Source organism: Pseudomonas kielensis, from assembly GCF_030505375.1.
GTDB lineage: Bacteria > Pseudomonadota > Gammaproteobacteria > Pseudomonadales > Pseudomonadaceae > Aquipseudomonas > Aquipseudomonas kielensis.
This window is the reverse complement of sequence record NZ_CP130043.1, coordinates 4,380,576-4,436,673: the sequence shown is the minus strand read 5'-3', so window position 1 is coordinate 4,436,673 and position 56,098 is coordinate 4,380,576. Positions and strand designations below refer to the sequence as shown.

Sequence of the window (56,098 nt, the reverse complement as noted above, 5' to 3'; positions counted from 1 at the left end):
TTTCGCCGCGCCAATCTGCCCGAAGGGCTGTTCCACAACCTGCTGCTCAGCCACCTGGATACCGCGCAGATGATTGCTGGCGGCCGGGTGCAACAGGTCAACTTCACCGGTTCCGTGGGCGGCGGCAAGGACATGCAGCGGGCGGCCGTCGATACCTTCATCGGCGTCGGCCTGGAGCTCGGCGGCAAGGACCCGGCCTACGTGCGCGCGGACGCCAACCTCGACCACGCGGTGGAGAACCTGGTGGACGGCAGCTTCTTCAACTCCGGGCAAAGCTGCTGCGCCGTCGAGCGCATCTTTGTCGCTGCCAGCCTCTACCCCGCCTTTGTCGAACGGTTTGTCGCCCTGACCCGCCAGTACGTGCTGGGCAACCCGCTGGACCCCGCCACCACGCTGGGCCCGATGGTCACGCCACAGGCCGCGGATTTTGTCCGCGGGCAAATCGCCCAGGCCCTGGCCCAGGGTGGCCGGGCCTTGATCAACCCCGAGGATTTCCCCGCCGACGTGCCAGGCAGCGCTTACCTCGCGCCCCAGGTCCTGGTGGACGTCAGCCATCGAATGGCGGTGATGCGCGACGAAAGTTTTGGCCCGGTGGTCGGCATCATGCCGGTCTGCAGCGACGACGAGGCCATCGCCCTGATCAACGACAGCCCGTTCGGCCTCAGCGCCTCGATCTGGACCCAGGACCTGGCCGCTGCCGAACAGTTGGGCCACGCGATCGACACCGGCACCCTGTTCATGAACCGCTGCGATTACCTGGACCCGGCCCTGGCCTGGACCGGGGTCAAAGACAGCGGGCGCGGCGTCACCCTGTCGAGCCTGGGCTATGAGCACCTGACCCGCGCCAAATCCTTTCATCTGCGCCACGAGATCTGAACCATGAGCCTGACGGGAAACTGGAACTACCCCACCAGCGTACGCTTCGGTGTCGGGCGCATCGCCGAGCTGGCCGACGTCTGCCGCAGCCAGGGCATCCAGCGCCCATTGCTGGTCACCGACAGCGGCCTGGCCCGGGCGCCGATTACGCTCGCAGCGCTCGACGCCTTGCGCGCGGCGGGCCTCGGCGTGGCGCTGTTCAGCGACCTCAAGCCCAACCCGGTGGAAGCCAATCTGGCCGGTGGGTTGCAGGCCTGGCGCACCGGCCAGCACGATGGGGTGATCGCCTTCGGCGGCGGCAGTGGCCTGGACATGGGCAAGCTCATCGCCTTCATGAGTGGCCAGAGCCGGCCGGTCTGGGATTTCGAAGACATCGGCGACTACTGGACCCGCGCCGACGCCAGCCGCATCGCCCCGATCATTGCCGTGCCCACCACCGCCGGGACCGGTTCGGAAGTCGGCCGGGCGGCGGTGATCATCGATGAACGCAGCCACACCAAGCGCATCATTTTCCACCCGAAAATGATGCCACGGGTGGTCATCAGCGACCCGGCCCTGAGTGTCGGCATGCCGGCCAAGGTCACCGCCGGTACCGGCATGGATGCGTTTGCCCACTGCCTGGAAGCCTACTGCGCCCCTGGCTTCCACCCCATGGCCGACGGCATTGCGGTAGAAGGCATGCGCCTGGTGGCCGGGGCCCTGGTCCGCGCTGTGCGCACCCCGGCGGACCTCGAAGCGCGGGCCAACATGCTCGCGGCCGCCGCCATGGGCGCCACCGCCTTCCAGAAAGGCCTGGGCGGCATGCACGCGCTGTCGCACCCGGTGGGAGCGCTGTACGACACCCACCACGGCATGACCAACGCCACGTTCATGCCCTATGTCCTGGCGTTCAACCGCCCGGCCATCGAGGAACGCATCACCCGCCTGGCCGCCTACCTGGGCCTGCCCTCCCCCGGGTTCGACAGCTTCCTGACGTTCGTCCTCAAGTTGCGCAAGGACATCGATGTGCCCCATACCCTGGTCGAACTGGGGGTGGACGATCGCCAGGCCGACCTGATCGCCGACATGGCCGTGGTCGACCCCTGCGCGGGGGGCAATCCGCTGCCCCTGACCCGCGAGGGTGCGGCGCAGATATTCGCCGCGGCCTACCACGGCCGCCTCTAGAGCAATCACCTGGCCCTGACCCGAGCGCGGGCCGGGACAGGGTTTACCCAGCAGTCACAGGAGCAGTACGACAAGGGGTTGAAAGCCATGCCATCCGGTGCTGTCAGCGCGGGTGGACGCGTATCAAAACCTGAAGGGGCACCGACATGAAACCCGCCAGCCAGTCCGACACCAGCACCCCCCATGACGACGACGTCAAGATGCTGCACAGCATGGGCTACGCCCAGCAGCTCTCGCGACGAATGGGGGTGTTCTCCAACTTCGCGATTTCCTTTTCGATCATCTGCATCCTCTCCGGCGGCATCAACTCCCTGGCCCAGGGCACCTCGGGAGCGGGCGGTGCGGCGATTGGCATCGGCTGGCCGATTGGCTGCCTGATCTCCGGGGTGTTCGCCCTGGCCATGGCGCAGATTTCCTCGGCCTACCCCACCGCAGGCGGGCTGTATCACTGGGGCTCGATCCTGGGCAACCGCTTCACCGGCTGGCTGACCGCCTGGTTCAATCTACTGGGGCTGGTGACCGTGCTCGGCGCCATCAACGTCGGCACCTACTACTTCTTTTTCGGCGCCTTTGGACCCGCGCTCGGCATGGAGGACACCACCACAGTCAGGGTGATTTTCCTGGCGGTCCTCACCGGCCTCCAGGCCCTGTGCAACCACCTGGGCATCGGTCTGACGGCACGGCTCACCGACTTTTCCGGCTACCTGATCTTCACCACCGCCCTGGCGCTGACCATCGTCTGCCTGGTCTCGGCGCCCAGCTATGAATTCGCCCGGCTGTGGACCTTCGGCAACTATTCCGGGGCGGCCGGCGGCAGCGTCTGGCCTGAAGTGTCGAATACCTGGATCTTCATGCTCGGCCTGCTCTTGCCGATCTACACCATCACCGGCTACGACGCCTCCGCGCACACCTCCGAAGAGACCCGCAACGCGGCCATGTCGGTGCCCCGGGGCATGGTGATGTCGGTGGTCTGGTCGTTGTTGTTCGGCTGGGTCATGTTGTGCTCGTTCGTGCTGCTGTTGCCGAGCCTGGACGAAGCGGCGAAACAGGGTTGGAACGTGTTTTTCTGGGCCATGGACACCCAGGTCAATCCCAACGTCAAACTCGCGCTGTACGTGGCGATTTTCATTTCCCAGGTGCTCTGCGGGCTGGCCACCGTGACCTCGGTGTCACGCATGATCTTCGCCTTCTCCCGGGATGGCGGCCTGCCCTTCTCGAGAACCCTGGCCGCTGTCTCGCCGACCTTTCGCAGCCCGGTCGCCGCGATCTGGACCGGCGCCACCCTGGCGGTGCTGTTCGACTGGGGCTCGTCGGTGATCTCGATCGGCGCCACCCCGGTCTACACCATCGTGGTCTCCTGCACGGTGATCTTCCTGTTCTTCTCCTTCATCATCCCGATCGTGCTCGGCCTGTTTACCTACGGCACCGCGAAGTGGCCGACCATGGGCCCCTGGAACATGGGGCACGGCTGGTACTCGCTGTTTGCCATTGCGTCGATCATCTCGATGGCGGTGATCTTCATCATCGGCATCCAGCCACCGAACGATTGGGCGCTGTACATCACCATCGGCTTCCTGATCCTCACCGCCATCGTCTGGTTCGGCTTCGAAGCCCGACGCTTCCAGGGCCCACCGATCGGCGACATGATCAGCAAACGCCAGGCGCAAATCGCTGAGGCCGAAGCGGCGCTGAACAAAACAACGGGAAGTTAAGCCGGGCAAGTCACCGTGGGAGCGAGTCTGCTCGCGATGGCAGTGGATCAGGCGCCATCGATGTTGAATGGGCCGGCCTCATCGCGAGCAAGCTCGCTCCCACAGTGTTTTTGCCTGCCAACAGATCTCGCGTACACCCACAATGACAACCCAAAGAAAAAATCCAGCCAGGACAAGCAGGCCGGCCGGTAGGCTGAGCGAAGGTGCAGCGAAGCAAACCGGAGGCGATGCCCCCGGATGGATACCGTAGCGAGGGGCCGAACGCCTGGGGCAAGCGTTTTTTTGGTGGGCCTGTCTCCTGGCCGCTGACCACCCGACAGGGGGATGAGTGACATCCTCGGGGGCTTCATGAACCCCCAAGGATGTGGATGAATGCGCGATGACAACCATCAAGGCGTGACCTGATACCCCTTGCCCTGCAGGCAACTGGTATAGGCGGTGGAACTGGTCGAAGCGCTGGTCTTTTCCTGCTCCCGGCGCTCCTGCCGTTGCCGCGAGCCCCCCACTACCACGCCCGCCGCTGCGGTCTGCTTGGCGCGGTCTTGACGATAGTCCTGCTTCACATCGTCGTCGACCCGGTCGTAGATCTCGTCGTGCTGATTGCCGCGCACCGCGGCCCCCGTCGCACCGGCCGCGGCCCCCACGGCGGCGCCGCGCAGGCGCCCCCCGGACGTCGAGTTGGTGCTCGCGCTCTGGCTGGCCGCCACGTTATGGCATTCACTGATATCGAGCTGGGTTTGCTGCGCGCTTTGGCCTTTTGTCGGCACCACCGTTTCCGCCCATCCCTGGGTGCAGGCAATCGACAAGGCAGCGCACAGGCTAATGGATGACAACCTTCTCATGATGAACTCCCACAGGCCGTTGCACCGGCTCGGTGCAGTCAATCCAGTGTAGATCACCCACGGTTACTCTCCTAAACCACCGGCCGCTGCGGCACTACCGCCAGGGCCGTCGACCTGGCCAGCAGGTAGTAAAGGATGCCCGGCACCAGCAGCCCGACGATCCAGGAAATGTCCACCCCACCCAACTGCGCGACCATCGGCCCGGAATAGTAGTGAGTGTCGACAAACGGCAACTGGATCAACACGCCAATCACGTAGACGCTGATGCCCAGCACGTTCCAGCGCCCGTAGCGGCCTGCGGGGTCGGACAGGGCCGGGATGTCGTAGCGCTCCTTGTTGATGAAGTAGTAATCCACCAGGTTGATCGCGCTCCAGGGGGTGAAGAAGGTCAGCAGGAACAGGATGAAATACTTGAACGCGTTGAGGAACGAGTACTGCCCCAGCAGCGCCAGCGTGGTGGACGCCGCGACAATCAACAGCACGAACACCATGCGGTGCCGGGCCGTCAGCTGCAGGCCACTGCGAAAACCACTGATGATGGTGGCCACGCACATGAAGCTGCCGTAGGCGTTGAGGGTCGAGACGGTGACCTTGCCGAGCACCACGCTCAAATACAGCAAGGAGGCGATCACGCCGGTACTGCCCAGGCCGACGATGGTCGCCACCTCGTGCCCACGAAAACCGCCCCCCGCCAACGCCACGGCGAACACCCCCAGGACCATCGACGCCTGGGCGCCGAGCACGGTTCCCAGGCCGACGGCGGTGAAGGTTTTCCAGGACGAGGTGTTGCTCGGCAGGTAGCGCGAATAGTCCGCCACGTAGGGACCAAAGGCGATCTGCCAGGAGGCCGACAGCGACACCGCCAACAGAAAAGTGCCCCAGGCAAAGTGGCGGTTCTCCAGGAGCAGGCCGATGTCATTGAGGGTCAGCAGCCGGGTGAACAGGTACACAAAGGCAATGATCCCCAGCACACTCGCCACCTTGCCCACCAGGTGGATCACCCGATAGCCGAGGATCGTCAGAAAGGCGATGCACGCGGCAAAGATCAGGATCCCGGCGCTGTCGCTCACATGGATCAACTGGGCAATCGCCTGCCCCGACAGCACCGCGCCCGTGGCGCTGAACCCCAGGTACATCAGGCACACCAGGACAATCGGGATGGCCGCGCCATAGACCCCGAACTGCACCCGGCTGGAGATCATCTGCGGCAGGCCCAGCTTCGGCCCTTGCGCCGCATGCAGGGCAACCACCGCCCCGCCCAGCACCTGGCCGAGCAACAGGCCGATCAGCGACCAGAAGACGTCGCCACCCAGCACCACCGCCAGGGCCCCGGTGACAATCGCGGTAATCTGCAGGTTAGCCCCCAGCCACAGGGTGAACTGGCTGTAGAGGCTGCCATGGCGTTCGGATTCGGGGATGTAGTCGATCGAGCGGATCTCGATCAGTGGATTGCGCTTGGAACTCTCGATGACCTGGGTCATGAACGGCTTTTCCTTGAAGGAACGGACACTGTTGTTGTTATTGCGGCGTCGACTCAGAACGCCTTGCTGGCACTGACCACGACGGTGGCCGTGCACAGGTCGTCATAGCCATACCAACTGGCACACTCGCTTTTTTTCAGGCTGGTGTCGACATAGCTCAGGCCCCAGGTCACGCCGACGAACTCCCGGCTGAGCTTGGCCTCCCATTCGTTGTAGGCCGAGCGCCCGTTGCCGTTGGTGGCCAGGAAAGCTTCATCCTTGGTGTCGTTGCGCCCCAGGCGCAGGTCCAGGCTCAGCTCGGCCGGCAACACCAGGGTGTAGCCCAGGTAGGCATACAGGGTGTCCTGGTCTTCGCCAAACACATTGGGCGTGTCGTTGGAGTAATAGGCCCCCACCTTGACCCCATACAGGTCAAGGATGGCGTAGACCTCACTGAGGTTGAATTGGCCCTCCTTCGGGTAGTCGTACTTGACGTAGCCCAGGTCCAGGCTGATGGCATCGCTGGCCTGCCAGAAGTAACCGGCGTAGTACTCCACTTCCTGGCGGGTCTTGTAGTCATAACCAAAGTCCACATTCGAGGTCCAGGCGCCCAGGTACAGGCCGCTGCTGTGCTGCAGCGTGGCGCCGAACTGCAGCGCCGGGTCGCCAAGGGTCTGGGAGATACCACGGCTGCGGTAGTCGCTGACAGCGGTCAGGCTCATGTCCAGGCTGAAGTCATCGTTGAGGGGCAACGCCTGGCTGGTGATGGGCAACAGGACCAGGCTGGCCAGGGCAAAGCGTGAGAGTGCGTTCATGGAAAACCCTTGTTGTTATGAGTGTGCGGGTTATTGCAGGCACGGCGTTGCCGGCGCCTTGTGCTGCAAGGCGCCCGGCGGTTTGCGGGATCGCTGGGTGGAGGGATGACGCGGGTCAGGACGCGGGGGCGTAGACCTGCTTGCCGGCGAAAAAGGTCTTCAGGACCCGGGTGTCGAACAACTCGTCGTCAGAGACCTTGAACACATCGCGGTCGAGAATGATCAGGTCGGCCTGCTTGCCCGGCGCCAGCGAGCCGATCTGTTGCTCCAGACGCAGAGTCTTGGCGGCGTTGAGGGTATAGGCGTAGAACATGCTCTGGCGATCGAGGCTCTCCTTGGCATTCAACACCCCCAGCGGGCCTTTTCGGGTACTGGCCTGGGCGATGGCGTTGAACGGATTGGGGCTGGACACCGGCCAGTCACTGCCACCGGCAATCACCGCGCCGGCGTTATGCAGCGAGCGGGCGGGATACTGGTAACCGTAGGCAAACGCACTGATGTAAGGCTTGACCAGTTCCACCGTGTACGACTCGCCAGTGGCCCACAGCAGTTGCATCGAGGCGATCACCCCCAGTTGCTTGAAGCGCGGGAACTCCTTGGGGTTGACCAGTTGCAGGTGCGCGATGCTATGGGGCACCGGCGTCGGGCTGAGTTTGCGCGCGTAGGCCACGCCATTCAGGGCTTCACGCACCGCACGGTCACCGACCGCATGCATGTGCAGGATCCAGCCGCGCTTTTCCGCCGCCACCACCAGTTCACCGAAATGCTCCGGGTCGATCAGCAACTGGCCATTTTTATGGCTGTTCTTGAAGGGCACGATGACGGCCGCCGTCTGCCCGGGAAACTCGAGAATGCCATCGGCAAACACCTTGATCCCGGGGAACGTCAGGTTGGGTACACCCTCGAACTGTTTCATCACCGTGGCCAGGACTTCCAGGTCCTGGGGACGGCTCTTCGGATTGGTCAGCATCAAGGCCGCGACGTGGGCACTGAGTTCGCCCTTTTCAGCCAGCGCGCGGTACAACGGCAGGACCCCGGTACTGTCGGCCGTTGCCTTGAAGTCGAACAGCGAATCGTCGCTCCCCGCATTCGCCGCGGCGTCCATCCAGGCAGTGACGCCATACTGGTTGTTGATTTTGACCGCCTCGCGGGCGGCCTTGAGCATGGTCTCCTGGCTCGGTGCAGGGATTTCGTTGCGGATTTTGTCCCAGCGCGATTCGGCGAAATAGCCGTTGGGGGTGAAGTCCGCCTCATGCCCGACAAAACTACGGTCCTGCTCCGACAGGCCTTTGACCAGCGCGGCATCGATCTTCAGGCGCTTGAGCATGGCGTTGTTGGCCCAGCCGGTATGGCCGTCGATACCGCTGAACACCAGCGGCTGATCGGCCCAGCGACCCTGATTGAAACGCTGGCCCATTTCGCGGGCTTTGTCCCAGTAGGCCGAACTGGTCCCGGCAATGCTGATCACGTCGCCGGCCCGGGCACGCCCGGCCTGGTCCTGCTCGATGATCCATTGTTCCAGCTCCGCCAGCGGCTTGACCTCGTCCTGCAGGTTGGCACCCATGCTGTCGAAGGCCGCTACCACCGGGTGGCTGTGGGTGTCGATCAGCCCCGGCATCAGCACCTTGCCCGCCAGGTCGATGCGTTGGGTATTGGCGTCGGCCAGGGCCTGGATCTCGGCGTCGCTGCCCACTTGCAGGATCTTGCCATCTTGCACCGCCACTGCCTGCGCCAGCGCCTGGCCGGGCTCTGCGGTGAACACCTTGCCGTTGAACAGCACCAGGTCAGCCGCGGCCATTGCCGGTACCGCCGTCAGGGCCAGCGCAGCGGCCAACAGGTTGGGAATCAATCGTTGCATCGGGACGCTCTCTTGTTGTTATCGGGCTGGCATCACCCTATAGAACACCAGCGCAGAACGGACCTCTACAAATGAGGGGGGGGGGTACACAGGACAACCCCAGACCCAACCCGTGGGAGCGGGCTTGCTCGCGATAGGCATAGGTATCTACACAACTGTGGTGCGACCAGGATGTTGGATTAGACCGAGTACATATCCATTTTTGCGGTAACGGCCACCTATGGTTCCGCTTTTACAGCGGCTCACTTTTGGAGGAGCCCAAAAGTAAGCAAAAGGCTCTTGCCCCACCACTCGGCACCTCGCTTAGGCTCGGTGTTCCCTCACTCCGGCTTGAATCCGTGGGCCGCCGCCACGCGCCATCCATGGCGCGGGGCGGCTAACCCGGCGTCCTGCCGGGTTACCCACGGCTTCAAGCCTGCGTTCGGCCAGCGTGGTTAACGGGGCGCCCCAGGATCAAAAGCCAGAGCCAGAGCCAGATCAAAAGATGGCTGACTTCGTCAGCGTCTTAGGACGTAGAAGCTACACCGCGCATGCCCTAGCGATCAGGTCGGCTTTTAGGCCGCCTCGCTTTGTTTTTGATCCTGGGCGCCCCGTTAACCACGCTGGCCCAAATCAATGTCGGAGTACGGGCATGCCGAGCCTAAGCGAGGCACCGAGTGGTGGGGCAAAAAGCGTTTTGCTTACTTTTGCCTGGGCCGGCATTCCGGCTGTTCAAAAGTGAGCCGCTGTAAAAGCGGAACCATAGGAGGCCGTTACCGAAGAAATGGATATGTACTCCGCCTAATCCAACACCCCTGAGGCCGCCACGCGAGCAAGCTCGCTCCCACAAGTTTGCTGCGTGTCAGCTGTTGGAGCGCAACGCCGAGCCCAGTTCAACCTTGCTCTTGACCCCCAGCTGCACGTAGCAATTGCGCAGGTAGGTGCGAACGGTGGCGGGGCTCAAGGCCAGGATCCTGGCGATTTCCTTGTAGGAGTGGCCCGCGGCAAACAGCATGGCCGCCGTGCGTTCGCGGGGGGCCAGGACCACCCCGCGCGGTGGCGCTTCGAGGGACAGGATCACGTGCTCGGCATTCGGGCTCAGGGTCAGGGCGCAGCGGCCCAGGCGCATCACACAGGGGACTTTGGCCAGTTGGGCGATGACCTGGGCCGGCAGGTTCGAGCCGTTCCACCCCGGCACTTCGCGGCCAATCGCGGCGCACAACTGCGCGCCCACATACAGCAGGCTGCCGTCCATGCGCGCCACGCCAAAATCGCTGGCGCCATTGCCGGTGTCGAGGCGGATCATGTCCTGCACCTGGAATCGCCACAGCTGCAACAAGTGATCACAGAAGGCCTGGAACAACCCAGCCTCGCACTCATTGAAGGTCGCATCGCCGACGCCCCGGTACAGGCAGACAAAAAAGTACAGGCCGCTTTCGGGTAACTCGAAGGTGATGCTCATCAGGTGATAGAGATCATGCCGGCGGGCGAAGTCGTTCACTTGCTCGTTGGGGTCGGTGAACTCGCTGTCGCGCATCACCTGGCCCAATCGGGTGAAGGTGTCATTGGCGAAGCAATCCAGTTCCGCCACCTGGCTCCACTCCTCGACAAACGACTCCGGCAGGTCGATACGTCCGTGCATCCAGCTTTGCGGCGGCGCGCTGGCATGGGAGGCCGACATCTCGCCCCACCAACCCGAGGCAAAGGGCACCAATTGGCGAAAGGCTTGCAGGCCTTCGGCAATGAAGTGCGAACCGCCCCGCTCCCGCGCCACCCGGGACAGTTGGAGCAGGCAACGATTAAATGCCTCGAACGTGGCCATCGACATCTGTGCAGCGCACAACTCACCCGCAACCATCACGACAACCCCGACTACTGAACAAGCCTGACGTACCTGAGCGCTGGACCATGCCACAGGCGGCGCAACAGCGTCCAGCCAGCCAACCGGGTCATTGCGGACACGGCGCAAAAAGGCGTTGTGTTCCCTCGAGAACCGATGTTATGTTCATAACACGGTCATAATAAATGACACAAACATAACAATCCCGTACCTGGCGCGCCCCTATGTCCATGGAAAAGAACAGTTTTCTGCAGTTGCTGGAACAAAAGTTCTCCAGCCTGACCCCGACCGGCAAGCGCATCGCCAGTTACCTGCTCGGCAACCCGGAGCAATTGCCCTTCGAGTCGGCCGACAGCATCGCCCAGCAGACCTCCACCACCGGAATTTCCGTGGGGCGTTTCTTGCGTTCCCTGGGCTACCAGAATATCGATGAGGTCAAGCAGAGCCTGCGCGGCGAAGCACCGACTTCCTGGCTGATCACCGACCGGATTGCCGCCTTCCGTGCCGAAGCCAACGCCGACGACGCCCTGGAGCGTTCCCAGCATCGTGAGATCGAAGCGATCCAGATGGTCTACGCCCTGGCGCGCGGTGAAACCTTTGCCCAGATCGTGCAGCGCATCTACGAAGCCGATGCGGTGTTCATTCTCGGGATCCAGTCCACACGCGGGATCCTCACGGCCTTCCACAGTCACCTGGAATACATTCGCCCCAAGGTCTACTACGTCGATGGCCTGTCGGGCATTTATGCCGAGACCCTGAACTCCGGCTTCGCCAACCCGTACGCCATCATTGCCGACTTTCGCGCGTACTCCAGTGTGACCCAGACCTTTTGCGACGCGGCGATCGACAACGACCTGCCCCTGGCGCTGATCACCGACCTGCAATGCCCCTGGGCCCGTGACTACCCCCTTGACCTGTTGCAGTTGAAAACCGATGTCGGGCAGTTCTGGGACTCCCCGGCGCCCCTGGCGTGCCTGTTGAACCTGATGGTTTCGGCGGTCGCGGAAAAATACGGCGAGCGCCTCGACGAACGCCTGGCCAGGAACCGTCAACTGCAAAAAGCCTTCGGCCAGTTCGAAGGCTGATACCCCCGCCCCACTGAATCCCAACTGGAGTGTTTGCGTGAGCCACAGCCCCCTTGTAGAAATTGACGCCCAGCGTTATCAGGTGCAAATCGATCTGATCTACGCCAGTGCCGACAACCTGGCTGGAAAAGTGATCTACCCGACGGCGCGTTGCCTGTTGCACAGCGCCGCCGCCGAGTGCCTGGACAAGGCCAGCCAACTGGCGCGCCTGGCCGGTTACACCCTGCGCATCTATGACGCCTACCGCCCGCCGTATGCCCAGTACCTGTTATGGGAAGCCCTGCCCAACAACGACTACGTGCGTGATCCCCACCTGGGCTCGCACCACAGCCGTGGCGTGGCCGTCGACCTGACCCTGGTGGACAGCGACGGCGCGCCGCTGGACATGGGCACGGCCTTCGACGCGATGGAAGAAAAGTCCCACCAGTTTTACCCCGACCTGCCAGCGAGCGTGCAGCGCAACCGCCTGCTGCTGCTGGGGATCATGCTCGGCGCCGGCTTCCAGGCCATCGCCACCGAGTGGTGGCATTTCGAGTTGCCGAACGCCGACGACTACCCCCTGCTGGAGGCCTGACCCCCCCCTGACCAACACGTAACGAAGAAACCGCAGAGTTTCGCCGCTGTATACAACAACAAGATGCTCCGCCCTGCTTCACCTGCTACTGCCCGGTTATAGATTTTATAAAAACAAACCTGACGTACTTCCATACATCGAATGATCAAGGAAACCGGCATGACCCCAATCACCACCGTGACCCGCAAACCTTTTCCCGGCGTCGGCAAACTGCTGCTGAGCGTCCTGTGCAGCGCCCTGAGCCTCGGCGCCTGGCAAGCCGCCACCGCGGCCGTCGCCCAGGACACTCTGGTCATCGGCAAACCCGCCGACCCGCAGACCCTCGACCCGGCCGTGACCTTCGACAACAACGACTGGACCATCACCTACCCGTCCTACCAACGCCTGGTGGGCTACAAGATCGAGGGTGACAAGAGCAGCACCGAAGTCCAGGGCGACCTGGCTGAAAGCTGGACCGTTTCCCCGGACAACCTGGTCTGGGAATTCAAGATCAAGCCCGGCAACAAGTTCGATGACGGCGCCCCTGTGGACGCCGCCGCCGTGAAGTTTTCCTTCGACCGCCTGATGACCCTCAAGCAGGGGCCGTCCGGTGCGTTCCCGGAAGACATGGTGGTCGCCGTGATCGATCCACAGACCATCCGCTTCACCCTCAAGACGCCGTTCGCCCCGTTCCTGTTCACCCTGGCCCACAACGGCGCTTCGATCGTCAACCCGGCCGTGGCCAGCAAGGGCGCCGACACCAACGCCTGGCTGTCCAGCCACACCGCAGGTTCCGGCCCTTACCGCCTGAGCAACTGGCAGAAAGGCCAGTCGCTGACCATGGAGCCCAACCCGCACTTCGCCGGGCCCAAGCCTGCGCTGAAAACCGTGGTGCTGAAGATCATCGCCGAACCGTCGGTGCGCCGCCTGCAACTGGAACGCGGTGACCTGGACATCATCGAAGACATGCCCGAAGACCAGTTGGGCGCACTCGCCAGCAAGCCGGGCGTGGTGGTCAAGGAGTACCCGTCGCTGCGGGTCACCTACCTGTACCTGAACAACAAGAAAGGCCCGCTGACCAGCGTCGACGCCCGCCGGGCGATTACCGAAGCGGTGGACTACAACGGCATCGTCAAGGGCATTCTCAAGGACAAGGCCAAGCTGCTGAACGGGCCGATCCCGGATGGCATGTGGGCCTACGACAGCTCCCTGCCCGAGATGAAGCAGGACATGGCAGCCGCCAAGGAGAGCCTGGCCAAGGCGCCGCAGAAGATCACCAACCTGAGCTACATGTACTCGGACAAGGACGCCAACTGGGAGCCGATCGGCCTGACCCTGCAAGCGGCCCTGGCGCCCCTGGGCATCAACCTCAAGCTGGAGAAAACCGCCAACGCCACCCTGCGTGAGCGTGTCGGCCAGGCCGACTACGACATCGCCGTGGGCACCTGGAGCCCGGACTTCGCCGACCCCTACATGTTCATGAACTTCTGGTTCGACTCCAAGATGCAGGGCCTGCAAGGCAACCGTTCGTTCTACAGCAACCCTCAGGTCGACAGCCTGATCCGCGAGGCCGCCACCACCAGCGACACGGCCAAGCGCGTCGAGCTGTACCAGAGTGCGCAAAAAATGGTGCTCAAGGACAGCGTCTACGCCTACCTCTATCAGAAGAGCTACACCCTGCCGATGCGTGATTCGGTCAAGGGCTACGTGTTCAACCCGATGCTGGAACAGGTGTTCAACCTCGCCGGCATGAGCAAGTAAATCCGCTCCCTCGCGCCAGTCAGCGATGGCTGGCGCGGCTGTTGAATTTTGTCGTTGCTGTGACTGAGGTGCCCAATGGCCTTCCTGACTCTGTTGCGCAAGCGCCTGTTCGGCCTGGTGTTGGTCGTGTTCGGCGTTTCGCTGATTACCTTTGCAATTTCCCACTTGATTCCCGGGGATCCGGCCCGGCTGATCGCTGGCGACCGGGCCAGCGATGCGCTGGTGGCGGGCATTCGTCACCAGTTGGGGCTGGACCTGCCGTTGTACCAACAATACGGCCGCTACCTGATGGACCTGTTGCACGGCGACCTCGGGACGTCGATCCGCACCAACCGTCCGGTGCTGGAAGACTTGCAGGCGTTCTTCCCCGCCACGCTGGAACTGGCCCTGGTGGCGCTGTTCCTGGCGATCCTGGTGGGCGTGCCCCTGGGCGTGCTGTCGGCGGTCTATCACAACCGGGCGATTGACCAGATCGCGCGGACCCTGGCGGTCACTGGCATTTCCACGCCGGCCTTCTGGCTGGGCCTGGGGGCCATTGTGCTGTTCTACGGGCACCTGGGCTGGCTGCCCGGCGGTGGTCGCTTGTCCGAAGGCGTGGCGCCGCCGCCGACCTTCACCGGCTTCTACCTGATCGACGCCCTGCTGGCCGGTGACGGCGGGCTGTTTCTCGACGCCCTGGAACACCTGATCCTCCCGGCCGCGACCCTCGGGTTCGTGACCCTGGGGGTGGTCGCGAGGCAAATCCGCTCGGCGATGCTCGACCAACTGGGCGAGGACTACATCCGCACAGCCCGCGCCTATGGCCTGTCACGCTGGACGGTGATCCTGCGCCATGCGCTACCCAATGCGCTGATCCCGTCGGTGACGGTGCTGGGGCTGACCCTGGGTGACTTGCTGTATGGCGCGGTGCTGACTGAAACCGTGTTCGCCTGGCCCGGCATGGGCGCCTACGTGGTCAAGTCGATCCAGTCCCTGGACTTCCCGGCGGTGATGGGCTTCGCGATCCTGGTGTCGTTTATCTATGTACTGCTGAACATGGCCATCGATCTTCTGTACCGCGTGATCGATCCACGCATTGGCGAGGTGAATTGAAATGTCCCTGACCCTGACAGCCGCGCGCGGTCCGCGCTGGCGCGAAAAACTCGCCTACCTGGCCTACCAGATCCGCCGCAGCCCGCTGACCATGGCCGGCCTGGCGATCACCTTGATTGTCCTGCTGTGCATGATCTTTGCGCCCTGGCTGGCCAGCCATGATCCCAATGCCCTGAACCTCGCCGAGCGTCTGGCACCGCCGTCGGCCGAGCACTGGTTCGGCACCGATGAAGTCGGCCGCGACCTGTTCAGCCGGGTCCTGTACGGCAGCCAGCAATCGGTGGGCGTCGGCCTGTTCGTGGCCTTTTCCTCGTGCTTGATTGGCGGCTTGCTGGGCTGTTTTTCCGGCGTGATCGGCGGGCGTTTCGATGCCCTGACCATGCGCCTGATGGACATCATGCTGTCGGTTCCGTCGCTGGTGCTGATCATGGCCCTGGCTGCCGCGCTGGGCGCCAGCCTGTTCAATGCCATGTTAGCGATTACCCTGGTTCGGATTCCGTCCTATGTGCGCCTGGCCCGCGGCCAGGCCCTGAGCATCCGCCAGATGGGCTACGTCAAGGCCGCCGAAACCTTCGGCGCCGGGCGCTGGCACATGGTCCACTGGCACGTCGCACGCAACGCCATGCCGCCCTTGCTGGTGCAGTTGAGCCTGGACATCGGCAGCGCCATCCTCATGGCGTCGGCCCTGGGCTTCATCGGCCTGGGCGCGCAGCAACCGACCGCCGAATGGGGCGCCATGGTCGCCACCGGGCGCAACTATATCCTCGACAACTGGTGGTACTCGACCTTCCCGGGGCTGGCGATCCTGATCACCGCCACCGGCTTCAACTTGCTGGGCGATGGCGTGCGCGATCTGCTCGACCCACGGCAACAGGGGAAATGACCATGCACACCGCTACGCCTGTATTGGCCATCGATAACCTGAGCCTGGAATTCCCGGCCTACAAGAACAACGTCAAGGCATTGAACGGCGTCTCGCTGCACGTCAATCCGGGGGAAATCGTCGGCGTGGTCGGCGAGTCCGGCTCGGGCAAGTCGGTCACCGCGATGCTCAGCATGCGCCTGCTGCCCGAGCGCAGTTACCGGGTGACCGGTGGCAGCCTGCACATGCTCAACCGCGACATGCTCGCCGCCCCGGAAAAGGACTTGCTGCAGATTCGCGGTCGCGATGCGGCGATGATCTTCCAGGAGCCGATGACCGCGCTCAACCCGACCCGGCGCATTGGCCGGCAGATGCTCGACGTGATCATCCACCACCAGAAGATCAGTGCCGCCGAGGCCCGCACCAAGGCCATTGCGTTGCTGCGTGACATGCACATCGCCAGCCCTGAACAAGTGCTGGAAAGTTATCCCTTCGAGCTGTCCGGCGGCATGCGCCAACGGGTGATGATCGCCCTGGCGTTTTCCTGCGAACCGCAACTGCTGATCGCCGACGAACCGACCACCGCCCTCGACGTCACGGTGCAACGCCAGGTGCTGTTGCTGCTGCGGGAAAAGGCCCGGCAAAAAGGCACGGCGATCTTGCTGATCACCCACGACATGGCGCTGGTCTCGCAGTTCTGCGACCGGGTCTACGTGATGTACACCGGCGCCGTGGTCGAGCAAGGCAGCACGGCCCAGGTGATGGGCAATCCCCAACACCCGTACACCCAGGGACTGCTCAGCGGCCTGCCGGAAATGGTCGAGCCGGGGCAGCCGTTGATGACCATCCCCGGACAGGTGCCTAACCTGGCCTCCCTGCCCGTGGGCTGCACCTTCGAAGACCGCTGCCCCCACAGCATGCCGGTGTGTGGCAAGCGTCCGGTCCTGACCCCCATCCAGGGTGATGAGCAACGCCAAAGCGCGTGCTGGTTGCCGCTTAAGGAGTTTGCGTGATGAACAGTGCGCTGATTCACCCCGTTACCGAAACCGCAGCCGAGATCCTGCGGCTCACGGATGTGCGTGTGCGCTTCCCGGTGAGCAACGATTGGCTGGGGCGGCCACGGGGTTTCGCCCACGCCCTCAATGGCATAGACCTGCAAGTGCGGGCCGGCGAAACCCTGGGCATCGTCGGCGAATCCGGCTGTGGCAAAAGCACCCTGGCCCAGTTGTTGATGGGCCTGCTCGCGCCCAGCAGCGGTGAGCTGAACTGGGCTGCCGGCAGCAAGGGCCCGGGCAGCAGCAACGTGCAGATCGTGTTCCAGGATCCACAGTCGTCCCTCGATCCACGCCTGCCCATCTGGAGGATCATCACTGAACCGCTGTACGCCCGGGGCAACCGCAACCGCGACCAGATGCGCGAGATCGCGGCCACGGTTGCGGCGCAGGTGGGGATCCGCCCGGAGTATCTGGACCGGTTTGCCCACCAGTTTTCCGGTGGCCAACGGCAACGGATCGCCATTGCCAGGGCGCTGTCCTCGGACCCGGATATCATCGTCCTCGACGAGCCGACCTCGGCCCTGGATATCTCGGTGCAGGCGCAGATCCTCAACCTGCTGGCTGAACTGCAACGGGCTCGCAACCTGACGTACATCTTGATCTCGCACAACGTCTCGGTGGTGCGGCACATGGCCGACCGTGTGGCGGTGATGTACCTGGGGCAGATCGTCGAGCTGGGCAGCGCCGCCCAGGTCCTCGAAGAACCGCGCCATCCCTACACTCGCCTGCTGTTCGAAGCGGTGCCGCGCCTGGGGGTTGCCCTGCATGCCGAGCAGGTCGCCGCGCCGACCGAGTTGCCCGGTAACCGACGTCTGCCCGAAGGCTGTTTTTTCCGTGAGCGCTGCAGCTTCAGCACCCACGGCTGCGAACAGCCGCAGGTGATGCGCGGGGGTGAGCAGCAGCGCGTCAGGTGTCACGTCCAGCGGTGATCGAACCGGGCCAGCCGGGGAGCCACTCCCCGGCTGCTAGGGGTGAGATGCGGACCCGCTAAAGCTCATCGTCCTTTTTGCCCGACAACGGCGAGCGGTACTCGTGGCGCTCCTCGGCGTCGGGTGCCTCTATCTCTATGTTGCTGCCCGGCACGAACACGTTAGTCCGCAGTTCCCGGGCGTCGACCTCCATGACTCCCGGCACGCCGCGGGCCAGTTCAATGACCTGATCACATTGGCGATGGGTCAGCACCCTGCCGCTCAGGGCCACTGTGCCGGCGTGCGTCTTGACGTGGACATTCAGGCTCAACGCCTTGTCAAAGAAAGCCAGAGCGGATTTCACCCGGGTGGTGGTCCACGTGTCGTGAACGGCCATGCCCAGGTCGTGGGACAAATGCTGCAAGGAATGATTTTTCATGGCAGAACCCTCTGTTGTGAGTCGTCGCATGGCCGGCGGGTTCGCCGGGCAATACGCACCCCAACACAGGTTAATTATAGTGCGTCGCGCGGTGCCGATTGGCCACGCAAGAAGGCCGCCAGAAAGGCGGCCTAGGGGATCTTGCACACCCGAGGGGTGTTACTGCGCCATGGCGTCTTTTTTCATGGCGTCCTTGCTCATTGCATCTTTACCCATTGCATCCTTGCTCATTGCATCTTTGCTCATTGCATCTTTGCTCATTGCATCTTTGCTCATTGCATCTTTGCCCATTGCGTCCTTGCTCATTGCATCTTTGCCCATTGCATCTTTGCTCATGGCGTCCTTGGACATCGCGTCCTTCTGCATGGCGCCCTTGCTCATGGCATCTTTGGACATGGTGTCCTTGCCCATGGTGTCAGCGGCATAAACGCTGGCGGCGCCCAGTGCCAGGCACATGGACAGGACGGCAGTGGTGATCTTATTCATGGTGTAACTCCTTGAAGCTCAGGTTGCGATTCGACGCAGCGGACGCTGCGCCGTGAAAAAACGAAAGCGCCCTTCAGCTACCCCCGAACCAGTTGTAGCCCTGGTCTTCCCAGTAGCCACCGCTGTAGGTATTGCTGACGAATATTGCCTGGATGTGTTTGGGGTTCTTGTAGCCCAGCTTGGTCGGCATGCGCAGCTTCATCGGAAAGCCATAGCGACGCGGCAGTACTTCGCCGTCATAGGTCAGGGCCAGCAAGGTCTGTGCATGCAGGGCGGTGGCCATGTCGATGCTGGTGTAGTAGTCGTCGGCGCATTTGAAACCGACATACTTGGCATTGGTGTCGGCACCGATGCGCCTGAGAAAATCGCTGAAGCGCACCCCGCCCCAGCGGCCAATTGCACTCCAGCCTTCCACGCAGATGTGCCGGGTGATCTGCTCGGTCTGCGCCATGGCACGCAATTCGTCGAGGCGCCAACTGCGCCGGTCCGCCACCAAACCGGTGACCTCCAATCGATACTCGGCCTCCTCCACCACTGGTACCTGGTCAATGCCGTAGAAGGCATTGAAGGGGAACGGCCGGGTAATCATCGACTGCGGATACGTCGGCGCCAGTGCGTTGGGGTTGAACAGCCAGCCCTGCACCCGGTCGTTGAAGCGCGACATGGCCGACAGCGCGGTCTCGACACTGTCGTTGTCACTCAGGCTGCAGCCGGACAACATCGCCACCCCGCCCAGGGTCAGGCCCCTGAGCAGGAACGAGCGGCGCGAGCGGTCCTCGATCTGCAACTGTGGCGCGAGGATCTTCCTGGCATCGGTCAGGATGGAGGACTCATCCAGCTGTGGATCTTGCGTGTGCTTGTTCATGTGCGCTCCTTGCGGCCGACGATCATCGCCCAGAGTGTTTTAGGCACCACGGCAACCATCAGCAGATGGACCGCAACGAACCCCACCAACAGCGCCATCGCCACGAAATGCACATGCCGGGCGGCTTCGTAGCCCCCCAGGAGCTCGCGCAACGTGGCGAACTGCACCGACTTCCAGAGCACCAGGCCGGAGACCACCAGCACCGCGATGTCGAGTATCACGAACAGGTAGGCCAGCCGTTGCACCTGGTTGTAGCGGCTCAGGTCGGCATGCCCCAAGCGTCCCCTCAAGGCGGCCCACAGGTCCTGCGCCACCCCCTTGGCCGACAGTGGAAAAAACTGCCGCGACAGGCGGCCACTGGCGAGGTTGATCAGCAGGTAGGCAAGGCCGTTGCACAGCAGCAGCCACATCGCCGCAAAATGCCATTGCAAGGCGCCGCCCAACCAGCCACCGAGGGTGATCGACAGGGGAAAACTGAAGTCGTACAGAGGGGAGGCGTTATAGATGCGCCAGCCGCTGGTCACCATGATCAGCACGGCCAGGGCATTGAGCCAGTGGGTCAACCGCAGCCAGCGGGGGTGGCTGGCATGCCGGTGCTCGAGAGGCGCGCGGACGGGGGTGGGCAGCACTGACATGATCAGTTCCTGACGTTGGATTTGTCAGGGAGTATGCGAATCAATAGATCGCTAAATCCTCACGGAAAGTTCAATTAACTGTGATAACTACCAAGCGGCTTCCCGAGGTATCGCCCACCGGCCCGCATTCACCGGCCTCCTGGGCCCCTATCACCCTGCTCTATCGTCGATGACTTTCGATTGGCCCTGGCGCAGGGTGATGTTTCAACCGGAGGGATTCGACATGCTCAACACACTCAAACAGATCAACCAGCGTTCAGCCTTCAACCGCTGGGCCGGCCTGCACGTGACCCGCGCCGACAGCGGCGAGGTGGAGCTGAGCATGGCCTTTCGCGAGGCCGACATGGCGCAATATGCCGGCTTCCTGCACGCAGGGATGATCGCCGCCCTGCTCGATACCGCCTGCGGTTTTGCCGCCGGGACAGTGGCCGGTAACGTGCTGGCCTCGCACTTCTCGGTGAACTGCCTGGCACCGGCGGTGGGTGAGGTGTTCATCGCCAGGGGCAAGGTGGTCAAGGCCGGCAAGAAGCAGGTGTTCGCCCGCGCTGAACTGTTTGCCCAGAGCGGCGAGCAGTTGAAACTGGTGGCCACCGGGGATGCGATCCTGGTGCCGGTCGAGGCGGGCTGAGGACCGGCCGGGACGCTGCACAATCTTTGACAGTTTCCCGACAAAGCTGTCAAAGATTGCCTGCGTTCGCGCCCCTAGCATGGCGGCATCCTCATTTCCCCTGGGTGCCCCATGTCGTCGCTGAGCAACTGCAAGTGTCTATGCCTCTCCCTCACCTCCTTCGGCCTGTTGATCGGGGCCGAGCCGCTGCCTGCCGACGATTGGCACGCCCGTGTGCAAGCCGGCATCGCCCACCTGCCCCGCTACAGCGGTAGCGACGAGCGGGTCAGTGCACCGCTGCTGGGTGTGCAGATCACCAGCCCTTATGGACTCTTCCTGGACAGCGACAAGGGCTTGGGCTGGGCCTTTGACGAGGACGACTTTGGCCTGAGCCTGTACGTCGGCGCCAGTGACGGGCGCAAGGATCGCAAATCGCAGTTCCACGGCAGCGACGCACTCAACGGCATGGGTTCGATCCAATCGCGCCCGGTATTCGGCCTTGAGGCCACCTACCCCCTGGGCGAAGCCATCCTTGGCGCGACCTTCGAGCACGCGCTGAAAAAGGACGACGATCATGACACCGGCTCGGCCTACAACCACCTGAAACTGAGCATCAGCGCGCCGCTGTACAAGGGTGCCTACGGCGAATTGCTGGGCAGCCTCAACAGCCAGTTCGGTGACGGCAACTATGTGCGCACCTGGTATGGCGTCAGCGCCAAACAGGCTTCGCACAGCCAGTTCCGCGCCCACGACACCCACGCTGGGCTGGTCAGTCGCGGCGCGGACCTGAGCTGGTCCCTGCCGATCAATGAACAGTGGAGCGTGTCGACGGTGCTGGCGCTGCAGTACCTCAACGGCGATGCCGCCGACAGCCCACTGGTCGAACGACGGTGGCAGACGGCAGCAACTGGCCAGGTGGTGTACACCTTTTGAGGGTCACAGTCGTTGTGGCAACTGACTTGCCAGCGCCCCTCCCCTGTGGGACCGGGCTTGCCTGGAATGGCGGTGGGTCAGGTCTGTCAATGTTGGCCGCCCCAACCCCAACAACGGATCCACCCTCAAACCCAGGATCACCATAAAAACCTTGAGCGATTTGGCGCGTAAGGGCTTCCCAGGTTAATCCAAGTGCGCCCAGGTCATGCGAAACGACGCCCCGCCCCACGGTGAGTCAGTCACCTGCACTTGCCCGCCATGGGATTGCGAAACCCGGCGTACCAACGCCAGGCCCAGGCCGAAGCCACCCGTGCGGCGGTCGCGGCTGGCGTCCAGGCGCGAGAACGGTTCGAAAATCTTTTCCCGCCCGTCCACCGGCACGCCAGGTCCATCGTCATTGACCCGCACTTCATAGTGATCGCCGTTACGCACCAGCGACACTTCCACCCTCCGCTCGGCATACCGAATGGCGTTGCGCAGCAGGTTGATCACCGCACGGGCCATGAAGCGCGGCTCCAGGCGCACCTGCGTCAGCTGGCACTCGACAATCAGCAACTGCACCCCGGCGGCCTCGGCCTCCAGCGCCACACTGCCGACCACGCTGTCGAGCCAGTTGTTGGCCTGGATGTTCTCCCGGCTGATGACCGTTGCGCCGCGTTCCAGGCTGGCGTAGGTCAGCAGCTCGGAGACCATCTCTTCCAGCTCGCCGAGGTCGGCATACATGTCCGCGATCAGGGCCTTGTTGGCACTCGGGTCCACCTGCTGCCGGAGCTGGTCCAGTTCGAACGACAATCGCGCAATCGGCGTGCGCAGTTCATGGGACACCGCGTTGGTCAGCTCGCGCTGGTTGGCGATCAGGCCTTCGATGCGCGCCGCCATCTGGTTGAAGTGCTCGGCCAGGTCACGAATGTTCGAGCGTTTGGACAACTGGATTCGCGCCGTCAGGTCATTGTCGCCAAAGCGTTCGGCGGCCAAGCGCAGTTTCTCAAGGTCCCGCCAGTGCGGGCGGACCCAGAAAAACAGCACGATGCCCAGCAACACCCCAAGCATGCTGTAGGCCAGAATCATATAGATGGTGGTGCGGCTGGGTTCCTCCGGCAACTGGATGCTCAGCAGTTGCTCGCCGTCGTCGATGCGCGAAATGAACTGGGTGTATTGGTCGCGGACCACCATCAGGTTATCCGCCAGTTCGGCCCGCTCGGTGTCGCTCAGTGCCAGCTCGGCCGGCTCGACCAACTGCAACCGCAGGCCGTAATGAGGCCGCAGTTTTTCCAGTTGCGCCTGCCGACCCGGCCCGTCCAGCTCACGCAGTTGTTCCACCAGTGAATAGGCGGGCCCGCGCACGGCCTCACGGTTATAGGTTTTCAGGGTGTCGTCGAGAACGGCGGTAAAGGTCCGGTCCACCACCTCGAGGGCCGCCACCAGACCAATCGCCAGCACCAGGAACAGGCCAAAGAAAAGACGCAGCATCTACAGCTCCCAGGCAAACGGATTGAACAGGTAGCCCTTGCCCCACACCGTCTTGATGCACACCGGCTCGCGCGGGTTGTCCTTGAGCTTGGCCCGCAGCTTGCTGATGTACACGTCGACGCTGCGGTTGAGGCCGTCGAAGGCGATGCCACGCATGCGGTTGAGGATATCGTCCCGGGACAGGGTCTTGCCGGCCGAGCTCGCCAGCAACCACAGCAACTCGAACTCCATGGTGGTCAGTTCGATCAGTTCGTCGGCCAGGCGCACTTCGCGGCAACTGCGGTCGATCAGCAGCCCGCCGAACTCCAGCGATCCGCGCACCGTGCTTTCCGGGACCTGGCGACGTTGCAGGGCACGCAGGCGCGCCAGCAGCACCGGCGGTTTGATCGGCTTGATCACATAGTCGTCGGCACCGGACTCCAGGCCGAGGATGTGGTCGAGGTCATCCTCCTTGGCAGTGAGGATGACGATGGGGGTGTCGGACAGGCTGCGGATCTCGCGACACAGGTGCAGCCCGCTCTGGCCCGGCAGCATCAGGTCGAGCACGACGATTTTCGGCTTGAACTCGATGAACGCGGCCAGGGCCAGGTCGCCGCGATACACCTGCCGCACTTCGAAGCCGTGCTGGGACAGGAAGTAGGCGATCAGTCCAGAGAGCTTTTCGTCGTCTTCCACCAGCAATACTTTGCCAAACCCCAGGTTATCCATAACGACCGTCGACCACGCCTTGAGTGAAGGGGTCGCATTATGGCGCCAATCGGCGGCGGGACGCAGACGACAGACGGCAAAAACCGCCCTTGGCGGACGGTTTTCAGTGATCTTTCATACTCTTAAGAGTTTTTAACAATTGCCCCGGATTCTTTGACAATGACCCGGCGGGTATTCAGGCGGCGGCCGGTACGCCGCTGTGGAAGCGGAATTCGACGTCCGGCGACTCGATCAGCTCCTGCTCGGCAGCACGGACCCGGTCGATCACCTGGGCGATGTCCTTGGCGTCGCCGTACTGGTAGGCCAGCTTCAGGTAGCCCTGGAAGTGCCGGGCTTCGCTTTTCAGCAGACCGAAGTAGAACGTGCCCAGTTCCTCGTCCAGGTGCGGCACCAGTGCTTCGAATCGCTCGCAGCTGCGGGCTTCGATAAAGGCCCCGACCACCAGGGTGTCCACCAGCTTGACCGGCTCATGGCTGCGCACCACTTTGCGCAGGCCCGAGGCGTAGCGCCCGGCGGACAGCTGGCGCAGTTCGATCTTGCGCTTCTTCATCAGGCGCATGACCTGCTCGTGGTGCACCAGTTCTTCACGGGCCAGGCGCGACATCAGGTTGATCAGGTCGACATGGGAGTGGTACTTGGCAATCAGGCTCAACGCCGTGCTGGCGGCCTTGAACTCGCAGTTCTTGTGGTCGATCAGCAGGGTTTCCTGATCCGCCAGCGCCGCTTGAACCCAGCCATCCGGCGTCCGGCAACCGAGGAACTCATGAATCTCGGGAAGGATCATTGGCTCACTTCCGACAGTTCAACAGGACCAGAGGGCAGGACGGCGAGGATTTCAGGGATCGATGACATGGGGCTCACGGGCAATGGGTTCAAAGCGAGGCGCGATTATACCGGGCTGCCGGCAGACCACCAGTCGCTGCACTTGATATGCATCAAGGCCCTGGATCACCACCAGCATCTATAGTTGTGCAACAAGGTTATTTTCTGTCATCGGAGATCCCGACCATGCAAGACATCCGCAGCATTCTGGTGGTGATTGAGCCCTCTCCCGACGAAAGCCTGGCGCTCAAGCGCGCCAAGCTGATCGCCGGGGTCACCCAGGCACACCTGCATTTGCTGATTTGCGATAAAAAGCATGATCACTCGGCGCTGTTGAGCGTGCTCAAGGCCAGCCTGCAGGGCGAAGGCCACAGCGTGACCACCGAGCAGGCCTGGAACGAAACCGTGCACGACACCATTGTCGATGTGCAGCAGGCCGAAGGCTGTGGCCTGGTGATCAAGCAGCACTTTGCCGACAATCCGCTGAAAAAGTTCCTCCTGACCCCGGACGACTGGAAGCTGCTGCGCCAGTGCCCGAGCCCGGTGCTGCTGGTGAAAACCGCCAAGCCCTGGACCGGCGGGACCATCCTGGCGGCCATCGATGTGGGGAACAACGACCCTGAACACCGGGTATTGCACGCCACTATCGTCGATCATGGGTTCGACATCGCCCACCTGGCCAAGGCCCAACTGCATGTGATTACCGCGCATCCGTCGCCGATGCTGTCAGCCGCCGACCCGGTGTTCCAGCTCAAGGAAACCATCGAGGCGCGCTACCGCGAAGACTGCAAGGCGTTCCAGGCCGAGTTCGACATCGATGACGAGCACCTGCATGTCGAGGAAGGCCCGGCGGATGTCTTGATTCCGCACATGGCCCACAAGCTGCAGGCGGCGGTGACCGTGATTGGCAGCGTGGCGCGGACCGGATTCTCGGGGGCGTTGATCGGCAATACCGCCGAAGTGGTGCTCGACTCCCTGGAAAGCGACGTGCTGGTGCTCAAGCCGCAGGAGATCATGGATCACCTGGAGGAGTTGGTGTCTAGCGAGACCTGATGGGGCGCTTTCGCTGGAGAGCCCGCCCCCACCGGGGAGCCGGCTCTCCAGCGAGGTTCTTTCTAACCTAGCCGCCTAATACATCCTTGAGAAAACCCGGGGCGATGTACCGCTGGTAATGCGCCTCGGATAAAAGGAAAAATTCCCGATCAATGGCATCCCGCAGCTCCGGCAGGTTCCACGCGCGAAACTCCGGCAGCAGCACCATCCCATAGGCCTCCAGGTTGTTGATCACCCGCGCCCCACGGGCAATCAACTGGTAGGCCCAGCAATATTCCGACTGATGGGGCACAAAGCGGATTTTTCGTGATTCCAACTGCTCGCGCAGGCGCTTGGCATCGAAAATTTCCAGCTTGCCGGCCATCACCTGCACCAATAACTGCTCAAGACGCAGCCACACGGCGCGTTTTTCTTCCTCGTTGTAACCGTTCCAGTGAATCACTTCATGGTGGAAACGCTTGCAACCACGGCACACCAGATCCCCGTAAACAGTGGAGCAGAGGCCGATGCAAGGGGTCTTGATAGTCTGATTGGGCATAGGTAGGCAGGACGCGAGAAAGCAGGACAGGCCGGCATGTTAGCCCTTTGTCTAACATTGATCACCCCTCAAAGTTCAGGGGCGAACTTACCTTTAATTTTTTTTTGCCGTAGAATCAGCCAGCCTTTTTAGGCGCCAATGTCCGTTAGAAGCTGTTTTCAAAGCGTCACGAGCACAGTCGTTCCTTCAGAGCGGTGTTGGCGACAGGTTTTTCAGCGGTGAACAACCTGTCGCCAACCCTCATCAGCTCCCGTTCTGCAGGCGTAAAACTTTGAAAGCAGCTTCTGTAAGGAATTGTCGGTAATTCTGGCTAAGCGGCCCACAACGCCACGCAGCGCATGAGTACGGCAATTTCGGGATGAGCGTCCCGGACACCCATTTGGGACCACTGATGAGGGTAATAACTGTGCTTGAAGCCTACCGCAAACATATCGAAGAGCGCGCAGCACTGGGTATCGTTCCCCAGCCGCTAAACGCCGAACAAACTGCAGGCCTGGTCGAGCTGCTGAAGAACCCCCCGGCTGGCGAAGAAGCCGTTCTGCTGGACCTGATCACCAATCGCGTTCCACCTGGCGTGGACGAAGCAGCCTATGTCAAGGCCGGTTTCCTGTCCGCCCTGGCCAAGGGCGAAGCCACTTCCCCTCTGATCGACAAAAAGCGCGCTGTAGAACTGCTCGGCACCATGCAGGGCGGCTACAACATCGTGACCCTGGTTGACCTGCTCGACGACGCCGAACTGGCCCCGGTCGCTGCTGCCCAACTCAAGCACACCCTGCTGATGTTCGATGCGTTCCACGACGTCGCGGAAAAAGCCAAGAACGGCAACGTGCACGCCCAAGGCGTCCTGCAATCCTGGGCTGACGGCGAGTGGTTCAAGAACCGCCCAACCCTGGCCGACAAGATCAGCCTGCGCGTGTTCAAGGTCACCGGCGAAACCAACACCGACGACCTGTCCCCTGCTCCTGATGCCTGGTCCCGCCCGGACATCCCGCTGCACGCCCTGGCCATGCTGAAAATGGCCCGTGAAGGCATCGTGCCTGACCAGCAAGGCGTCACCGGTCCGATGAAGCAGATCGAAGAAATGCGCGGCCAAGGCTTCCCGATCGCCTACGTCGGTGACGTGGTCGGTACGGGTTCTTCGCGTAAATCGGCAACCAACTCGGTACTGTGGTTCTTCGGCGACGACGTTCCTTACGTGCCGAACAAGCGCGCTGGCGGCTTCTGCTTCGGCAGCAAGATCGCTCCAATCTTCTACAACACCATGGAAGATGCCGGCGCACTGCCAATCGAATTCGACGTGACCAACATGCACATGGGCGACGTGATCGACCTGTACCCGCATGCTGGCAAAGTCTGCAAGCACGGCACCGACGAAGTCCTGACCACCTTCGAAATGAAGACGCCGGTACTGTTGGACGAAGTTCGCGCTGGCGGCCGTATTCCGCTGATCATCGGCCGTGGCCTGACCGAAAAAGCACGCGCCGAACTGGGCCTGCCACCTTCGGACCTGTTCAAGAAGCCTGAAGCACCTGCCGAAAGCACCAAGGGTTTCACCCTGGCGCAGAAAATGGTCGGCAAGGCATGCGGCGTAGCAGGTGTTCGTCCTGGTACCTACTGCGAGCCGAAGATGACCACCGTCGGCTCCCAGGACACCACCGGTCCAATGACCCGTGACGAACTGAAAGACCTGGCGTGCCTGGGCTTCTCGACCGATCTGGTCATGCAGTCCTTCTGCCACACCGCGGCCTATCCAAAGCCGATCGACGTGACCACCCACCACACCCTGCCTGACTTCATCATGACCCGTGGCGGCGTGTCCCTGCGTCCGGGCGACGGCATCATCCACTCGTGGCTCAACCGCATGCTGCTGCCGGACACCGTCGGCACCGGTGGTGACTCCCACACCCGTTTCCCGATGGGCATTTCGTTCCCGGCCGGTTCCGGCCTGGTAGCCTTCGCCGCAGCCACTGGCGTAATGCCACTGGACATGCCGGAATCGATCCTGGTGCGTTTCAAAGGCCAGATGCAACCGGGCGTCACCCTGCGTGACCTGGTTCACGCCATTCCTTACTACGCGATCCAGGCTGGCCTGCTGACCGTAGAGAAGAAAGGCAAGAAGAACGCCTTCTCCGGCCGCATCCTGGAAATCGAAGGCCTGGACAACCTGAGCATCGAACAGGCTTTCGAGCTGTCCGACGCCTCGGCCGAACGTTCGGCTGCCGGTTGCACCATCAAGCTGTCGAAAGAGTCGATCACCGAGTACCTGAGCTCCAACGTCACCCTGCTGCGCTGGATGATCGGCGAAGGCTACGGCGACGCACGCACCCTGGAACGTCGCGCCCAAGCGATGGAAGCCTGGATTGCCAACCCTGAGCTGATGGTTGCCGATGCTGACGCCGAATACGCGGAAATCATCGAAATCGACCTGAACGAGATCAAGGAGCCAGTTCTCTGCGCGCCGAACGATCCGGACGACGCCCGTCTGCTGTCCAGCGTTGCTGGCGAGAAGATCGACGAAGTGTTCATCGGTTCGTGCATGACCAACATCGGTCACTTCCGCGCTGCCGGTAAGCTGCTGGATCAGGTCAAGGGTCAGCTGCCAACCCGTCTGTGGCTGTCGCCGCCGACCAAGATGGACGCTCACCAACTGACCGAAGAAGGCTACTACGGCATCTACGGCAAGGCTGGCGCGCGCATGGAAATGCCGGGCTGCTCGCTGTGCATGGGTAACCAGGCACGTGTAGAACCGAACTCGACCGTGGTGTCGACGTCGACCCGTAACTTCCCGAACCGTCTGGGCGACGGTGCGAACGTCTACCTGGCTTCGGCCGAGCTGGCGTCCGTGGCATCGATCCTGGGTCGCCTGCCGACCGTCGAGGAGTACATGGAATACGCGGGCAAGATCGACAGCATGGCGGCCGATGTCTACCGCTACCTGTCCTTCGACCAGATCGCCGAGTTCCGTGAAGCCGCTGCGAACGCCAAGATCCCGGTTGTTCAAGCCTAAGGCTTAACTGTTGTAGAAGACGCCGCCCATCGTGAGATGAGCGGCGTTTTTTTATGCCTGCCGTTCCAGCGCATGCTGCACCGCGCCATCCACACTCAATCCACTCAAAATCACCCCGCAGGCCGTCACCTCAGGCAACGCCGACACTGCGTTCAACGCTTCGTGCTTGAGCCGCGCAAGGATCAACTGCTGGCCTTCCTGATGCACCCGCAGGAAAAACTCCTGCATGGCCTCGATGCTGGTGCCGTCCAGGTTCGGTGATTCCTCCAGACTGAGGATCACGGTGTGCACCGGCACCGGTGAGTGACGGAGCAGGTGCAGAGCGGTGCCGAGGATGCGCTCGACGTTGGCGAAGAACAGCGCTTCGCTGGGGCGCACGATGAGAATGCCCGACTCGGCCCTGGCGGTGGGATGGTGCTGCAAGTCGACGAAGTCGTGGCCGCCATCGATTCGTCCGAGTATCTGGATATCCGTCGCCGACAGCTGCTTGAGCATCAACAACACGCTGATCGCCACCGACACCAATAAGCCGTCCAGCACCCCCAGGGTCAACACCGCCGCCACTGCGCACATCACCAGCAGTCGATCGCGGCGCCAGACAAAGTAGCGACCCAAGGGCTGCAGGCTCAAACCGCGTCCCAGGGCGTGCATGACAATCGCCGCCAGCACCGGCTCCGGCGTCAGGGCGATCCACGGCAATACCGTCAGTACGATGATCAGCACCACCAACGCCGCCACCGCGCCGGCCCAGCGTGACGTGGCGCCCGCCGCTTCGTTGGCCGAGGTTGCCGAATACCCGGCCCCGGTCGGCATGCCATGAAACAGGCCGGACAGCAGGTTGCTCGCGCCAAGCGCCAACAGGTCGCGATTGGAGGTGACGCGATCGCCGTGTTTCAGCGCATAAGCGCTGATCGAGCCATAGGACTCCGCGTACAGAATCATCACCAGTGCCAGCCCCACCTCCCCCAGCCGCAGCCAATCGGCAAACACCAGCACCGGCAGGTTCGGCACCTCAAGACTGAGGTCGATCACCCCGATCATGTTCACGCCGTAGGCCGGCAGGTCCAGCCATTGTCCGGCAGCAATGCCGATGACCACCACCAACAGGCCACCGGGCAACCGCGGCAGGCGCGAAAACAGGCCCAGCAACAGCAGGGCCACGCCGGCCACCGCGGCAGCCGACCAGTTCCATTGCGGCAGCTGTTCGAGCAGTTGCGGAGCGAAGCGCACCAGATTGGTGTCGGTCAGATGCACGCCGACCACACTCGCCACTTGCTTGAGAATGATGGTCAGCGCCAGACCGAAGGCGAACCCACGCAGCACCGGCTTGGCAATGAACGACGTGACGCTGCCGAAACGAAAGACCCCAGCGAGGACAAACAGCGCGCCCGTCACCAGCACCAGGCCGGCCGCCAGGGTCGAGCGCAATTGAGGATCACCCTGGGCCAGCGTCGCGGTAGCCGCCGCCAGTACCGCTGCCGAGGACGAGGTGGCCGAGACAATCGCAAAGCGACTGGTGCCGAGCAGTCCATAACACAGCAGCCCGGCAAACAACGCGATCACCCCCGCCTGGGGCGCCAGCGCAGCAATGGTCGAGTACGCTACCGCTTCGGGCAATAGCAGGCCGGCAATCGAAATACCGGCGAGTACATCCCGCCAACGATTGGTGGGCTCAACAGCTTGGGAGGGGTTCGACAATCCACTGTCTCCAGACCAAAAAAAACCGCTGCGCGAGTTACGCGCAGCGGCCACTGTAGCTCAAAGCGAAGGATCGCCAGCGGCAAATCCTGCTCAATAATCGGTAGTTGTCCCCATCACGCCGTCAGCGAATAGATCAATGCAGTAATGGCTACCAGGCCGACGGCCGTAACAAACACGTTGGACGCCTGGCCACGGTACTTGGCCATCGCCGGCACCTTGCGGATCGCGTACATCGGCATCAGGAACAGAATCGCCGCGATAATCGGGCCACCGAGGGTTTCGATCATGCCCAGGATGCTCGGGTTCAGCGTGGCAACGATCCAGCAGACCACCAGCATGAACGCCGCCGTCATGCGATCCAGGGCCTTGGCGCCCGGGCGCTTGCCGCTTTTCACGATCAACCCCTTGAGGCCTTCACTGGCACCGATGTAGTGCCCCAGGAACGACTTGGAGATCGCCACGAACGCAATCAACGGTGCCACAAAGGCGATGGTCGGGTTGCTGAAGTGGTTGGCCAGGTACGACAGGATCGACAGGTTCTGCGCCTTGGCTTCAGCCAGTTGCGCTGGCGACAGGGTCAGTACGCAACTGAAGACGAAGAACAGCACCATGGCCACCATCAACAGGTGAGCCCGGGACAGGATCTGCGAGCTGCGCTCTTCGGCGTGAACACCGTAACGACGCTTCTGGTCCACCGCGAAGGCCGAGATGATCGGCGAGTGGTTGAACGAGAAGACCATCACCGGAATCGCCAGCCACAGCGTATGCAGCAACGCCGAGGGCTCTGGCACGGTGTTCGCGGTGGCGAGGATGCCGCCATTCCAGTGCGGAATCAGGAACACCGCCAGGAACAGCAGCGCGACGATGAACGGATAGACCATCAGGCTCATCGCCTTGACGATCACCTGTTCGCCGCAACGCACTACGGCCAGCAGGCCGAGAATCAGCACGAACGAGAGGATGGCCCGTGGCGGCGGCATGATGTGCAACTGGTGCTCAAGGAAGCTGCCCACGGTGTTGGTCAAGGCGACGCTGTAGATCAGCAGGATCGGAAAGATCGCGAAGAAATACAGCAAGGTGATCAGCGCGCCGGCCTTGATCCCGAAATGCTCCTCGACCACCTCGGTGATGTCGGCGCCCTCGCGACCGGACAACACGAAGCGGGTCAGGCCACGGTGTGCGTAGAAGGTCATGGGGAATGCCAGCAGCGCCAGGATCAACAGCGGCCAGAAACCGCCAACACCTGCGTTGATCGGCAAAAATAAGGTGCCCGCACCAATCGCCGTGCCAAACAGGCCCAGCATCCAGGTGGTGTCATGACGATTCCAGCTAGTGAGGCTTGCTGGTGCCGCCGCTTCATAACGTTCATCAACGCTATTGGCCTGATCATTCATCCGGTCGGATCTCCGCATTCCGGTCACTTGCCACTCGGTCAGGGCGAGTCAGAAATAGCTGACAGGCAGCGCCCTGGCCGAAACAGGGGCGCGATTGTCCGGGATTAATGAACAGAAGCAAAGACTTAGCTGAGGAGCGGTTATGCAGATCAGATGATCAGACGGCTTTTTTCCAGTCACCCTGCCAAAAACCGTGATCGACGCCGCATGGGCACCCCTCAACCCACCCGGCCGAGCCCATTGCCAAACGCTGCGCCAGCCAGCAATCTTCAGCAGTGTGATGTGATCGTCATTCAATGCCTATAGGAGCCGAGCATGCCCGCAACTGTCCTGGTACTGGTTGAAACCATCAATGACTACCTGCCGATTCTCGAACACCAAGGCTTTCACCTGATCCTCGCCCCCACCCCCACCGAACGCTCCCAGGCCATCAGCACCTACGGCGGGAAAATCGAGGCCGTGCTGACTCGCGGACCACTGGGTCTGCATGCCGAAGAAATCGCCGCCCTGCCCAACCTGAAGATCATCTGCGTGATCGGCGCCGGCTATGAGCAGGTCGATTTGCAGGCCGCCAGCGACCGTGGCATTCGCGTGACCAATGGTGCGGGGGTCAACGCCTCTTCGGTGGCCGACCATGCCATGGCCCTGCTGCTGGCACTGGTGCGTGACATTCCCCGGGCCGATTCGGCAGTACGCCGTGGCGAATGGCCGAAAATCATGCGCCCATCCCTGGCCGGCAAGCGCCTGGGCATTCTCGGATTGGGCGCGGTGGGCATGGCCATCGCCAAGCGCGCGGCCAACGGTTTTGACATGAGCGTCAGCTACCACAACCGCCAGGTGCGCAACGATGTGCCCTATGACTTCTGCCCCACCCCCACCGAACTGGCGCGGGCGTCGGACTTTCTGATGATCTGCACTCCGGGCGGCCTGGGCACCCAGCACCTGATCAACAAGCAGGCGCTGGACGCCCTCGGCCCCCACGGCTTTATCGTCAACATCGCCCGCGCCAGCGTAATCGTTACCGCCGACTTGATCAGCGCCCTGGAACACCGCCGGATCGCCGGCGCCGCCCTGGATGTGTTCGATGCCGAACCCCAGGTGCCGGATGCGCTCAAGGCCCTGAACAATGTGATCCTCACGCCCCACGTCGCCGGCCTGACGCCCGAAGCGACCCAGGGCACCGTGGAGCTGGTGGGGCAGAACCTGCTGGCGTTCTTCTCCAATCGCCCGCTGTTGACCCCTGTAGAACTGCCGCCGGCGATTCGGCGCGCGATGCGCTGAAGCAGTTTTCAAACGCCTGTATCAAAAACAATGATTAACCGGCAACACGCTCACCTATAAAGGGACGCCATGGTTGTGGGTGCCGGGTGCGCGCATTAGATTAGCCAATAATTCCTGCCATCCAGAATAAGCAGAAGGGATAAGCATGGCGCTCAACGACCAGTCCACCCGTATTCGCGCAGGCGAAGAACTCGATGCCAGCTTGATCGACCCGTACCTCAAGGCCCACATTCCGGGCTTGAGCGGGTTGCCGCAGATCAGCCAGTTCCCCGGCGGCGCGTCGAACCTGACGTACCTGCTGGAATACCCTGAGCAGGAGTTTGTCCTGCGTCGCCCACCCTTCGGCCACAAGGCCAAATCCGCACACGACATGGGTCGCGAGTTCCGCATCCTCAATCAGCTCAAGGACGGCTTCCCGTACTGCCCCAAAGCCTATGTGCACTGCACCGACGAAGCGGTGATCGGCGCCGAGTTCTATGTGATGGAACGGGTCAAGGGCATCATCCTGCGCTCCGAACTGCCACCGGAGCTGGGCCTGGATGCGACAAAGACCCAGGCCCTGTGCAAGAGCTTTATCGACAAGCTCGTGGAGTTGCATGGCGTCGACTACCAGGCCTGTGGCCTGGCCGACCTGGGCAAGCCCGAAGGTTATGTGGCGCGACAGATTCGGGGCTGGAGCGAGCGCTACGACAAGGCCCTGACCCCGGATGCGCCGAGCTGGGAAGCGGTCAAGGCCTGGCTCAACGACAAGATGCCGGCCGACCACCCGACCTCGAGCATCGTGCACAACGACTATCGCTTCGACAACGTGATCCTCGACCCCCACAACCCGATGCAGATCATTGGTGTGCTGGACTGGGAGCTGACCACCCTGGGTGATCCGCTGATGGACCTGGGCAACTCCCTCGCCTACTGGATCGAGGCCGCCGACCCGGCGCCCGTGCAACTGATGCGCCGCCAACCCAGCCATGCCCCTGGCATGCTGACCCGGCGTGAATTCGTCGACTACTACGCCGAACGCTCGGGCATCCAGATCGACAATTTCGACTTCTACTACACCTACGGGCTGTTCCGCCTGGCCGGTATCGTGCAGCAGATCTACTACCGCTTCTTCCATGGCCAGACCCAGGACAAACGCTTCGCGCAGTTCATCTCGATGAACAAACTGCTGGAGCAGATGAGCCTGCAAGTGATCCACAAGTCCAGCCTCTGACTGCCCTCCCGGCGCCACGCCCCTCACAAGGAAACACCATGTCCAAGACTCAGTTGTTCGACCTCGACGGCAAGATCGCGTTTGTCTCCGGTGCCAGCCGCGGTATCGGTGAAGCCATTGCCCGGCTGCTGGCCCAGCAAGGTGCCCACGTGATCGTGTCGAGCCGCAAGCTCGAGGGGTGCCAGCACGTGGCTGACGCCATCATCGCCGACGGCGGCAAGGCCACTGCAATTGCTTGCCACATCGGGGAAATGGAGCAGATCAGCCAGGTCTTTGCCGGAATCCGCGAGCAGTTCGGGCGCCTGGACATCCTGGTCAACAACGCCGCCACCAACCCGCAGTTCTGCAACGTGCTGGACACGGACCTGGGCGCGTTCCAGAAAACCGTCGATGTGAATATCCGGGGTTATTTCTTCATGTCGGTGGAAGCCGGCAAGCTGATGCGCGAGAACGGGGGCGGCAGCATCATCAACGTGGCGTCGATCAACGGCGTCTCGCCAGGCATCTTCCAGGGCATCTACTCGGTGACCAAGGCCGCGGTGATCAACATGACCAAGGTTTTTGCCAAGGAATGCGCGCAGTTCGGCATTCGCTGCAACGCCCTGCTGCCGGGCCTGACCGACACCAAGTTCGCCTCGGCGCTGGTCAAGAACGACGCGATCCTCAACACCGCGCTGCAACAGATTCCGCTCAAGCGCGTGGCTGCGCCGAGTGAAATGGCGGGCGCGGTGCTGTACCTGGCGAGCGATGCGTCCAGCTACACCACCGGGGTTTCGCTGAATGTGGATGGGGGGTTTCTGTCTTGATTTGATCTTTTGATCTTGGGTTTTTGGGCATATCCGTTGGTGGGGTCAGGCCGGGCGAGGCGGCCTACTCGTCAAACGTGCGCAGGACTGTTTGCTTGAGCTCCAACGGGGGGGCGTATCAGCCCCCCTGCACCAACCGCCGCGCCAGCGCCTTGGCCTGGCTGGCCACATCTGTCACTGCGGTACTTTCCCACCACATGCCCCGCAAGGGTGGCCCCATGGCGAACAGCCGTCGGGCGACCCGGCCCTGGGCGTCGATCACAGCCCCATCGGCTCGCGCGGCAATTCCCAGCGCCAGCGGCCCCGGCTGGATCAAGCCACGGGCCAGCAACTGCTGGGGCAGTGGCCGGGCAACCCGGCGCCAGTCGTATTCGATGCCACTGGAGTTGATCAAGGCATCACCGCTGACCACCGTCACCTCAGACTCGCCGCGCCGCCGAAGCGCCAGGCAGAGCCGACCCTCGTGTGCCGGCAGCAGGCCCTTGAAGGACGCCGCGTGAATCCGCAGCCGTCCCTCTTCATGCAGGCGGGCCACCAACTGGGCGCTCAGCGGTGGCGAACGATGGTGATGGCTTTCCCACCAAGGCCGCACATGGCGTACGAACTGTCGACGCTGCAGGTCCGTGGCCTGGCTCCACAAGCGCGCGATATGGGCGCGCACGGTGTCCAGCGGGGCTTGCCAGTCGATACCCTGGGCCTGCGCCGCCCGGCATTGGCGGCGCAGCTCACGAAGCAGCTGTCGGGGGCTGCGGATATCCGGATCCAGGGCCAGGAAATCCACCCATTCCGGCGGTTGCCGGCGCACATGGGGTAACAGGCCGTGACGGGAGAACACTTCGATTGGACCGCGGTGGCCAGCCTGCTCCAACGAGACCACGGCATCGACCATGGTCAGGCCGGAGCCGATGATCATCACCGTCGCTTGCGGATCGAGTCGCGCCATGGTCGCCACGTCCCAAGGATCGAGGGCCGCGGCGTTGACCCCGCTGGAGTGGGTTTGCGGCGTTCTCGCCGCCGGGAACATGCCGGTGGCCAGCACCGCAAACTCCCCCCGTAGCCGACTGCCGTCGCTCAAGGTCAACCAGGCGGCCTGGGCATCGACCTGCAGATCCACCACTTCGCCGCGTACGTGCTCGACGCTCGAGCCCTGCCGGGCACCCTGTTCCTGGGCTTGCGCCAGACGTTGTTGCACATAGACCCCGAACAACCCCCGAGGCGGGAACAACTCGGCGACCGGCACCGCTTGCTCTGCCGATTCCGGCCAGCCACCGGCGGCGATGAAGGCGCTCAGCCATTGGCTCAGGTCATCGGCATTGTCCGGATCAACGCTCATCCGCGCCGCGTTGCCATTGAGGGTATGGCCCAGTTCGACGGCGCTGTAGGCCTCGCCACGGCCCAGTTCGGCGCGCGGTTCGATCACCAGCACCCGGCGCTGGCCCGGCAGGCGCAGCAACTGCGCGGCCAGCAGTGCACCACTCAAGCCACCACCGACGATCAGGATATCGGCGCTACGGACATCCGAGGGTGTTTGCTCGCAGGGAATCTCGCTCATGAATTTCTCATAATTATTTTTAATTCAATGATTTAGATATCTTTTAGAGAATCTTAATGAGGTTCAGATCACCACATTACGGACAAACCTGACAGCCACAGCGCCATCGTTGCGATAGGCGTGAGTGCAGTTGCTGGCAAAACTGATGAACTCACCGCTCGACAATACCCGCTCTTCATCGCCGAGCACTACCGTCAGGCAACCCTCGAAGACATACACCTGTTCACTCCAGCCGTCGGCATCGGCTTCCGACAGATAGTTCTCGCCGGGCTCAAGCCGCCATTGCCAAAGCTCCACCTCACGGCTGGCGCTGGCCTTGGCCAGCAACACCGCTTGGCTGCCGGGGATTGCACCGGCCCAGGCCAGCTCGTTGATGCGACTGGGGTCACGGGCGTCGGGGGCCTGGATCAAGTCGCTGAAGGCCACGTCCAGCGCTTCGGCGACCCGGTCGAGCGTGGTCAGGCTGACGTTCTTCTCGCCAGCCTCGATAGCCACCAACATCCGTCGACTGACCCCGGACTTTTCTGCCAGCGCACTCTGGCTGAGTTCGGCGGCATGGCGCAGGCGGCGGACGTTTTGACTGACGTGTTGCAGGACGGAGGCGCGTTGGCCGTTGTCTTTGTGCACTATATTGCTCACTTGTATGGATTGCGCAGTATACTGCCCAACTGCCGACGCATTGTGCGTCCCACCCAGGTAGTGCGCAAGACCATCACGTCGGCCCCCCTTGCAAACCCTCACCCCTGCGCCTGCGTTCAAGCAAGGCCGGTACCCCGAGCCTAAGCGAGGGGCCGAACGCTTGGGGCAAGCGTTTTTTTGGTTACTTTTTTGCTGGGCCGGCACTCCGGCGTTTGTAAAAAAGTGACCCGCCGTCAGGGCGCAACCCTAAGTAGCCGTTACCGCAGCAACGGATATGCACACATACCCACCCACCACCGAAACAATGATAAACAGGCAAATTCAGTCTAACTTGTAGGATCCTGCCACAGCTTGGCAGTTGGTGATCCGGGCCTCGGCAAGTATGATCCTTCACAAACTTGCGCAGAATAGAAGCCTATGTCCCTGATAGTTCTACTGCTTCTGCCATTTATTGGCAGCTGTCTGGCGGCTTTGCTGCCCCACAACGCACGTAATGCTGAATCGATTCTCGCTGGACTGGTCGCCCTCGTCGGCACCATCCAGGTAGCCTTGCTGTACCCGCAAATCGCCGACGGCGGCGTGATTCGCGAAGAATTTTCCTGGCTGCCCAGCCTCGGCTTGAACTTCGTCCTGCGCATGGACGGGTTCGCCTGGCTGTTCTCCATGCTGGTGCTGGGCATCGGCACGCTGGTGTCGCTGTACGCCCGTTACTACATGTCGCCCGAAGACCCGGTGCCGCGCTTCTTCGCGTTTTTCCTGGCGTTCATGGGGGCCATGCTCGGGTTGGTGATCTCCGGCAACCTGATTCAAATGGTGTTCTTCTGGGAACTGACCAGCCTCTTCTCATTCCTGTTGATCGGCTATTGGCACCATCGCGCCGACGCCCGCCGAGGCGCCTACATGGCGTTGATGGTGACCGGTGCCGGTGGATTGTGCCTGCTGGCGGGGGTCATGCTGCTTGGCCATGTCGTCGGCAGCTACGACCTTGACCAGGTCCTGGCCGCCGGCGATCTGATTCGTGCCCACGCGCTCTACCCCATCCTGTTACCCCTGATCCTGATCGGCGCCTTGAGCAAAAGCGCGCAGTTCCCGTTCCACTTCTGGCTTCCCCACGCCATGGCCGCACCGACACCGGTCTCGGCCTACCTGCACTCGGCAACCATGGTCAAGGCCGGCGTCTTCCTGCTGGCGCGCTTGTGGCCGTCGCTGTCGGGCAGTGAAGAATGGTTCTACATCGTCAGCGGCGCCGGGGCCTGCACCCTGCTGCTCGGCGCCTACTGCGCCATGTTCCAGAACGACCTCAAGGGCCTGCTGGCCTACTCGACCATCAGCCACCTGGGCCTGATCACCCTGCTGCTCGGCCTGAACAGTCCGCTGGCGGCAGTGGCGGCGGTGTTCCACATTCTCAACCACGCCACCTTCAAGGCCTCGCTGTTCATGGCCGCGGGGATCATCGACCACGAAAGTGGCACCCGTGACATCCACAAGCTCAGCGGCCTGATCCGCCTGATCCCGTTCACCGCCACCCTGGCCATGGTCGCCAGCGCCTCGATGGCCGGCGTGCCGTTGCTCAACGGGTTTCTCTCCAAAGAGATGTTCTTCGCCGAAACGGTGTTCATCAATGCCACCGCCTGGGTCGAGACCAGCCTGCCGATCATCGCGACCATCGCCGGCACCTTCAGTGTTGCCTACTCCCTGCGCTTCACCGTCGACGTGTTCTTCGGCCCGACCGCCACCGACCTGCCCCATACCCCCCACGAGCCTCCGCGCTGGATGCGGGCGCCGGTCGAGTTGCTGGTGTTCACCTGCCTGGTGGTGGGGATTTTCCCGGCCCAGGTGGTCGGCCCGCTACTGTCCGCTGCCGCCTTGCCGGTCGTCGGCGGCACCTTGCCCGAGTACAGCCTGGCGATCTGGCACGGCCTCAACGCGCCGATGATCATGAGCCTGATCGCCATGTCCTGCGGCATCGTTCTCTATCTGCTGCTGCGCAACCAGTTCAAGCACGGGCGCTTCAAGTACCCGCCGCTGATAGGCCGGTTCAACGGCAAGCGCCTGTTCGAACGCAGCCTGGTGGTGATGATGCGCCTGGCCCGCCGCCTGGAGCGACGGATCAGCACCAAGCGTCTGCAGGCACAACTGTTCCTGCTGGTGCTGGCGGCAGTGCTGGCCGGACTGATCCCGATGCTGGGCAGCGGTATCAGTTGGGGCGACCGGCCGAAGATCCCGGGGTCGATTGTCTTCGTCACCCTGTGGCTGCTGGCGATTGTCTGCGCCCTCGGCGCCGCCTGGCAGGCCAAGTACCACCGTCTTGCCGCCCTGACCATGGTCAGTGTCTGCGGCCTGATGACCTGCATCACCTTCGTCTGGTTCTCGGCCCCGGACCTGGCCCTGACCCAACTGGTGGTCGAGGTGGTGACCACGGTTCTGATCCTGCTGGGCCTGCGCTGGTTGCCACGGCGGATCGAGGACGTCTCGCCACTGCCGGGCAGCGAAGCCCGGGCCAAGGTCCGCCGCCTGCGCGACTTGCTGCTGTCGATCGCGGTCGGTGTCGGCATGGCGCTGCTGTCCTATGCCATGCTGACCCGCCAGACACCCAACGACATTTCCTCGTTCTACCTAAGCCGCGCCTTGCCCGAAGGCGGCGGCAGCAATGTGGTGAACGTGATGCTGGTGGACTTCCGCGGTTTCGACACCCTGGGTGAAATCACCGTGCTGGCGGCCGTGGCGCTGACCGTGTTCGCCTTGCTGCGACGCTTCCGCCCTCCCAAGGAAAGCATGCAACTGCCGGCGCAACAGCGCCTGCTGGCACCCGACGTGGTCACCGACCTGGTCAACCCGCGCCATGCCAGCGACACCGCCCTGGGCTTCATGATGGTCCCGGCCGTGCTGGTGCGCCTGTTGCTGCCGATTGCCCTGGTAGTCTCGTTCTACCTGTTCATGCGCGGGCACAACCAGCCTGGCGGCGGCTTTGTCGCCGGCCTGGTGATGTCGGTGGCGTTCATCCTGCAGTACATGGTGGCCGGCACCCAATGGGTGGAGGCACAGATGAGCCTGCGTCCCTTGCGCTGGATGGGCACCGGGCTGTTGTTCGCCAGCGTCACCGGCCTCGGTGCCATGGCGGTCGGCTATCCGTTCCTGACCACCCATACCTGGCACTTCAGCTTGCCACTGCTGGGTGACATCCATATCGCCAGCGCGCTGTTCTTCGACGTCGGCGTGTATGCCGTGGTGGTCGGTTCGACCCTGTTGATCCTGACGGCCCTGGCGCACCAATCGGTGCGTGGCCACAAGCCGAGCAGCCAGCCCAAACCCATTGCCAAGCCAGGAGTCTGCCTGATGGAAGAAGTCATCGCAATTGCCATCGGCGTACTGGCGGCCTCCGGGGTCTGGCTGGTACTGCGTCCGCGGACCTTCCAGGTGGTGATGGGCCTGTGCCTGCTGTCCTACGGGGTCAACCTGTTCATCTTCAGCATGGGCAGCCTGTTTATCGGCAAGGAGCCGATCATCAAGGACGGCGTGCCCCAGGACCTGCTGAACTACACCGATCCCCTGCCCCAGGCACTGGTGCTGACCGCCATTGTCATCAGTTTTGCCATGACCGCGCTGTTCCTGGTGGTGCTGCTGGCATCCCGGGGCCTGACCGGCACCGACCATGTCGATGGCCGGGAGCCTAAAGAATGAACTGGATGCAACATCTGATCGCCGCTCCCATTCTCCTGCCGTTGTTGACGGCGGCCTTGATGCTGCTGCTGGGCGAAAAGCACCGTCCGCTCAAGGCCCGGCTGAACCTGTTCTCGAGTCTGATCGGCCTGGGGATCTCGGTGATGCTGCTGTACTGGACCCAGCAACAGGGCGTGCCCAACTCCATCGGCGTGTACCTGCCCGGCAACTGGCCAGTGCCGTTCGGCATCGTGCTGGTGGTCGATCGCCTGTCGGCCTTGATGCTGGTCCTGACCGGGATCATCGGCGTCAGCGCCCTGCTGTTCGCCATGGCGCGCTGGGACGGGGCCGGGGCCAGTTTCCATGCGCTGTTCCAGATTCAACTGATGGGCCTGTACGGCGCCTTCCTGACGGCCGACCTGTTCAACCTGTTTGTGTTCTTCGAAGTGCTGCTGGCGGCCTCCTATGGCCTGATGCTGCACGGCTCGGGCCGCACCCGGGTGTCCGCGGGTCTGCACTACATCTCGATCAACCTGCTGGCGTCCTCGTTGTTCCTGATTGGCGCGGCGCTGATCTACGGCGTCACCGGCACCCTGAACATGGCCGACCTGGCACTGAAGATTCCCCTGGTGCCCGAAGCCGATCGCGGCCTGCTGCATGCCGGCGCAGCGATCCTCGCGGTGGCGTTCCTGGCCAAGGCCGGGATGTGGCCACTGAACTTCTGGCTGGTGCCGGCCTACTCCTCGGCCAGCGCGCCGGTGGCGGCAATGTTCGCGATCATGACCAAGGTCGGCGTCTACACCCTGCTGCGCCTGTGGACCCTGCTGTTTTCCGGGCAGGCCGGCGCCTCGGCGTATTTCGGCGGTGACTGGCTGATCTACGGCGGCATGGCGACCATTGTCTGCGCGGCGCTGGCGATCCTCTCCGCGCGCCGCCTGGAACGCATGGCCAGCCTGAGCATCCTGGTCTCGGCCGGCATCCTGCTGTCGGCCATCGGCTTTGCCCAGCCGAACCTGGTGGCCGCGGCGCTGTTCTATCTGGTCAGCTCGACCCTGGCCCTCAGTGCGCTGTTTCTCCTGGCAGAACTGATCGAGCGCTCGCGCACGGCGGTGGAAATCCCCCTGGACGATGAAGCCGAAGCCCTGCCGCGTCCACTGGGCGCGAGCCCGCCGACCAAGGGCATCAACCTCGACGACGAACAGCAAGCCGTGGTCGGCCAGGTGATTCCCTGGACCATGGCCTTTCTCGGCCTCAGCTTCATTGCATGTGCCCTGCTGATCATCGGCATGCCGCCGCTCTCGGGCTTTATCGGCAAGCTCAGCCTGCTCAGCGCCCTGCTCAACCCGCTGGGGCTCGGCGCGTCCTCGGGGCAGCCGGTGTCGACCGCGGCCTGGTACCTGCTGGCGCTGCTGATCCTCTCCGGACTGGCCTCGCTGATCGCGTTCTCGCGCCTGGGCATCCAGCGCTTCTGGACCCCGGAAGAGCGCCAGCCACCGGTTCTGCGGCGCCTGGAATGCGTGCCGATCATCGCCTTGCTGGGCCTGAGCATCTTGCTGACCTTCAAGGCCGAACCGTTGATGCGTTTCACCCAGGCTGCCGCCAACACCCTGAACAATCCCGAGCAATACGTCATGGCCGTGCTCGGCACCCGCGCCGTGCCCAGCCCTGAAGCCCAGGCCGCCGCGCAGGAGGTGCAGCCATGAGGCGTCTGTTTCCGGCTCCCTGGTTATCCCTGGCGTTGTGGGTGCTGTGGCTGGTGCTGAACCTGTCGGTCAGCCCGGGCAACCTGCTGCTCGGCGCGCTGCTGGGCTTCTGTGCCCCACTGATGATGCGCAAGCTGCGCCCGCTACCGATCCGCATCCGCCGCCCGGGGGTGGTCCTGCGCCTGTTCCTGCTGGTGGGGCGTGACGTGCTGGGGTCGAACCTGGCTGTGGCCTGGAGCGTGCTGAACGCCAAGCGACGCCCGCCGCGCTCACGGTTCGTCAAGGTGCCGCTGGACCTGCGCGACGCCAACGGGCTGGCGGCGCTGTCGATGATCACCACGGTGGTTCCCGGCACGGTCTGGTCGGAACTGGCACTGGATCGCAGCATCCTGCTGCTGCATGTGTTCGACCTGGATGACGAGGCGCAATTCATCGAGCACTTCAAGGCGACCTACGAGCGCCCCCTGATGGAGATCTTCGAATGAGTGCCCTGCTCTCGAATGCGATTGTGTTCAGCCTGTTCGTGTTTTCCCTGGCCATGGTGCTGACCCTGATCCGTCTGTTCAAAGGCCCCTCGGCCCAGGACCGGGTCCTGGCGCTGGACTACCTGTACGTCATCGCCATGCTGATGATGATGGTGCTGGGCATCCGCTATGCCAGTGACACCTACTTTGAAGCGGCGCTGCTGATTGCGCTGTTCGGTTTCGTCGGCTCGTTTGCCCTGGCGAAATTCCTCCTGCGCGGCGAGGTGATCGAATGAACCAGGCTTCTCAATTACCCCTGTGGGTCGAGATTACCGTGGCCATTTTGCTGGTGATCAGCAGCCTGAGTGCCCTGATCGGCGCCATCGGTATGGTGCGTCTGAAGGATTACTTCCAGCGCATGCACCCACCCGCTCTGGCCTCGACCCTGGGTGCCTGGTGCGTGGCGCTGGCCTCGATCCTCTATTTCTCGACGCTCAAATCCAGCCTGGTGCTCCATGCGTGGCTGATCCCGATACTGCTGTCGATCACCATGCCGGTGACCACCCTGCTGCTGGCGCGCGCGGCGTTGTTCCGCAAGCGCATGGCGGGTCATGAGGTGCCGGCCGAGGTCAGCAGCCGGCACAACGAGAGCGGTAGTTGAGGGGCTGATTCAGACCCAGGCGACGGTCAGCAGCCCCGCCCCCAGGACGACGCACAGGGGCGAAAAGGCCCAGGTGTCGAGGCGCGCGAACTTCGACCCGACCTGTTCCTTGAAGAACCCCACCAGGTCCGAATCACCAATGGCCCGGGCAAACATCAGCAGGGCAATCGCGCTGATCAGCCATTGCAGCGACCAATGCTGAATCTGTGGCACCAGCAGCCCCACTCGCAAGCTCACCATCAGGGCAATCAGCAGCAGCCCGACGGCTACCGCCAGGGTCCCCAGCGACGACGGTTTGAAGGCCGGGCGCAAGCCCTTGCCCTCGGGTGTCGGGACGTAGGGCACTACCGCATCGTTAGCCCATTGACCACCCAGCGCCCAGTACACATGGATCAGGCTGATCACCACAAATACTCCTGCGAGCCACTGAGCAAGCACGAAGGTCATGATCGAATTTCCTTGAATCGTTGGCAGAAAAAACAGCCTAGTCCAGACGAATCCTCAATGCGTTGCCATTTATCAATGAAACGCCGATCGGTAAGCGCAATGTTCCCAGTGCCCCTCAAGGAGATTCCCAGGCTACAGCGACGCCGCCACTTTGTCGGCGATCTCCTTGGGCAACCAGGCTCTCCAGACGTCCGGATGAGCGGTCATGAAGGCCTTGGCCGCCTGGCGCGGGGTGCTGTGTTTCTCGCTCATCTCGGCCAGTGCCTTGTTCAAGGGATCGATGGGCAGATCGACCTTGCTGAAGAACACTGCAATCTGCGGGTACTGCTTTTGAAAGGGCGTGGACACGCCAATGGACAGCTTGGAGGGCAACGAACGAGTGGGTCGTGGGTTGGGATTATCGGCATCGGTCAGGGTTTTCCAGGCCTCGGCGTCAAACGCCGGTTCCTCCAGCTGGACCAGCTTGAAACGCCCCAGCAGTGGGGTCGGTGACCAGTAGTAGAAGAGCACCGGCTTGCCCCGGCGAATCGAAGAAGTGATTTCCGCATCCAGTGCCGCGCCCGAACCACTGCGAAAATTCACGTAGCTGTCGCTCAGGCCATAGGCCTTGAGCTTTTGCTGGTTGACCACTTCCGAGGTCCAGCCAATCGGACTGTTGAGGAAGCGTCCTTTGCCGGGGGTTTCCGGATCGCTGAAGACATCCTTGTAGCGCGGCAGGTCGCTGACGCTGCGCAGGTCCGGCGCCAGTGGCTTGAGGCCCTTGGCCGGGTCGCCCTTGATGACGTACTCGGGCACCCACCAGCCTTCGGTGGCTCCCTTGACTATATCCCCCAGGCTCACCACCTTGCCTTGCGCTTGCGCCTTGATCCAGACCGGACTGCGACCGGCCCACTCTTCGCCGATGACCTGGATATCATTGTTGGCCAGGGCGGTTTCCAGGGTGATGGTGGTGCCCGGCAAGGTGTCAGTGGGCAGGCCGTAACCCTCTTCGACAATGATCCGCAAGATGTCGGTGATCAGACTGCCGCTTTCCCAGTTCAGGTCGGCAAAGTGGATCGGCGCCTGGGCGGCCGTGGCGGCGGTGGGCGACGTCAGCAGGCCAATAGCGGTCAACGTGCTGACCAACAGCAGTCGAAATCCTTTCATGCCTCGCACCTCGTTCTGTTCACAGCGATGACCGGACGGCCCGGCGCAGAAAAAACGCCAGCCTCTGCTTACTCAGTCAACTGACTGTAGTAGAGGTTCCAGTGATCGCGGGACGGGGCTTATCGGGCAGGCGGTTCCTGCAACTGCTGCAACTCTCGGCGCACCATGCTGGCGTACTCCGCCGGGCGCAACAGGTAAAGCTGTGACGCCACCCAGTTCAGCCAGGCGCCTTGCATGACCGCCTTCTCGGCGAACAACTGCAGTGCGTGATCACGGGCGCGGGCCTGGTGCTGCTGATGGAAATCAGCCCGGGACAGGCTCATTACTCACTGGCCTTGAACGACACCAGCTCACCCTTGCGAAACTTCGCCGCCTTGGCGGTAACGGCCTTCAGGGTCTTGGTCAGGCCTTCCTGCAGTTGCTGGTGCGCGGCAAACACGGTGACCACGCTGCTGCCTTCCTTGAACACGACAGCATGGCCGTCGGCCGTAGTGACGAATGCGTAATCGCCCAGGCCATAGACCGTCAGTTTGATTTCACGAAACTTGATTTCCAACTTGCCGCCTTCACGGCTGGGCAATACCGCGGCGCGAAAATGATCGCCGACCTTGAGTTCAAGGCGTTGCTTGTCATCCACCACCAGGGCCGATTCGGTATCGATCTCGGCGACGTAGATGCCTTCCGGGTTTTGCTCGGTGATGTAGACAAAACGGGACTGAAACTGTTTAACCAGCTTTGCGCGCAGATCGCCCAGCACAAACAAAGCGTGCATATCGAGATTACTTACTGCCAACGAAATATCCCCACATCAGAAATGACACTGCCGGCAGAAAAACAGGCAGCAAAAAAAACGGCCGTACCGAAGATGTCGCACTAATGGCCCAGGCTGTCATCGAGAAGCCGGTAGAACACCGCTTCATCGCAAGGTACGAGCAGGCTACTGGATAAGCACTCGCACCGTCGTCTCTGGCAGTCGTCGGATGTTGAAGGAAAGGTTCCCTCTAACGATCAGAGATTACTGGACTATCAACATTAGGGAAAAAACTCTTAAAAAAAACCAATTTTCTGACATATACCTTGAAGAAAATTGCTTTAGATGAGCACCTACCTCCCGTCAGTGGGGAGGATTCTAGAGCAGCCAAGCGCTTCTAGACTACTGAAAGTGACGTGCGACCGTCGGTAAACCATAGAAAAGGAATTCCTATGTACTCACAACACCTTCCCGGCCCAACCACCAGCAACCGCCACTATTCGCCACAGACCGCCCACGGCGGGACTTGCAGGGCAATGGATGGTCTTCTTCCCGCATCACCCCAACTGCGTTATCAAGTAATACTCGCTGGGAATGGCTTCTTTCATATCAAAGAAACCGCCACAGGTCGTGTAAGAGGTTTCCGTATGAACCACAATGAAGCCTGTGCCCTCGCCCGAACCTTTGAAGTCAGCCACTAAGTAACCTCTCCGTAAACCGGCGCAGGCGTTTCGTCACACCCATGACATAACTGCGCCGCCTCCCTGCAACAACTGCCATACTGCCCGACCATTGAACCCAGCCTCCTCGCGGACTGCGTTGCAATCAATAGAATAATTTCCAAGGGAAGGCGCACGTGACCGAATTTGATATCGGCGAGTTTTTCATCCGGGGCGAAGCCAGAGAAATCGACGGCGAATTCCAGGCAGTGATTGTCATGCGTGCCAAACCACCGCTGACCACCATCACCTATCACCAGGTCGAGAAAGATCGCTGGTTCAAGACCGGCGAAGTAGCGGCTGTCGCGGCCAAGGAGTCGGCCAAGGCCCTCAAGCTCGCCGTCGATCAAGGCGCCCTGAAGAGCTGATCAGGCTTTCACCCCTGCGGCCCGCGGCCTCTCGGGCTGCCGGGCACTCAGCTGCGCCAACCAGGCATCCTTGCAGGCTTGCGCCTCAGCGCGACTGCCAAAGGCCGTTCCGTACTGCTCGCCATTGAGCAGGACCACCCAGCACACCGCTTGTCCCAGGGCCCTCAGGCCGGCCGGCACACCACTGCCGATCATCACGGCGACATCGACTTTACACTGCATGAACCCACCTCGGGATATTCATTAGCTTCCTAACAGTAAGCCTATGGTAATGAATAGCCGGAAGCGGAAATAGCGATACGCCTGCACTATTTAGTTACACAACCGGTAACAATCCCGCCCGTGGTCGAGGCTTTTTGTCGGCCGCACAACGCAAAAATCGCAACCTGCAGCAACGTCCGTCGCGGACGCTGTGGCAAGTTGCGATTTGTCTGCGGCAACCCTCTAAGGGTAACCCGCGCGAATCAGGCTTGACGCTGGTGCTTGTCGATCTGCTCGTGACGCTCTTGAGCTTCGATGCAGTACTTGGTGGTCGGGCTGATCAGCAGGCGCTTGAGGCCAATAGGCTCGCCGCTGTCGTCGCACCAGCCAAAAGTATCGTCACCAATGCGCTCCAGGGCACGTTCCAGCTGGGGCAGCATGCGCTGGTCACGGTCAATGGCGTTCACCAGCCAGGTGCGTTCTTCTTCGACCGAAGCCGCGTCAGCCGGATCTGCCGGGGTGTCCAGGCTTTCAATGGCGATGCGGTTCTGCTCGATACGCTCGTGGGTTTCCACCTTCATGTTTTGCAGCAGCTCAGTGAAATAAGCCTGTTGCTCGGCATTCATGTAGTCATCCGCCGGCATGGCCAGCAACTTATCCTTTGTCATTGATTTCTCTATAAAAAATACGTGCATTAAGGCGAATCAGGATGCGTTCCGGTCAACCTGCCAGGTTTCGCAAAGGCGCCATACATTCCAAGCGCCACCCAGCAGTCAATTTACGAGGGGGCGGCAGTCTAAGGCCGAGGGGCGGCCTCAGCAACTGAAAAGACAGGGAATTTGTCTGACAAAGCCCTTAAATTGCTCTGCGGCAAGCTTTGGGCGTTTATCGGAGTGCGTTTATAGCAAGAAATTCAATCCAGCGGCTGTATATAGAAGACAAACGGCGACACAGACCGCCAGAAGTATTCAAGACCCGCTGTTTAGCGCTAGATTCAGGCCCTTGCCCCGCCTCTCTCCAAGGAGCTGTACATGAAGCTGATCGGAATGCTCGATTCTCCTTATGTAAGACGTGTCGCCATCAGCCTCAAGACCCTGGACATCCCGTTCGAGCACGCCTCGATTTCGGTGTTCCGCGGTTTCGAGGCGTTCCAGGCGATCAACCCGGTGGTCAAGGCACCCACGCTGGTGCTGGACGACGGCGAAGTGCTGATGGATTCGACCCTGATCATCGACTACCTGCAAGCCCTGAGCAGCCCGGGCAAAAGCCTGATGCCGGCCTCCCTGGACCAGCGCCTGCGCGCCCTGCGGCTGATCGGCCTGGCATTGGCCGCGTGCGAGAAGTCGGTGCAGATCTACTACGAACGCAACCTGCGCCCCAGCGAGAAGCAACATGCGCCCTGGCTGGATCGGGTCAGCGGGCAGTTGCACGCGGCGTACTCGGCACTGGAACAGGAGCTGGCCAGGCAACCGCTGCCCATGGATGGCACCTTGCAACAGGACGGCATCACCCTCGCCGTGGCCTGGAGCTTCACCTTGCTGGTCGTGCCCGACCAGGTCGATGTCGCGCAGTTTCCACTGATCAGCGCATTTACCGCGTATGCCGAACAGCAGCCGGCGTTTGTCGAGACGCCGATGAGCTGAGGCCCCGCCTGATGCTTGCCGCTCCAGGCCTGCCCGCGATGGCCTTCCAGATATCGCCATCGCGGCCTAGGTATCTACACAACTGTGGTGCGACGTTGCTTCGGTGGGCCGACCAGGGTTTTAGAGGCCATCACGGGCAAGCCTTGTACCTAAAGCCCACCTGATTATTTGACGAACGGTCATCCGAGTGTTCAGATACCGCCCAGTTTCAGGTGCCTCATGCCGCCGTGCATGAGGTGAAACGGGAAACCGGTGCGCCCTTTTCAGGGTTAGTCCGGTGCTGCCCCCGCAACGGTAAGCGAGTGAAGCGTTCGACAGACCACTGGGCCCACGGGGCCTGGGAAGGTGAACGCTTCGAGCCTCGCAAGCCCGGAGACCGGCCTGGAATTTCTGTTTGGCAAACCTGCGGTGGGCGGGCATGGGCCGGTATTGGCGCGTGTCCGATACTTTCTCCTGCGTGCTTCTGCGAAGATTTTTTTCGAGAAGACCAAAAATGACTCAGATTCCAACTCCTTCCAGCCAGGACCCGCGTCCTGCGCGACTGTATGCCTGTGGCGCCCTGCTCTGCCTGATCAGCCCCCCCGCACTGGCCAACACCCCGGCCATGACCCTCGACCAGCAACTCGTCAGCGCACCGTCGGTGGAATCCACCACCGTGGCCGAAATGGCGCGTTTTGGCAGCAAGGTCGAGATCATCGACCGCGCCCAGATCGAGCGCGCCGGCCCCGATGCCGACATCACCCGCGTGCTGCAGATGTCGGTACCCGGCCTCTACGTCGCGCCGAAAAACGGCCCCTTCGACTACGCCAACTATTCGCTGCTGGGTGGGCGCAACGACGACACCCTGATCCTGCTCGATGGCGTGCGCCTGAACAATCGCCTGTACGGTGGGCTCTACCTCGACACCCTGCCGGCCAATGCCATTGAACGCATCGAAGTGCTCAAGGGCGGGCAAAGTCTGCTGTTCGGCACCCAGGCCGTGGCCGGGGTGATCAACATCGTGACCCGCAGCGCCCAGACCCGCGAGACCTCCGGTGAAGTCAACATGGGGCTGGACAGCTTCATGGGCCGCAGCGGCGACGCGCGCGCCGAGCAGATTGTCAGCAACGGCTTTGGCGACCTGGGCTTGCTGGCGTACGTCAGCCACAACGTCTCCGACGGCTACCAGCCATTTCGCAGCAGTGACATGCGCAGCACCGCCACCGACCGCAAGCGCGGCTACGAAGTCAGCACCTTCGGCGCCAAGGCCACCCAGGCCTTCGGCGACGATTCGCGCCTGGAACTGTTCTACCAGTACAGCGACGCCAATCTGGACTTCGCCCGCCCCACGGACAACCGCAACACCCGCAACGACCGGGTGCAACAGATCGCCACGGCCACCTTCGAACAGCAGGTCAATCAAGACCTGAGCTACTTCCTCAAAGGCCACGTCAACGACTGGGACACCCGCTACACCCGGGTCTATAACCTGGAAGGTGGCGGCACCCGGGTACTCAACCACAACGACTACTGGGGTTTCACCGACTGGGGCCTGCAGGCCGAGGGCAAGGCCGAATTGCCCGGTGGCCACGTGCTGGTGTTCGGCAGCGACAACCAGTGGTTCAAGGGCCAGGACGATGTCATGGTCATCGACAACCAGCAGGCCGAAGCCCACGCGCTCTATACCCAACTGCGCCCGGTGATCGCCGCGCTGCCGGACTGGCACCCGAGCATCGGCGTACGCCAGGAGCACCTGAGCGGCGGCGAAAACGCCACGGTCGGCATGCTGACCTCGCTCTACGACCTGACGGAGCACTGGGCGTTGCGAGGCCAGTTCGGCAGCGCCTACAAACTGCCCAACGCCGAGCAGTTGTACGTCAACGAACCTGGCGAGGAGATGGGCAACCCCAACCTCAAGGCCGAGAAAAGCCGCAATGCCGAACTGGGCCTGGATTATCGAGGCACCCTGCTGGATCGCGAATTCAGCGCCAGCATCACCGGCTTTCGCCGGGAAATCGACGACCTGATCACCCTCGACGGCGACCAGTGGGTCAACGGTGATGGTGAGATCCTGGTGCGCGGTATCGAAGTCGACGGCCAGTGGCAACTCAATGAGCGCTGGAGCCTGCAAGGCGACATGACCCGCAACCTGGTGGAAGGCCGCAACGGCGTGACCATCAGCAACATCCCGAGCTTCTTCGCCCGCTCGCGCCTGGGCTACGAGTCAGAGAACCGCCGGTGGGGCGCCGGTGGGGCGCTGCGCTACATCCGCTCGGTGGTCAGCGCCAAGGACGTGGACTACGGCCACTACTCGGTGGTCGATGCCGACGCCTATCGCTACCTGGACAACGCCCGTCGCCACCGCCTGAGCCTGCTGGTGGAAAACCTGTTCGACCGTGACTACGCCACCAGCATGACCACCGGCAGCCCGTCCGTGGAGAACCTCGGCCGGCCGTTCACCACAGAGGTGCGTTACACCTACCGTTTCTGAGGGAGTGTCTGCCATGGAATATGACATCAACGGCGTGCCGAGCGACCCGGCCTGGTCGAGCATCCCACCGCATGCCCGCCAGGTGTTCCTGTGTACCGGTCCGCGCTGTGTGGCCAGGGGGTCCCTGGCGTTGTGGAAAACCCTGCGCCGGGAATTGCTCAAGCACGACCGGATCGAAACGCCCGAAGGCGTCCTGCTGACCCGCACCGGCTGCCAGTTCCCCTGCAACCTGGGGCCAGTGCTGACCGTTTACCCGGATGCTTGCTGGTACCGGGTGCGCGATGAGCAGGAGGTCAAGCAACTGGTGGACGGGCATCTGGTAGCGGGTGCGGTGGTCGCGCACTTGCTGATCGGCGCGCGTGCGGGAGGTTCGCCCGATGCTTAGGCGACTGCTGCTCAGTGCGTCGCTCTGTGCCCCGCTACCCGCATGGGCGCAGACCTACGACAACTGCGGAACAACCCAGGTGATCGAGCAGGCGCCGCAACGCATCATCGCGCTCAACCAGCACAGCGCCGACACCTTGCTGGCCCTGGGCGCCGGTCCGACGCTGATTGGCGTGGCCTATATCGACGATGACAAGGAAGCGATCGAACACGGCGCCTACCGCGGCATCCCGCTCATCTCCAAACATTATCCATCGGCCGAGGTGCTGTACACCCAGCACGCCGACCTGGTGGTGGGCGGGTTTGCCTCGGCCTTTGCGCAACACCTGAGCTCACGGCCGATGCTGGCCCGCCAGGGCATTGCCAGTTACCTGCTGGAGTCCGCCTGCGACCAGCGCTCCCTGGATTTTTTCGCGCACATCCGCGCCGACCTGCAAACCCTCGGTGCTCTGCTGCAACGCCCCGGGCAGGCGCAGCAGTTGAGCGCCGCCCTGGACGCCGACCTGGCCCGGGCCGCGGCCCTGCACAGCGGTACCAAACCGTTGTCGGTGTTCTACCTGGACAGCGAGGCGGACGGCCTGGACAGCGTCGGCAAACACGCCTTCGTCACGGCCCTGCTCAGCGCCGCCGGGGCGCGCAATGCCTTCGCCGAGGTCGACCAGGGCCACCTGAGCGTGAGCCGCGAGACCCTGCTCGCCAGTGACCCCGACGTGCTGTTGCTGGCCGACGCCGTCTGGTCTCCGGCCAGCCGCAAACGGTATCTGCTGCGCCACGACCCGGTGCTCTCGCAACTGCGGGCCGTGAAGCAAAACCGCATGCTCGACGTGCCCTTCGCCCATCTGCTGCCAACGTTCGCCAGTGGGCGCGTGGCGCTGGAGTTGGCGCAGCGTTTAAAGGAAATGGGAGTCGAGGGCCGTCGCCCGTAGCCGCTGTCGAGCCTGCGAGGCTGCGTTCGGGCTGCTACGGGACCCCTACGGCCACGCGCTGGACCAGTCCGTCGGCGTGGCAGATGACGCGGTTGCGGCCGGTGGTCTTGGCGGCGTACAGCGCCAGGTCGGCGTCGCTGAGCCATTGCGTGGCGTCGCTGTGCATCGGGTTGAACGCCGCCAGGCCGATGCTCAGGCTGACTTGCAGGGCCGGGCTCTGTTCGTAGCCCAGACCCGAAAAACGGTCGCGCAGGGCGTCCATCGCCTGGACCGCATGGGCCAGCGGCACGTCGGGGAGAATGACGCAGAACTCGTCGCCGCCGTAACGCCCCGCGACATCCGTGGCGCGCAGGTTCTGCTTGAGGATCTTGCTCAACTGGCGCAGCACAATGTCCCCGGCGACATGCCCGTAGGTGTCGTTGATCGACTTGAAATGGTCGATGTCGATCAAGGCAATCGCCCCGCCGGCCTGCTGACGCTGGCAGCGCTGGAACTCGATTTCCAGGGCGTCTTTCCACGCCCCGTGATTCAGCAGCCCGGTCAGGCTGTCGGTACGACTCAGGGCCAACAGTTCGCGTTTGCTTTTACCCAGGGCATGGGTCTGGCGAAAGCAGATCCAGCCCAGTGCCAGCGGGTAGAAGGTCAGCAACGGCAGGCAGGCATACAACTGCAAGGGACTGGTCGGCGGAATAAAGGCCGGAAAAAACAACAACAGACCCAATCCCAGCCCCAGCGACTGGGCCAGGAGGCCGGCGAGCAGGAAGCGCACGCCGCCGATGGCCACGTTGTTCATGGCCATCATCGACAGCGTGGCGACGCTGGGCAGCGGGTTGAACTGCATGGCCGCCACCCAGAAGCCGCCCATGAACGAGTCGATCAACAGGTTGCGGTATTCAGCGCGATAGGGCTGTGCCGAGCGGCGCGTCCACTGGTACGCCAGGTGTGGCCATACCAGGCCGTTGAACAGCATCAGTGCCACCAGCCATACCGGCGGCTTGAGCGGCAGCAGCGCCGCGCCCACGCACAACAGGCCCAGCACCAAGCCGAGGGAGCGCGAGGTGTACAACCTCCTGGCCATTGAAAGACCCTTTCCTGCAACAGGCTGCATAGGGGGTCAACGCTCCTCTTGGTGCGGCAGATGGGAACCCTGCGACGGCAAGTTCCGTAGACGGCAATACTTCGGAGTCTATCAGGGCAACGTCAAATAGCCATCACCGTCCAGCAGCCAGAAAAAGGTGACTCGGCCTACCCGGCGACGAAAGATTGACTATAAATGAGAGGGACTTATCGCACCGCCGAGACTCGCGTGCGGCGCAACGCTAAACGAGGAGGATCATGCACACCTATCAGGTATTGATCATCGGCAGCGGTTTTGGCGGCCAGTGTGCGGCGGTCAACCTGCAGAAGGCCGGTATCGACGATTTCCGCCTGTTGGAACGGCGTGATTTTTTTGGCGGCACCTGGTGTCAGAATACCTACCCCGGCGCCGCCGTCGATGTGCCCTCCCCGCTCTATTCCCTGTCGTTCGCCTCCTGGCCCTGGACGCAGATGTTCGCCGAACAGGCCGAGCTGCACCGCTACACCCAGCATGTGGTCGATCGCTACCAACTGCGCGACAAGGTCGAGCTGCAGGCCGATGTCGAGCGGGTCGAATGGGACGACAGCGCCCGGCAATGGCAGGTCTTCACCCGTGGCAAAGGCACCTTCCGGGCGCAGTTCCTGATCAACGCCTCCGGGCCACTGAGCCAACCGGTGATCCCGGCGTTCGAAGGCCAGCAGCGTTTTGCCGGCACCACCTTCCACAGCAATGCCTGGGATCACCGCTACGACTACCGCAACAAGCGGGTCGCCATCGTCGGTAGCGGGGCCAGTGCCGCGCAGATCATTCCCAGCATTGCGCCGCAGGTGGCCCACTTGCATGTGTTCCAGCGCACCCCACACTGGGTCCTGCCCCGCGCCGACCGCCATTTCGGCCGTTTCCAGCGCTGGCTGCTGGGCCTCAAGCCGGCCTACAAACTGCTGCGCTGGCTGATCTATTGGCAGTTCGAAACCCGGGTGATCGCCTTCAAATACTCCAAGACCGCCCTCAAGCTGGTGCAGCACCAGGCGCTCAATCATCTCAAGCGCCAGGTGCCGGACCCGGTACTGCGGCAAAAACTCACCCCGGACTACACCATCGGCTGCAAGCGGGTGATTCTGTCCAGCACCCTGTACCCGGCGCTGACCCGCGCCAACGTCACCTTGCATGGTCGAGACCAGGGCATTGCCGCGCTGGACGAACGCGGTATCCGCACCGTCGACGGCCAGCACATCGACCTCGACCTGATCGTCTGGGCCACCGGCTACGACGCCACCGACGGGGTCATCAACTATCCGGTGCTGGGCAAACACGGCACTCGCCTCAGCGACGTCTGGGCGCTCTACCCGCGCGCGTACCTGGGCACCAGCCTGCCGGACTTTCCCAACCTGTTTATCGTCACCGGCCCCAACACTGGCATCGGCCACACCTCGGCCCTGTTCATCATCGAATCACAGATGAACTAC

52 protein-coding genes and 1 riboswitch (2 of these 53 only partly in view) are annotated in these 56,098 nt (G+C 62.5%); of the genes, 28 read left to right on the top strand and 24 right to left on the bottom strand.

Features of this window, described 5'->3' with window-relative positions; translation table 11 throughout:
• From Q1W70_RS20730 to Q1W70_RS20720, 3 genes are all read left to right on the top strand, one after another.
• A protein-coding gene (locus tag Q1W70_RS20730) for an aldehyde dehydrogenase family protein (protein WP_302097836.1) crosses the window boundary here: on the top strand, positions 1-876 show its 3' portion. 516 nt of this gene lie to the left of the window's left edge; 876 of the gene's 1,392 nt are visible here — the last part of the coding sequence; its start codon lies off the left edge, out of view; its stop codon occupies positions 874-876.
• A 3-nt stretch (positions 877-879) separates the two neighbouring features.
• Positions 880-2,040 (top strand): iron-containing alcohol dehydrogenase, encoded by a 1,161-nt coding sequence (locus Q1W70_RS20725; protein ID WP_302097835.1) that lies wholly within the window; start codon positions 880-882, stop codon positions 2,038-2,040.
• A gap of 146 nt (positions 2,041-2,186) precedes the next feature.
• Positions 2,187-3,752 carry an amino acid permease gene (locus tag Q1W70_RS20720; protein WP_302097834.1) on the top strand — a complete coding sequence of 522 codons (1,566 nt, stop codon included), beginning with the start codon at positions 2,187-2,189 and terminating at the stop codon, positions 3,750-3,752.
• Between the two features lie 389 nt (positions 3,753-4,141).
• On the opposite strand, the gene Q1W70_RS20715 is transcribed toward Q1W70_RS20720, so the two are convergent.
• The 5 genes from Q1W70_RS20715 to Q1W70_RS20695 form a co-directional block, all read right to left on the bottom strand.
• Positions 4,142-4,594, bottom strand: coding sequence for a YMGG-like glycine zipper-containing protein (locus tag Q1W70_RS20715; protein ID WP_166589001.1), 453 nt, complete (start codon positions 4,592-4,594; stop codon positions 4,142-4,144).
• A gap of 71 nt (positions 4,595-4,665) precedes the next feature.
• Positions 4,666-6,075: a purine-cytosine permease family protein gene (locus tag Q1W70_RS20710; protein WP_302097833.1), complete on the bottom strand. Its 1,410-nt coding sequence runs from the start codon at positions 6,073-6,075 to the stop codon at positions 4,666-4,668.
• 53 nt (positions 6,076-6,128) lie between these two features.
• On the bottom strand, positions 6,129-6,869 hold the full coding sequence (locus tag Q1W70_RS20705) for a TorF family putative porin (protein WP_166589003.1): 741 nt from the start codon (positions 6,867-6,869) through the stop codon (positions 6,129-6,131).
• A gap of 115 nt (positions 6,870-6,984) precedes the next feature.
• Positions 6,985-8,727 (bottom strand): amidohydrolase, encoded by a 1,743-nt coding sequence (locus Q1W70_RS20700; protein ID WP_166589004.1) that lies wholly within the window; start codon positions 8,725-8,727, stop codon positions 6,985-6,987.
• An 841-nt stretch (positions 8,728-9,568) separates the two neighbouring features.
• Complete coding sequence (locus tag Q1W70_RS20695; RefSeq protein WP_166589166.1) at positions 9,569-10,528, bottom strand: helix-turn-helix transcriptional regulator; 960 nt, start codon at positions 10,526-10,528, stop codon at positions 9,569-9,571.
• Between the two features lie 242 nt (positions 10,529-10,770).
• Between Q1W70_RS20695 and Q1W70_RS20690 the strand changes: the two genes are divergently transcribed.
• From Q1W70_RS20690 to Q1W70_RS20660, 7 genes are all read left to right on the top strand, one after another.
• Positions 10,771-11,631 (top strand): MurR/RpiR family transcriptional regulator, encoded by an 861-nt coding sequence (locus Q1W70_RS20690; protein ID WP_166589005.1) that lies wholly within the window; start codon positions 10,771-10,773, stop codon positions 11,629-11,631.
• A 37-nt stretch (positions 11,632-11,668) separates the two neighbouring features.
• Entirely contained in the window at positions 11,669-12,205 is a 537-nt protein-coding gene (ddpX, locus tag Q1W70_RS20685; RefSeq protein WP_166589006.1) for a D-alanyl-D-alanine dipeptidase, read from the top strand.
• 159 nt (positions 12,206-12,364) lie between these two features.
• Positions 12,365-13,945: an ABC transporter substrate-binding protein gene (locus tag Q1W70_RS20680; RefSeq protein WP_166589007.1), complete on the top strand. Its 1,581-nt coding sequence runs from the start codon at positions 12,365-12,367 to the stop codon at positions 13,943-13,945.
• Positions 13,946-14,020: 75 nt separating this feature from the next.
• The gene (locus tag Q1W70_RS20675; RefSeq protein ID WP_095171400.1) at positions 14,021-15,037 is read left to right on the top strand and encodes an ABC transporter permease; all 1,017 of its coding nucleotides are present in this window, start codon (positions 14,021-14,023) and stop codon (positions 15,035-15,037) included.
• Position 15,038: 1 nt separating this feature from the next.
• On the top strand, positions 15,039-15,920 hold the full coding sequence (gene ddpC / locus Q1W70_RS20670; RefSeq protein ID WP_166589008.1) for a D,D-dipeptide ABC transporter permease: 882 nt from the start codon (positions 15,039-15,041) through the stop codon (positions 15,918-15,920).
• Between the two features lie 2 nt (positions 15,921-15,922).
• Positions 15,923-16,912 carry an ABC transporter ATP-binding protein gene (locus tag Q1W70_RS20665; RefSeq protein WP_182340962.1) on the top strand — a complete coding sequence of 330 codons (990 nt, stop codon included), beginning with the start codon at positions 15,923-15,925 and terminating at the stop codon, positions 16,910-16,912.
• Positions 16,912-17,883 (top strand): oligopeptide/dipeptide ABC transporter ATP-binding protein, encoded by a 972-nt coding sequence (locus tag Q1W70_RS20660; protein WP_185818599.1) that lies wholly within the window; start codon positions 16,912-16,914, stop codon positions 17,881-17,883. The genes Q1W70_RS20665 and Q1W70_RS20660 overlap by 1 nt, the downstream gene beginning before the upstream one ends.
• A 58-nt stretch (positions 17,884-17,941) precedes the next feature.
• Here Q1W70_RS20660 and Q1W70_RS20655 read toward each other — a convergent pair whose 3' ends face one another.
• From Q1W70_RS20655 to Q1W70_RS20640, 4 genes are all read right to left on the bottom strand, one after another.
• Positions 17,942-18,301, bottom strand: a complete 360-nt coding sequence (locus Q1W70_RS20655) for a BON domain-containing protein (RefSeq protein ID WP_302097830.1) — start codon at positions 18,299-18,301, stop codon at positions 17,942-17,944.
• A gap of 159 nt (positions 18,302-18,460) precedes the next feature.
• Entirely contained in the window at positions 18,461-18,787 is a 327-nt protein-coding gene (locus tag Q1W70_RS20650; RefSeq protein ID WP_302097829.1) for a pentapeptide MXKDX repeat protein, read from the bottom strand.
• Between the two features lie 73 nt (positions 18,788-18,860).
• On the bottom strand, positions 18,861-19,652 hold the full coding sequence (locus Q1W70_RS20645) for a molybdopterin-dependent oxidoreductase (RefSeq protein ID WP_166589013.1): 792 nt from the start codon (positions 19,650-19,652) through the stop codon (positions 18,861-18,863).
• Positions 19,649-20,287, bottom strand: a complete 639-nt coding sequence (locus tag Q1W70_RS20640; protein WP_166589014.1) for a cytochrome b/b6 domain-containing protein — start codon at positions 20,285-20,287, stop codon at positions 19,649-19,651. Before Q1W70_RS20640 ends, Q1W70_RS20645 begins: the two co-directional genes overlap by 4 nt.
• Before the next feature lie 223 nt (positions 20,288-20,510).
• Between Q1W70_RS20640 and Q1W70_RS20635 the strand changes: the two genes are divergently transcribed.
• Positions 20,511-20,915 (top strand): PaaI family thioesterase, encoded by a 405-nt coding sequence (locus Q1W70_RS20635; protein ID WP_166589015.1) that lies wholly within the window; start codon positions 20,511-20,513, stop codon positions 20,913-20,915.
• A 111-nt stretch (positions 20,916-21,026) separates the two neighbouring features.
• On the top strand, positions 21,027-21,827 hold the full coding sequence (locus Q1W70_RS20630; RefSeq protein ID WP_166589016.1) for a MipA/OmpV family protein: 801 nt from the start codon (positions 21,027-21,029) through the stop codon (positions 21,825-21,827).
• Positions 21,828-22,010: 183 nt separating this feature from the next.
• Here Q1W70_RS20630 and Q1W70_RS20625 read toward each other — a convergent pair whose 3' ends face one another.
• The 3 genes from Q1W70_RS20625 to Q1W70_RS20615 form a co-directional block, all read right to left on the bottom strand.
• Entirely contained in the window at positions 22,011-23,297 is a 1,287-nt protein-coding gene (locus Q1W70_RS20625) for an ATP-binding protein (protein ID WP_166589017.1), read from the bottom strand.
• The gene (locus Q1W70_RS20620) at positions 23,298-24,005 is read right to left on the bottom strand and encodes a winged helix-turn-helix domain-containing protein (protein WP_166589018.1); all 708 of its coding nucleotides are present in this window, start codon (positions 24,003-24,005) and stop codon (positions 23,298-23,300) included.
• A 175-nt stretch (positions 24,006-24,180) separates the two neighbouring features.
• A complete protein-coding gene (locus Q1W70_RS20615; protein WP_166589019.1) occupies positions 24,181-24,789 on the bottom strand; it encodes a MiaE family protein in 609 nt (202 codons plus the stop codon).
• A gap of 224 nt (positions 24,790-25,013) precedes the next feature.
• Here Q1W70_RS20615 and Q1W70_RS20610 point away from each other — a divergent pair, with 224 nt between their 5' ends.
• Entirely contained in the window at positions 25,014-25,880 is an 867-nt protein-coding gene (locus tag Q1W70_RS20610; RefSeq protein WP_166589020.1) for a universal stress protein, read from the top strand.
• Between the two features lie 67 nt (positions 25,881-25,947).
• Here the strand turns inward: Q1W70_RS20610 and Q1W70_RS20605 are convergent, their stop codons facing one another.
• Positions 25,948-26,418, bottom strand: coding sequence for a DUF1289 domain-containing protein (locus Q1W70_RS20605; protein ID WP_166589021.1), 471 nt, complete (start codon positions 26,416-26,418; stop codon positions 25,948-25,950).
• Between the two features lie 406 nt (positions 26,419-26,824).
• On the opposite strand from Q1W70_RS20605, the gene acnB reads away from it, so the two are divergent.
• A complete protein-coding gene (gene acnB, locus Q1W70_RS20600; protein WP_166589167.1) occupies positions 26,825-29,425 on the top strand; it encodes a bifunctional aconitate hydratase 2/2-methylisocitrate dehydratase in 2,601 nt (866 codons plus the stop codon).
• A 51-nt stretch (positions 29,426-29,476) separates the two neighbouring features.
• On the opposite strand, the gene Q1W70_RS20595 is transcribed toward acnB, so the two are convergent.
• Both Q1W70_RS20595 and Q1W70_RS20590 read right to left on the bottom strand, forming a co-directional pair.
• The gene (locus Q1W70_RS20595) at positions 29,477-31,123 is read right to left on the bottom strand and encodes a SulP family inorganic anion transporter (RefSeq protein WP_302097828.1); all 1,647 of its coding nucleotides are present in this window, start codon (positions 31,121-31,123) and stop codon (positions 29,477-29,479) included.
• Between the two features lie 116 nt (positions 31,124-31,239).
• Positions 31,240-32,520, bottom strand: a complete 1,281-nt coding sequence (locus Q1W70_RS20590; RefSeq protein ID WP_166589023.1) for an HAAAP family serine/threonine permease — start codon at positions 32,518-32,520, stop codon at positions 31,240-31,242.
• Positions 32,521-32,835: 315 nt separating this feature from the next.
• On the opposite strand from Q1W70_RS20590, the gene Q1W70_RS20585 reads away from it, so the two are divergent.
• The 3 genes from Q1W70_RS20585 (at position 32,836) to Q1W70_RS20575 (ending at position 35,820) form a co-directional block, all read left to right on the top strand.
• Positions 32,836-33,801, top strand: coding sequence for a 2-hydroxyacid dehydrogenase (locus tag Q1W70_RS20585; protein ID WP_182340991.1), 966 nt, complete (start codon positions 32,836-32,838; stop codon positions 33,799-33,801).
• A 145-nt stretch (positions 33,802-33,946) separates the two neighbouring features.
• Positions 33,947-35,014 carry a phosphotransferase family protein gene (locus Q1W70_RS20580; RefSeq protein ID WP_159996783.1) on the top strand — a complete coding sequence of 356 codons (1,068 nt, stop codon included), beginning with the start codon at positions 33,947-33,949 and terminating at the stop codon, positions 35,012-35,014.
• 38 nt (positions 35,015-35,052) lie between these two features.
• Positions 35,053-35,820 carry an SDR family oxidoreductase gene (locus tag Q1W70_RS20575; RefSeq protein ID WP_166589025.1) on the top strand — a complete coding sequence of 256 codons (768 nt, stop codon included), beginning with the start codon at positions 35,053-35,055 and terminating at the stop codon, positions 35,818-35,820.
• Between the two features lie 118 nt (positions 35,821-35,938).
• Here the strand turns inward: Q1W70_RS20575 and Q1W70_RS20570 are convergent, their stop codons facing one another.
• Both Q1W70_RS20570 and Q1W70_RS20565 read right to left on the bottom strand, forming a co-directional pair.
• A complete protein-coding gene (locus Q1W70_RS20570; RefSeq protein ID WP_166589026.1) occupies positions 35,939-37,372 on the bottom strand; it encodes an FAD/NAD(P)-binding protein in 1,434 nt (477 codons plus the stop codon).
• 63 nt (positions 37,373-37,435) lie between these two features.
• Positions 37,436-37,999, bottom strand: a complete 564-nt coding sequence (locus Q1W70_RS20565) for a helix-turn-helix domain-containing protein (protein ID WP_166589027.1) — start codon at positions 37,997-37,999, stop codon at positions 37,436-37,438.
• Between the two features lie 429 nt (positions 38,000-38,428).
• Between Q1W70_RS20565 and Q1W70_RS20560 the strand changes: the two genes are divergently transcribed.
• The 5 genes from Q1W70_RS20560 to Q1W70_RS20540 are packed head-to-tail and all read left to right on the top strand — an operon-like array spanning position 38,429 to position 44,499.
• Positions 38,429-41,692, top strand: a complete 3,264-nt coding sequence (locus Q1W70_RS20560) for a monovalent cation/H+ antiporter subunit A (RefSeq protein WP_302097826.1) — start codon at positions 38,429-38,431, stop codon at positions 41,690-41,692.
• Positions 41,689-43,374: a monovalent cation/H+ antiporter subunit D gene (locus Q1W70_RS20555; RefSeq protein ID WP_166589029.1), complete on the top strand. Its 1,686-nt coding sequence runs from the start codon at positions 41,689-41,691 to the stop codon at positions 43,372-43,374. The genes Q1W70_RS20560 and Q1W70_RS20555 overlap by 4 nt, the downstream gene beginning before the upstream one ends.
• Positions 43,371-43,859: a Na+/H+ antiporter subunit E gene (locus Q1W70_RS20550; protein WP_166589030.1), complete on the top strand. Its 489-nt coding sequence runs from the start codon at positions 43,371-43,373 to the stop codon at positions 43,857-43,859. The genes Q1W70_RS20555 and Q1W70_RS20550 overlap by 4 nt, the downstream gene beginning before the upstream one ends.
• Positions 43,856-44,134 carry a K+/H+ antiporter subunit F gene (locus Q1W70_RS20545; protein ID WP_166589031.1) on the top strand — a complete coding sequence of 93 codons (279 nt, stop codon included), beginning with the start codon at positions 43,856-43,858 and terminating at the stop codon, positions 44,132-44,134. The genes Q1W70_RS20550 and Q1W70_RS20545 overlap by 4 nt, the downstream gene beginning before the upstream one ends.
• Positions 44,131-44,499, top strand: a complete 369-nt coding sequence (locus Q1W70_RS20540; protein WP_302097825.1) for a Na+/H+ antiporter subunit G — start codon at positions 44,131-44,133, stop codon at positions 44,497-44,499. Before Q1W70_RS20545 ends, Q1W70_RS20540 begins: the two co-directional genes overlap by 4 nt.
• Before the next feature lie 9 nt (positions 44,500-44,508).
• Here the strand turns inward: Q1W70_RS20540 and Q1W70_RS20535 are convergent, their stop codons facing one another.
• The 4 genes from Q1W70_RS20535 to Q1W70_RS20520 all read right to left on the bottom strand — a co-directional run bounded on the left by Q1W70_RS20535 (position 44,509) and on the right by Q1W70_RS20520 (position 46,864).
• The gene (locus Q1W70_RS20535; RefSeq protein ID WP_166589033.1) at positions 44,509-44,946 is read right to left on the bottom strand and encodes a DUF3995 domain-containing protein; all 438 of its coding nucleotides are present in this window, start codon (positions 44,944-44,946) and stop codon (positions 44,509-44,511) included.
• A 132-nt stretch (positions 44,947-45,078) separates the two neighbouring features.
• On the bottom strand, positions 45,079-46,092 hold the full coding sequence (locus Q1W70_RS20530) for an ABC transporter substrate-binding protein (RefSeq protein ID WP_302097824.1): 1,014 nt from the start codon (positions 46,090-46,092) through the stop codon (positions 45,079-45,081).
• A gap of 119 nt (positions 46,093-46,211) precedes the next feature.
• On the bottom strand, positions 46,212-46,415 hold the full coding sequence (locus Q1W70_RS20525) for a hypothetical protein (protein WP_182341007.1): 204 nt from the start codon (positions 46,413-46,415) through the stop codon (positions 46,212-46,214).
• Positions 46,415-46,864 (bottom strand): hypothetical protein, encoded by a 450-nt coding sequence (locus Q1W70_RS20520; protein WP_166589036.1) that lies wholly within the window; start codon positions 46,862-46,864, stop codon positions 46,415-46,417. The genes Q1W70_RS20525 and Q1W70_RS20520 overlap by 1 nt, the downstream gene beginning before the upstream one ends.
• Before the next feature lie 835 nt (positions 46,865-47,699).
• Here Q1W70_RS20520 and Q1W70_RS20515 point away from each other — a divergent pair.
• Positions 47,700-47,930, top strand: coding sequence for a hypothetical protein (locus Q1W70_RS20515; protein ID WP_166589037.1), 231 nt, complete (start codon positions 47,700-47,702; stop codon positions 47,928-47,930).
• Here the strand turns inward: Q1W70_RS20515 and Q1W70_RS20510 are convergent, their stop codons facing one another.
• Positions 47,931-48,152, bottom strand: coding sequence for a hypothetical protein (locus Q1W70_RS20510; protein ID WP_166589038.1), 222 nt, complete (start codon positions 48,150-48,152; stop codon positions 47,931-47,933).
• A gap of 242 nt (positions 48,153-48,394) precedes the next feature.
• Entirely contained in the window at positions 48,395-48,799 is a 405-nt protein-coding gene (locus tag Q1W70_RS20505) for a TraR/DksA family transcriptional regulator (RefSeq protein ID WP_166589039.1), read from the bottom strand.
• 363 nt (positions 48,800-49,162) lie between these two features.
• On the opposite strand from Q1W70_RS20505, the gene Q1W70_RS20500 reads away from it, so the two are divergent.
• The 4 genes from Q1W70_RS20500 (at position 49,163) to Q1W70_RS20485 (ending at position 53,554) form a co-directional block, all read left to right on the top strand.
• Positions 49,163-49,774, top strand: a complete 612-nt coding sequence (locus tag Q1W70_RS20500; RefSeq protein ID WP_166589040.1) for a glutathione S-transferase — start codon at positions 49,163-49,165, stop codon at positions 49,772-49,774.
• A gap of 193 nt (positions 49,775-49,967) precedes the next feature.
• Positions 49,968-50,173: riboswitch (cobalamin riboswitch) on the top strand.
• Positions 50,174-50,378: 205 nt separating this feature from the next.
• Positions 50,379-52,244: a TonB-dependent receptor plug domain-containing protein gene (locus Q1W70_RS20495; RefSeq protein WP_232534641.1), complete on the top strand. Its 1,866-nt coding sequence runs from the start codon at positions 50,379-50,381 to the stop codon at positions 52,242-52,244.
• Positions 52,245-52,257: 13 nt separating this feature from the next.
• The gene (locus Q1W70_RS20490) at positions 52,258-52,629 is read left to right on the top strand and encodes a (2Fe-2S) ferredoxin domain-containing protein (RefSeq protein ID WP_166589042.1); all 372 of its coding nucleotides are present in this window, start codon (positions 52,258-52,260) and stop codon (positions 52,627-52,629) included.
• Entirely contained in the window at positions 52,622-53,554 is a 933-nt protein-coding gene (locus Q1W70_RS20485; protein ID WP_166589043.1) for an ABC transporter substrate-binding protein, read from the top strand. The genes Q1W70_RS20490 and Q1W70_RS20485 overlap by 8 nt, the downstream gene beginning before the upstream one ends.
• 34 nt (positions 53,555-53,588) lie before the next feature.
• Here Q1W70_RS20485 and Q1W70_RS20480 read toward each other — a convergent pair whose 3' ends face one another.
• A complete protein-coding gene (locus Q1W70_RS20480) occupies positions 53,589-54,662 on the bottom strand; it encodes a diguanylate cyclase (RefSeq protein WP_166589044.1) in 1,074 nt (357 codons plus the stop codon).
• A 227-nt stretch (positions 54,663-54,889) separates the two neighbouring features.
• On the opposite strand from Q1W70_RS20480, the gene Q1W70_RS20475 reads away from it, so the two are divergent.
• Positions 54,890-56,098 carry the 5' portion of a flavin-containing monooxygenase gene (locus Q1W70_RS20475; RefSeq protein WP_166589045.1) on the top strand. 246 nt of this gene lie beyond the right edge of the window, so only the first 1,209 of its 1,455 coding nucleotides appear in the window; the start codon lies at positions 54,890-54,892; its stop codon lies off the right edge, out of view.

What these genes read in the sequence shown, in the direction of transcription:
- Q1W70_RS20610 (WP_166589020.1), top strand. Translation starts at nt 25,014, where the DNA reads ATGCAAGACATCCGCAGCATTCTGGTGGTGATTGAGCCCTCTCCCGAC.
- Q1W70_RS20530 (WP_302097824.1), bottom strand. Translation starts at nt 46,092, where the DNA reads ATGAAAGGATTTCGACTGCTGTTGGTCAGCACGTTGACCGCTATTGGC.
- Q1W70_RS20615 (WP_166589019.1), bottom strand. Translation starts at nt 24,789, where the DNA reads ATGATCCTTCCCGAGATTCATGAGTTCCTCGGTTGCCGGACGCCGGAT.
- Q1W70_RS20505 (WP_166589039.1), bottom strand. Translation starts at nt 48,799, where the DNA reads ATGACAAAGGATAAGTTGCTGGCCATGCCGGCGGATGACTACATGAAT.
- Q1W70_RS20640 (WP_166589014.1), bottom strand. Translation starts at nt 20,287, where the DNA reads ATGTCAGTGCTGCCCACCCCCGTCCGCGCGCCTCTCGAGCACCGGCAT.
- Q1W70_RS20555 (WP_166589029.1), top strand. Translation starts at nt 41,689, where the DNA reads ATGAACTGGATGCAACATCTGATCGCCGCTCCCATTCTCCTGCCGTTG.
- Q1W70_RS20690 (WP_166589005.1), top strand. Translation starts at nt 10,771, where the DNA reads ATGTCCATGGAAAAGAACAGTTTTCTGCAGTTGCTGGAACAAAAGTTC.
- Q1W70_RS20710 (WP_302097833.1), bottom strand. Translation starts at nt 6,075, where the DNA reads ATGACCCAGGTCATCGAGAGTTCCAAGCGCAATCCACTGATCGAGATC.
- Q1W70_RS20605 (WP_166589021.1), bottom strand. Translation starts at nt 26,418, where the DNA reads ATGCCCAATCAGACTATCAAGACCCCTTGCATCGGCCTCTGCTCCACT.
- Q1W70_RS20590 (WP_166589023.1), bottom strand. Translation starts at nt 32,520, where the DNA reads ATGAATGATCAGGCCAATAGCGTTGATGAACGTTATGAAGCGGCGGCA.
- Q1W70_RS20620 (WP_166589018.1), bottom strand. Translation starts at nt 24,005, where the DNA reads ATGGATAACCTGGGGTTTGGCAAAGTATTGCTGGTGGAAGACGACGAA.
- Q1W70_RS20725 (WP_302097835.1), top strand. Translation starts at nt 880, where the DNA reads ATGAGCCTGACGGGAAACTGGAACTACCCCACCAGCGTACGCTTCGGT.
- Q1W70_RS20675 (WP_095171400.1), top strand. Translation starts at nt 14,021, where the DNA reads ATGGCCTTCCTGACTCTGTTGCGCAAGCGCCTGTTCGGCCTGGTGTTG.
- Q1W70_RS20540 (WP_302097825.1), top strand. Translation starts at nt 44,131, where the DNA reads ATGAACCAGGCTTCTCAATTACCCCTGTGGGTCGAGATTACCGTGGCC.
- Q1W70_RS20560 (WP_302097826.1), top strand. Translation starts at nt 38,429, where the DNA reads ATGTCCCTGATAGTTCTACTGCTTCTGCCATTTATTGGCAGCTGTCTG.
- Q1W70_RS20705 (WP_166589003.1), bottom strand. Translation starts at nt 6,869, where the DNA reads ATGAACGCACTCTCACGCTTTGCCCTGGCCAGCCTGGTCCTGTTGCCC.
- Q1W70_RS20480 (WP_166589044.1), bottom strand. Translation starts at nt 54,662, where the DNA reads ATGCAGCCTGTTGCAGGAAAGGGTCTTTCAATGGCCAGGAGGTTGTAC.
- Q1W70_RS20665 (WP_182340962.1), top strand. Translation starts at nt 15,923, where the DNA reads ATGCACACCGCTACGCCTGTATTGGCCATCGATAACCTGAGCCTGGAA.
- Q1W70_RS20580 (WP_159996783.1), top strand. Translation starts at nt 33,947, where the DNA reads ATGGCGCTCAACGACCAGTCCACCCGTATTCGCGCAGGCGAAGAACTC.
- Q1W70_RS20545 (WP_166589031.1), top strand. Translation starts at nt 43,856, where the DNA reads ATGAGTGCCCTGCTCTCGAATGCGATTGTGTTCAGCCTGTTCGTGTTT.
- Q1W70_RS20490 (WP_166589042.1), top strand. Translation starts at nt 52,258, where the DNA reads ATGGAATATGACATCAACGGCGTGCCGAGCGACCCGGCCTGGTCGAGC.
- ddpC (WP_166589008.1), top strand. Translation starts at nt 15,039, where the DNA reads ATGTCCCTGACCCTGACAGCCGCGCGCGGTCCGCGCTGGCGCGAAAAA.
- Q1W70_RS20660 (WP_185818599.1), top strand. Translation starts at nt 16,912, where the DNA reads ATGAACAGTGCGCTGATTCACCCCGTTACCGAAACCGCAGCCGAGATC.
- Q1W70_RS20525 (WP_182341007.1), bottom strand. Translation starts at nt 46,415, where the DNA reads ATGAGCCTGTCCCGGGCTGATTTCCATCAGCAGCACCAGGCCCGCGCC.
- Q1W70_RS20485 (WP_166589043.1), top strand. Translation starts at nt 52,622, where the DNA reads ATGCTTAGGCGACTGCTGCTCAGTGCGTCGCTCTGTGCCCCGCTACCC.
- Q1W70_RS20500 (WP_166589040.1), top strand. Translation starts at nt 49,163, where the DNA reads ATGAAGCTGATCGGAATGCTCGATTCTCCTTATGTAAGACGTGTCGCC.
- Q1W70_RS20715 (WP_166589001.1), bottom strand. Translation starts at nt 4,594, where the DNA reads ATGAGAAGGTTGTCATCCATTAGCCTGTGCGCTGCCTTGTCGATTGCC.
- Q1W70_RS20550 (WP_166589030.1), top strand. Translation starts at nt 43,371, where the DNA reads ATGAGGCGTCTGTTTCCGGCTCCCTGGTTATCCCTGGCGTTGTGGGTG.
- Q1W70_RS20655 (WP_302097830.1), bottom strand. Translation starts at nt 18,301, where the DNA reads ATGAAAAATCATTCCTTGCAGCATTTGTCCCACGACCTGGGCATGGCC.
- Q1W70_RS20635 (WP_166589015.1), top strand. Translation starts at nt 20,511, where the DNA reads ATGCTCAACACACTCAAACAGATCAACCAGCGTTCAGCCTTCAACCGC.
- Q1W70_RS20700 (WP_166589004.1), bottom strand. Translation starts at nt 8,727, where the DNA reads ATGCAACGATTGATTCCCAACCTGTTGGCCGCTGCGCTGGCCCTGACG.
- Q1W70_RS20575 (WP_166589025.1), top strand. Translation starts at nt 35,053, where the DNA reads ATGTCCAAGACTCAGTTGTTCGACCTCGACGGCAAGATCGCGTTTGTC.
- Q1W70_RS20650 (WP_302097829.1), bottom strand. Translation starts at nt 18,787, where the DNA reads ATGAATAAGATCACCACTGCCGTCCTGTCCATGTGCCTGGCACTGGGC.
- Q1W70_RS20495 (WP_232534641.1), top strand. Translation starts at nt 50,379, where the DNA reads ATGACCCTCGACCAGCAACTCGTCAGCGCACCGTCGGTGGAATCCACC.
- Q1W70_RS20680 (WP_166589007.1), top strand. Translation starts at nt 12,365, where the DNA reads ATGACCCCAATCACCACCGTGACCCGCAAACCTTTTCCCGGCGTCGGC.
- Q1W70_RS20625 (WP_166589017.1), bottom strand. Translation starts at nt 23,297, where the DNA reads ATGCTGCGTCTTTTCTTTGGCCTGTTCCTGGTGCTGGCGATTGGTCTG.
- Q1W70_RS20520 (WP_166589036.1), bottom strand. Translation starts at nt 46,864, where the DNA reads ATGCACGCTTTGTTTGTGCTGGGCGATCTGCGCGCAAAGCTGGTTAAA.
- Q1W70_RS20695 (WP_166589166.1), bottom strand. Translation starts at nt 10,528, where the DNA reads ATGGCCACGTTCGAGGCATTTAATCGTTGCCTGCTCCAACTGTCCCGG.
- Q1W70_RS20630 (WP_166589016.1), top strand. Translation starts at nt 21,027, where the DNA reads ATGTCGTCGCTGAGCAACTGCAAGTGTCTATGCCTCTCCCTCACCTCC.
- Q1W70_RS20645 (WP_166589013.1), bottom strand. Translation starts at nt 19,652, where the DNA reads ATGAACAAGCACACGCAAGATCCACAGCTGGATGAGTCCTCCATCCTG.
- Q1W70_RS20585 (WP_182340991.1), top strand. Translation starts at nt 32,836, where the DNA reads ATGCCCGCAACTGTCCTGGTACTGGTTGAAACCATCAATGACTACCTG.
- Q1W70_RS20570 (WP_166589026.1), bottom strand. Translation starts at nt 37,372, where the DNA reads ATGAGCGAGATTCCCTGCGAGCAAACACCCTCGGATGTCCGTAGCGCC.
- Q1W70_RS20535 (WP_166589033.1), bottom strand. Translation starts at nt 44,946, where the DNA reads ATGACCTTCGTGCTTGCTCAGTGGCTCGCAGGAGTATTTGTGGTGATC.
- Q1W70_RS20510 (WP_166589038.1), bottom strand. Translation starts at nt 48,152, where the DNA reads ATGCAGTGTAAAGTCGATGTCGCCGTGATGATCGGCAGTGGTGTGCCG.
- Q1W70_RS20720 (WP_302097834.1), top strand. Translation starts at nt 2,187, where the DNA reads ATGAAACCCGCCAGCCAGTCCGACACCAGCACCCCCCATGACGACGAC.